Annotated in this window: 53 protein-coding genes (1 of these 53 only partly in view); 34 read left to right on the plus strand and 19 right to left on the minus strand. The window is 59.5% G+C overall.

The features are described from left to right. On the minus strand, positions 1 to 27 hold the 5' end (the start) of the coding sequence (locus tag L6D81_RS20780; protein WP_236181727.1) for a tellurite resistance TerB family protein. Its footprint begins 705 nt before the window's first position; the window shows 27 of its 732 coding nt (coding positions 1–27); the start codon lies at positions 25 to 27; its stop codon lies beyond the left edge, outside the window. A gap of 259 nt (positions 28 to 286) precedes the next feature. On the opposite strand from L6D81_RS20780, the gene pcsA reads away from it, so the two are divergent. Continuing rightward, positions 287 to 1,009 (plus strand): phosphatidylcholine synthase, encoded by a 723-nt coding sequence (gene pcsA / locus L6D81_RS20785; protein ID WP_039767868.1) that lies wholly within the window; start codon positions 287 to 289, stop codon positions 1,007 to 1,009. Positions 1,010 to 1,061: 52 nt separating this feature from the next. Here pcsA and L6D81_RS20790 read toward each other — a convergent pair whose 3' ends face one another. The 5 genes from L6D81_RS20790 to L6D81_RS20810 form a co-directional block, all read right to left on the minus strand. Next, the gene (locus L6D81_RS20790; RefSeq protein ID WP_236181728.1) at positions 1,062 to 1,874 is read right to left on the minus strand and encodes a class I SAM-dependent methyltransferase; all 813 of its coding nucleotides are present in this window, start codon (positions 1,872 to 1,874) and stop codon (positions 1,062 to 1,064) included. 25 nt (positions 1,875 to 1,899) lie between these two features. After that, a complete protein-coding gene (locus L6D81_RS20795; RefSeq protein ID WP_236181729.1) occupies positions 1,900 to 2,172 on the minus strand; it encodes a DUF4242 domain-containing protein in 273 nt (90 codons plus the stop codon). A gap of 218 nt (positions 2,173 to 2,390) precedes the next feature. Then, complete coding sequence (locus L6D81_RS20800) at positions 2,391 to 3,605, minus strand: cytochrome c biogenesis protein DipZ (RefSeq protein ID WP_236181730.1); 1,215 nt, start codon at positions 3,603 to 3,605, stop codon at positions 2,391 to 2,393. Positions 3,606 to 3,681: 76 nt separating this feature from the next. Beyond that, positions 3,682 to 3,978, minus strand: a complete 297-nt coding sequence (locus L6D81_RS20805; protein ID WP_236181731.1) for a hypothetical protein — start codon at positions 3,976 to 3,978, stop codon at positions 3,682 to 3,684. Between the two features lie 29 nt (positions 3,979 to 4,007). Then, positions 4,008 to 4,277 (minus strand): DUF2790 domain-containing protein, encoded by a 270-nt coding sequence (locus L6D81_RS20810; RefSeq protein ID WP_236181732.1) that lies wholly within the window; start codon positions 4,275 to 4,277, stop codon positions 4,008 to 4,010. A 306-nt stretch (positions 4,278 to 4,583) separates the two neighbouring features. Between L6D81_RS20810 and L6D81_RS20815 the strand changes: the two genes are divergently transcribed. From L6D81_RS20815 to L6D81_RS20830, 4 genes are all read left to right on the plus strand, one after another. Next, on the plus strand, positions 4,584 to 5,324 hold the full coding sequence (locus L6D81_RS20815) for a response regulator (RefSeq protein ID WP_011333526.1): 741 nt from the start codon (positions 4,584 to 4,586) through the stop codon (positions 5,322 to 5,324). Further along, positions 5,321 to 6,625: an ATP-binding protein gene (locus tag L6D81_RS20820; RefSeq protein ID WP_236181733.1), complete on the plus strand. Its 1,305-nt coding sequence runs from the start codon at positions 5,321 to 5,323 to the stop codon at positions 6,623 to 6,625. Before L6D81_RS20815 ends, L6D81_RS20820 begins: the two co-directional genes overlap by 4 nt. A 92-nt stretch (positions 6,626 to 6,717) precedes the next feature. Further along, on the plus strand, positions 6,718 to 8,898 hold the full coding sequence (locus L6D81_RS20825) for a hypothetical protein (protein WP_236181734.1): 2,181 nt from the start codon (positions 6,718 to 6,720) through the stop codon (positions 8,896 to 8,898). Continuing rightward, entirely contained in the window at positions 8,885 to 9,919 is a 1,035-nt protein-coding gene (locus L6D81_RS20830; protein WP_236181735.1) for an NAD(P)/FAD-dependent oxidoreductase, read from the plus strand. Before L6D81_RS20825 ends, L6D81_RS20830 begins: the two co-directional genes overlap by 14 nt. Before the next feature lies 1 nt (position 9,920). Here L6D81_RS20830 and L6D81_RS20835 read toward each other — a convergent pair whose 3' ends face one another. Beyond that, positions 9,921 to 10,670, minus strand: coding sequence for an HvfC family RiPP maturation protein (locus L6D81_RS20835; protein ID WP_236181736.1), 750 nt, complete (start codon positions 10,668 to 10,670; stop codon positions 9,921 to 9,923). After that, positions 10,663 to 11,502 carry an HvfB family MNIO-type RiPP peptide maturase gene (locus L6D81_RS20840; protein ID WP_236181737.1) on the minus strand — a complete coding sequence of 280 codons (840 nt, stop codon included), beginning with the start codon at positions 11,500 to 11,502 and terminating at the stop codon, positions 10,663 to 10,665. The genes L6D81_RS20835 and L6D81_RS20840 overlap by 8 nt, the downstream gene beginning before the upstream one ends. Before the next feature lie 303 nt (positions 11,503 to 11,805). On the opposite strand from L6D81_RS20840, the gene L6D81_RS20845 reads away from it, so the two are divergent. Both L6D81_RS20845 and L6D81_RS20850 read left to right on the plus strand, forming a co-directional pair. Continuing rightward, positions 11,806 to 12,852 (plus strand): class I SAM-dependent methyltransferase, encoded by a 1,047-nt coding sequence (locus L6D81_RS20845; protein ID WP_236181738.1) that lies wholly within the window; start codon positions 11,806 to 11,808, stop codon positions 12,850 to 12,852. 82 nt (positions 12,853 to 12,934) lie between these two features. Continuing rightward, positions 12,935 to 13,777, plus strand: a complete 843-nt coding sequence (locus tag L6D81_RS20850) for an NAD-dependent protein deacetylase (RefSeq protein ID WP_236181739.1) — start codon at positions 12,935 to 12,937, stop codon at positions 13,775 to 13,777. Between the two features lie 3 nt (positions 13,778 to 13,780). Here L6D81_RS20850 and L6D81_RS20855 read toward each other — a convergent pair whose 3' ends face one another. Then, positions 13,781 to 14,683, minus strand: coding sequence for a LysR family transcriptional regulator (locus L6D81_RS20855; RefSeq protein ID WP_236181740.1), 903 nt, complete (start codon positions 14,681 to 14,683; stop codon positions 13,781 to 13,783). A 209-nt stretch (positions 14,684 to 14,892) separates the two neighbouring features. Here L6D81_RS20855 and L6D81_RS20860 point away from each other — a divergent pair, with 209 nt between their 5' ends. Genes L6D81_RS20860 through L6D81_RS20870 form a run of 3 tightly spaced genes read left to right on the plus strand, consistent with a single transcriptional unit; the run spans position 14,893 to position 17,474 of the window. Beyond that, the gene (locus L6D81_RS20860; RefSeq protein WP_169429807.1) at positions 14,893 to 15,591 is read left to right on the plus strand and encodes a CoA transferase subunit A; all 699 of its coding nucleotides are present in this window, start codon (positions 14,893 to 14,895) and stop codon (positions 15,589 to 15,591) included. Between the two features lie 24 nt (positions 15,592 to 15,615). Beyond that, a complete protein-coding gene (locus L6D81_RS20865; protein ID WP_011333516.1) occupies positions 15,616 to 16,281 on the plus strand; it encodes a CoA transferase subunit B in 666 nt (221 codons plus the stop codon). An 11-nt stretch (positions 16,282 to 16,292) separates the two neighbouring features. Next, positions 16,293 to 17,474 (plus strand): acetyl-CoA C-acetyltransferase, encoded by a 1,182-nt coding sequence (locus tag L6D81_RS20870; protein ID WP_236181741.1) that lies wholly within the window; start codon positions 16,293 to 16,295, stop codon positions 17,472 to 17,474. A 112-nt stretch (positions 17,475 to 17,586) separates the two neighbouring features. On the opposite strand, the gene L6D81_RS20875 is transcribed toward L6D81_RS20870, so the two are convergent. Beyond that, positions 17,587 to 18,906 carry an Nramp family divalent metal transporter gene (locus L6D81_RS20875; protein WP_236181742.1) on the minus strand — a complete coding sequence of 440 codons (1,320 nt, stop codon included), beginning with the start codon at positions 18,904 to 18,906 and terminating at the stop codon, positions 17,587 to 17,589. Between the two features lie 77 nt (positions 18,907 to 18,983). Further along, the gene (locus L6D81_RS20880) at positions 18,984 to 19,523 is read right to left on the minus strand and encodes a chalcone isomerase family protein (protein ID WP_236181743.1); all 540 of its coding nucleotides are present in this window, start codon (positions 19,521 to 19,523) and stop codon (positions 18,984 to 18,986) included. Positions 19,524 to 19,668: 145 nt separating this feature from the next. On the opposite strand from L6D81_RS20880, the gene L6D81_RS20885 reads away from it, so the two are divergent. Continuing rightward, the gene (locus L6D81_RS20885; protein ID WP_236181744.1) at positions 19,669 to 20,442 is read left to right on the plus strand and encodes a hypothetical protein; all 774 of its coding nucleotides are present in this window, start codon (positions 19,669 to 19,671) and stop codon (positions 20,440 to 20,442) included. Positions 20,443 to 20,528: 86 nt separating this feature from the next. Further along, entirely contained in the window at positions 20,529 to 21,095 is a 567-nt protein-coding gene (locus L6D81_RS20890) for a DcrB/PsbP domain-containing protein (protein ID WP_236181745.1), read from the plus strand. Between the two features lie 3 nt (positions 21,096 to 21,098). Here L6D81_RS20890 and L6D81_RS20895 read toward each other — a convergent pair whose 3' ends face one another. The 4 genes from L6D81_RS20895 to L6D81_RS20910 form a co-directional block, all read right to left on the minus strand. After that, on the minus strand, positions 21,099 to 21,815 hold the full coding sequence (locus L6D81_RS20895) for an alpha/beta hydrolase (RefSeq protein WP_236181746.1): 717 nt from the start codon (positions 21,813 to 21,815) through the stop codon (positions 21,099 to 21,101). A gap of 66 nt (positions 21,816 to 21,881) precedes the next feature. Next, complete coding sequence (locus tag L6D81_RS20900) at positions 21,882 to 22,994, minus strand: succinylglutamate desuccinylase/aspartoacylase family protein (RefSeq protein WP_236181747.1); 1,113 nt, start codon at positions 22,992 to 22,994, stop codon at positions 21,882 to 21,884. Between the two features lie 126 nt (positions 22,995 to 23,120). Beyond that, the gene (locus tag L6D81_RS20905) at positions 23,121 to 23,900 is read right to left on the minus strand and encodes an ABC transporter substrate-binding protein (protein WP_039767817.1); all 780 of its coding nucleotides are present in this window, start codon (positions 23,898 to 23,900) and stop codon (positions 23,121 to 23,123) included. Between the two features lie 254 nt (positions 23,901 to 24,154). Further along, positions 24,155 to 24,589 carry a rhodanese-like domain-containing protein gene (locus tag L6D81_RS20910; RefSeq protein WP_236181748.1) on the minus strand — a complete coding sequence of 145 codons (435 nt, stop codon included), beginning with the start codon at positions 24,587 to 24,589 and terminating at the stop codon, positions 24,155 to 24,157. Positions 24,590 to 24,688: 99 nt separating this feature from the next. On the opposite strand from L6D81_RS20910, the gene ftrA reads away from it, so the two are divergent. Next, positions 24,689 to 25,678 carry a transcriptional regulator FtrA gene (gene ftrA, locus L6D81_RS20915; RefSeq protein ID WP_236181749.1) on the plus strand — a complete coding sequence of 330 codons (990 nt, stop codon included), beginning with the start codon at positions 24,689 to 24,691 and terminating at the stop codon, positions 25,676 to 25,678. Here ftrA and cobF read toward each other — a convergent pair. Together cobF and L6D81_RS20925 are read right to left on the minus strand one after the other, a co-directional pair. Continuing rightward, complete coding sequence (cobF, locus tag L6D81_RS20920; protein ID WP_236181750.1) at positions 25,647 to 26,402, minus strand: precorrin-6A synthase (deacetylating); 756 nt, start codon at positions 26,400 to 26,402, stop codon at positions 25,647 to 25,649. The genes ftrA and cobF overlap by 32 nt on opposite strands. Further along, the gene (locus tag L6D81_RS20925; protein WP_236181772.1) at positions 26,399 to 26,917 is read right to left on the minus strand and encodes a histidine phosphatase family protein; all 519 of its coding nucleotides are present in this window, start codon (positions 26,915 to 26,917) and stop codon (positions 26,399 to 26,401) included. The genes cobF and L6D81_RS20925 overlap by 4 nt, the downstream gene beginning before the upstream one ends. On the opposite strand from L6D81_RS20925, the gene L6D81_RS20930 reads away from it, so the two are divergent. The 9 genes from L6D81_RS20930 (at position 26,841) to L6D81_RS20970 (ending at position 35,548) form a co-directional block, all read left to right on the plus strand. Further along, entirely contained in the window at positions 26,841 to 27,041 is a 201-nt protein-coding gene (locus L6D81_RS20930; protein WP_236181774.1) for a hypothetical protein, read from the plus strand. The genes L6D81_RS20925 and L6D81_RS20930 overlap by 77 nt on opposite strands. Positions 27,042 to 27,290: 249 nt before the next feature. Continuing rightward, on the plus strand, positions 27,291 to 28,145 hold the full coding sequence (locus L6D81_RS20935) for a MurR/RpiR family transcriptional regulator (RefSeq protein ID WP_236181751.1): 855 nt from the start codon (positions 27,291 to 27,293) through the stop codon (positions 28,143 to 28,145). A 2-nt stretch (positions 28,146 to 28,147) separates the two neighbouring features. Then, a complete protein-coding gene (locus tag L6D81_RS20940; RefSeq protein WP_236181752.1) occupies positions 28,148 to 28,792 on the plus strand; it encodes a cysteine hydrolase family protein in 645 nt (214 codons plus the stop codon). Then, the gene (locus L6D81_RS20945) at positions 28,789 to 30,120 is read left to right on the plus strand and encodes a type I glutamate--ammonia ligase (RefSeq protein ID WP_236181753.1); all 1,332 of its coding nucleotides are present in this window, start codon (positions 28,789 to 28,791) and stop codon (positions 30,118 to 30,120) included. Before L6D81_RS20940 ends, L6D81_RS20945 begins: the two co-directional genes overlap by 4 nt. Then, entirely contained in the window at positions 30,104 to 30,856 is a 753-nt protein-coding gene (locus L6D81_RS20950) for an N-formylglutamate amidohydrolase (RefSeq protein ID WP_236181754.1), read from the plus strand. Before L6D81_RS20945 ends, L6D81_RS20950 begins: the two co-directional genes overlap by 17 nt. Before the next feature lie 87 nt (positions 30,857 to 30,943). Then, complete coding sequence (locus L6D81_RS20955) at positions 30,944 to 32,293, plus strand: APC family permease (RefSeq protein ID WP_236181755.1); 1,350 nt, start codon at positions 30,944 to 30,946, stop codon at positions 32,291 to 32,293. Between the two features lie 118 nt (positions 32,294 to 32,411). Further along, a complete protein-coding gene (locus L6D81_RS20960) occupies positions 32,412 to 33,428 on the plus strand; it encodes an arginine N-succinyltransferase (RefSeq protein WP_236181756.1) in 1,017 nt (338 codons plus the stop codon). A 55-nt stretch (positions 33,429 to 33,483) separates the two neighbouring features. Beyond that, entirely contained in the window at positions 33,484 to 34,518 is a 1,035-nt protein-coding gene (astA, locus tag L6D81_RS20965; RefSeq protein ID WP_236181757.1) for an arginine N-succinyltransferase, read from the plus strand. A 160-nt stretch (positions 34,519 to 34,678) separates the two neighbouring features. After that, positions 34,679 to 35,548 carry an isocitrate lyase/PEP mutase family protein gene (locus L6D81_RS20970; RefSeq protein WP_236181758.1) on the plus strand — a complete coding sequence of 290 codons (870 nt, stop codon included), beginning with the start codon at positions 34,679 to 34,681 and terminating at the stop codon, positions 35,546 to 35,548. 88 nt (positions 35,549 to 35,636) lie between these two features. Here the strand turns inward: L6D81_RS20970 and L6D81_RS20975 are convergent, their stop codons facing one another. Both L6D81_RS20975 and L6D81_RS20980 read right to left on the minus strand, forming a co-directional pair. Then, positions 35,637 to 36,863: a M20/M25/M40 family metallo-hydrolase gene (locus L6D81_RS20975; protein ID WP_236181759.1), complete on the minus strand. Its 1,227-nt coding sequence runs from the start codon at positions 36,861 to 36,863 to the stop codon at positions 35,637 to 35,639. A gap of 84 nt (positions 36,864 to 36,947) precedes the next feature. Continuing rightward, entirely contained in the window at positions 36,948 to 38,021 is a 1,074-nt protein-coding gene (locus L6D81_RS20980; protein ID WP_236181760.1) for a diguanylate cyclase, read from the minus strand. Positions 38,022 to 38,211: 190 nt separating this feature from the next. On the opposite strand from L6D81_RS20980, the gene L6D81_RS20985 reads away from it, so the two are divergent. The 12 genes from L6D81_RS20985 to L6D81_RS21045 all read left to right on the plus strand — a co-directional run bounded on the left by L6D81_RS20985 (position 38,212) and on the right by L6D81_RS21045 (position 54,188). After that, positions 38,212 to 39,666: a flavin-containing monooxygenase gene (locus L6D81_RS20985; RefSeq protein ID WP_236181761.1), complete on the plus strand. Its 1,455-nt coding sequence runs from the start codon at positions 38,212 to 38,214 to the stop codon at positions 39,664 to 39,666. Positions 39,667 to 39,682: 16 nt separating this feature from the next. After that, on the plus strand, positions 39,683 to 40,621 hold the full coding sequence (locus L6D81_RS20990; RefSeq protein WP_236181762.1) for an alpha/beta fold hydrolase: 939 nt from the start codon (positions 39,683 to 39,685) through the stop codon (positions 40,619 to 40,621). A gap of 111 nt (positions 40,622 to 40,732) precedes the next feature. Beyond that, positions 40,733 to 42,118: a 2-oxoadipate dioxygenase/decarboxylase HglS gene (hglS, locus tag L6D81_RS20995; protein WP_236181763.1), complete on the plus strand. Its 1,386-nt coding sequence runs from the start codon at positions 40,733 to 40,735 to the stop codon at positions 42,116 to 42,118. 314 nt (positions 42,119 to 42,432) lie between these two features. Further along, entirely contained in the window at positions 42,433 to 42,948 is a 516-nt protein-coding gene (locus tag L6D81_RS21000; RefSeq protein ID WP_003226246.1) for an Hcp family type VI secretion system effector, read from the plus strand. A gap of 131 nt (positions 42,949 to 43,079) precedes the next feature. After that, positions 43,080 to 45,122, plus strand: coding sequence for a type VI secretion system Vgr family protein (locus tag L6D81_RS21005; RefSeq protein ID WP_236181764.1), 2,043 nt, complete (start codon positions 43,080 to 43,082; stop codon positions 45,120 to 45,122). Further along, a complete protein-coding gene (locus tag L6D81_RS21010) occupies positions 45,112 to 45,855 on the plus strand; it encodes a DUF4123 domain-containing protein (RefSeq protein WP_236181773.1) in 744 nt (247 codons plus the stop codon). Before L6D81_RS21005 ends, L6D81_RS21010 begins: the two co-directional genes overlap by 11 nt. Beyond that, positions 45,852 to 50,633: an RHS repeat-associated core domain-containing protein gene (locus tag L6D81_RS21015; protein WP_236181765.1), complete on the plus strand. Its 4,782-nt coding sequence runs from the start codon at positions 45,852 to 45,854 to the stop codon at positions 50,631 to 50,633. The genes L6D81_RS21010 and L6D81_RS21015 overlap by 4 nt, the downstream gene beginning before the upstream one ends. A 2-nt stretch (positions 50,634 to 50,635) precedes the next feature. Then, positions 50,636 to 51,277, plus strand: a complete 642-nt coding sequence (locus L6D81_RS21020; RefSeq protein WP_236181766.1) for a hypothetical protein — start codon at positions 50,636 to 50,638, stop codon at positions 51,275 to 51,277. Between the two features lie 953 nt (positions 51,278 to 52,230). After that, on the plus strand, positions 52,231 to 52,587 hold the full coding sequence (locus L6D81_RS21025; RefSeq protein WP_236181767.1) for a hypothetical protein: 357 nt from the start codon (positions 52,231 to 52,233) through the stop codon (positions 52,585 to 52,587). Between the two features lie 228 nt (positions 52,588 to 52,815). After that, on the plus strand, positions 52,816 to 53,103 hold the full coding sequence (locus L6D81_RS21035; protein WP_236181768.1) for a barstar family protein: 288 nt from the start codon (positions 52,816 to 52,818) through the stop codon (positions 53,101 to 53,103). Positions 53,104 to 53,244: 141 nt separating this feature from the next. After that, the gene (locus tag L6D81_RS21040) at positions 53,245 to 53,697 is read left to right on the plus strand and encodes a hypothetical protein (RefSeq protein WP_236181769.1); all 453 of its coding nucleotides are present in this window, start codon (positions 53,245 to 53,247) and stop codon (positions 53,695 to 53,697) included. Between the two features lie 104 nt (positions 53,698 to 53,801). Beyond that, positions 53,802 to 54,188, plus strand: a complete 387-nt coding sequence (locus L6D81_RS21045; RefSeq protein WP_236181770.1) for a hypothetical protein — start codon at positions 53,802 to 53,804, stop codon at positions 54,186 to 54,188. Positions 54,189 to 55,046 lie beyond the last annotated feature (858 nt).

Here is a 55,046-nt window from a genome sequence, read left to right on the forward strand (position 1 = left end):
TTGTTCGAGCAGATCACTGGTGTTCATGACGTCGTCCTCAGGCAAAGGGTATGACTGCGTCAGGCAACGATAGTCCTCTTGATGCGATGTGCCAGCACCGTTGGGCTGACGTGGCCATGGGCGAGTGATTCTCCAGAGAACTTTTTTCCCGGCCAGCTAATCTTCACGAATGGGTGAACCTTGACCCGGCCCGACCGGTCGATAGCTGCAACCCCGACCCGGTTGGTCGCCGCCCTTGCTGCCCAAGGGTTTACGCGGCTTGCTGCACTTTCTGGAGAACGCCTTCGTGATATCGACCGTCCACATCGCCAGGCTCAAGGCCTGGGGCGCCCATGGTTTCACCGCGACCGGCGTGGTCACCGCCTTCCTGGCCACCCTGGCCCTGCTGGAAAACCAGCCGATTCACTGCCTGATGTGGCTGGGCGTGGCACTGATCGTCGACGGCCTCGACGGGGCGCTGGCGCGCAAGGTCAACGTGCAGTCGGTGCTACCGAGTTTCGACGGATCGATCCTCGATCTGGTGATCGATTACCTGACCTACGTGTTCATCCCGGCGCTGTTCATCTATCGCTACATTCCCCTGCCCGACTACACCCTGCTGCTGACCGTGTCGCTGATTCTGGTGTCGTCGCTGTTCTGCTTCTGCAACGTCAACATGAAGAGCAAGGACAACTATTTCGTCGGCTTCCCCGCCGCCTGGAACGTGGTTGCACTGTGCCTGTACATCATCGATCCGGGGCCATGGCTCACCTTCCTGACGGTGATTGGCCTGGCGCTGCTGACCGTGACCCGGATGAAATTCCTGCACCCGTTCCGGGTACGCCGGTTCATGCCGATCAACATTGCCGTGACGGCGATCTGGCTGCTGTGCAGTCTGTCGCTGGTGCTGAACCACCCGGTGATCAACCCGCTGGTGATGGGCTTGTGGCTGCTGGCGTCAGCGTACTTTCTCGGCATCTGCATCTGGCGCACGGCGCTGGAGTGGTTTGACAGTGCGCATCTGAAATAGAAGCTCTGCAGGGATCCCTGTGGGAGCGAGCAAGCTTGCTCCCACAATGGTTTCAGCGCTTGGTGATGACGACCTCCAGATATTCACTCGGCACCACCATCGATTCCGCTCCCGCCCGGTTCAACCCGTCGATCAGTAAAGCAAGATCTGTCTCCAGCGCCTGCCCGCTCTCGGGCGGCAACGCGGCGAACGCCTTGTGCACCGGGCCGTACCAGTGGCGAAACACATCAATGAAATGCGCCGCCGAGCGATAGCGAAAGTTGAAGTGGCGGCGGGTCACCTGGACCTGGAACTGGCGATCATCGAAGTTCGAATGCAGCCAGGCTTCCGCTCCCCAGTTCGAGGGCGGTTGCGCACCCGGTGGCGGTGGCAGGTAGCGGCCGAGGGTCTTGAACATCTGGCCGACGAAGCCTTCGGGCGTCCAGTTGGCCAGGCCGATCCGTCCGCCACGGCGACAGACCCGCGCCAACTCCTTGGCCGCCTTGGCCTGATCCGGGGCGAACATCACACCGAAGGTCGACAGCACCGCATCGAAACTGGAATCGGCAAACGGCAGCGCCTCGGCATCGGCGACCTGAAAGGTCACGTCCAGATGCTCGGCGCGCGCCCGGTCCTGGCCGCGTTCCAGCAGCGCCGCGACATAATCGGTGGACGTCACCCGACAACCACGGCGTGCCGCCGCCAGCGTGGCATTGCCGTTGCCGGCGGCGACATCCAGCACTTCTTCATCGCAGCGCAAGTCGCAGGCTTCGGCGAGGGTTTCGCCGACGATCTGCAACGTGGTGCCGATCACGGCGTAGTCGCCACTGGCCCAGGCGACCTTCTGGCGTTCCTTCAGGGCAGTGAGATCAATGGGGGTACTCATGAATGGGTGCTCCGCGGCAGAGGGGTCAATCGGCGGTCGTCGGGTCGATGATGCTCGTCACCCGGGACACGCTATTGGCCGGAAATCCCCCACGCTTGGCGTGTTCGCGCACCAGCTCTTCGTTGGGTGCGATGTACACGCAATAGATCTTGTCGGCAGTCACATAACTCTGCAGCCACTGCACCTCTGGCCCGAGTTCACGCAGCACGTTGCAGGACGTTTGCGATACGGCCTTGAGTTCTGGCTCCGATAGCTTTCCGGCTCCTGGAATCTCGCGTTCAATCACGAACTTCGGCATGGCAACCTCGCTTTCTTTTTATGGATGTCAGAGCCGTTGCTGGCCCCGCTCGCCCACTATCGCGCGGGCGCTGTCCGGCGTCCCTGCCAATCGTCCGGAGTGCCCATAAAACCGGGCGTTGGCCGATGAATGGCGGGATTTTGTAAAGGCCCCGAAACAGATATTGGAAAAGCCAAACGGCCCGGGAAGGTTGACTCCGGGCCGTTCGCTCTTATTGATCAGGCCGCAGATGCCTTGGCCTCTTTGAGCAGCTGTTGAATCATCTGCTCCTGAGCCTCGTAACGCCCTTCGCCGAAGTGGGTGTAACGCACCTGGCCCTTGGCGTCGATCAGGTAATGCGCCGGCCAGTACTGGTTATCGAAGTTGCGCCAGATCGCGTAGTTGTTGTCGATGGCCACCGGGTAGGTGATGCCGAGCTTCTGCACTTGATCCTTGACGTTGTCGATGATCCGCTCGTAGCCGTATTCCGGGGTGTGCACGCCGATCACCACCAGGCCGTCCTTGCCGTACTTCTTCTCCCACGCCTTCACGTACGGCAGGGTGTGCTGGCAGTTGATGCAGTCATACGTCCAGAAGTCCACCAGCACCACTTTGCCGCGCAGGGACTCAGCCGTCAGTTCCGGCGAGTTCAGCCATTGCACCGCGCCGGACAGCGACGGCATCGCGCCTTTGCTCGCCTCGTCTTCGGTCGAGTCCGCACGGACTTTGCTGACGAAGTAGTCCAGCACTTTCGGCACGTTCTCCAGCACGCTTTTCTCGACCGATGCCACGCCTTGGGACGAGGTATTGGCCAGCAGCAGGTTGTCGGCACCGGTGGCGATCACCGCCGCCGTCGCCAGCACCGCAACGCCCGCCCCCCGGCGGAACCAGCCAGTGAACGGAATCGACGGTTTCAACCGATTGACCAGACCGCGACCAGCGAAGATCAGCGTCCCCAGCGACAGCGCACTGCCCGCACCGTAGGCCAGCAGCAACAGGCTGGTCTGAGCGTTGGCGCCTTGCAGCATGGCACCGGTGAGGATCACGCCGAGGATCGGACCGGCGCACGGCGCCCACAACAGACCGGTAGCGACGCCAATCATGATCGAGGCCATGGGGCCGGTCTTTTTCCGGGCGTCGGGGTCGAGGCGATTGCCCAGCCGCACGAAGGGCCGCGCCAGCCAGTCACCGATGCGCGCGGAAATCAGCGACAGCGCAAACAGCACCATCACCGCCAGCGCAATGTGGCGACCGGTGTTGCTGGCCTGGATCACCCACTCGCTGCTGACCACCGCCAGGCTGGAGATCAGGGCAAAGGTCAGGGCCATGCCGCCGAGAGTCAGCAGGATCGAAGAGCGGGTGCGGTCGGCACCGGCGAACAGAAACGGCACCACCGGCAGGATGCACGGACTGAGGACAGTCAACAGACCGCCCAGGAAAGCGATGAGAAACATGAGGTTCACCTTTTGAATAAGGGGTGGTCTGTTGACTGGATCGGGGGCCGGCCGTTACGGGCAGCCCCTTCAATCCTCAAGCCGTCTGGTTTTCCAGCCATTGGCTTTGCGGCGTACGGCTGGCACCGTTCTCGGCCAGCGTCTGGCCTTGCGGCGTACGGCTGGAACCGTCGGCGGCCACCCTCTGCCCCTGCGGCGTGCGGCTGGAACCGTCGGCGGCGATCAGGCCGTCGTTGCCCGGCTTGGCCACCGGGGCCAGTTGAAAGCAGGTGCTGCTGCCACAGCTGTGCTGTTCGACGGCAGCGTTGGCGTGAGCCGCGACGCCGGCGAGGGAGAAGGCAACAGCGGTCAGATAGCGCGATACGTTGTTCATGGCGAGGTTCCTTTAATAGCGATGGGTAATCAGTTGTCCTGGTTGCAGCCGTCGGCGAATTTGCGGTAGTCGAGCACCTGGGTCTTGCCGGCCGAGTCGAGGTACGTCAGGCGGGCGTCGACGACGCCGCAGGTCATCGAGTTGTCCTGTGTCAGCGACACCACTTTCTGGATGTCCAGGTGGCTGCCGTAGGCGTAGGTTTGCGGGGTGACATCGGCTTCGGCGCGGGCCGACAGAGTGCAGATGTTCAAAGCGGCAAACAGGCAAGCGGCAGCAATCGATTGGGTCTTGGCGTTCATGGCGTTTTCCTCGGGGCTTCAATGGTTGAATCGTTGATTGGGCCGAGGCGTTCTGTGTGTGCCTCGATGGAGCTCATTTAAAGCTCGCGAGGTATCGCGCATGTGTCGGCAAATGCCGTGTATAAATCGCTACGTATCCGCGCGCGTCCGGGATACACAGCGATACAAAACCCTGCAAAAATCCGCTTTTTGCGTCGGCATGTATCCATCACAGCGCTGGATACACTGCAATACAAAGGCAGGCAGGCGGGTCCGCGCGGGCTCGATAGACTGCCCGGCAATCCCCTTTGATTGAGGTTTGGCCCCATGGAACATGTCGATCACATCCTGATCGTCGACGACGATCGCGAGATTCGCGAACTGGTCGGCAATTACCTGAAGAAGAACGGCCTGCGCACCACAGTGGTTGCCGATGGCCGGCAGATGCGCAGCTTTCTGGAAGCCAACACCGTCGACCTGATCGTGCTCGACATCATGATGCCCGGCGACGATGGCCTGCTGCTGTGCCGCGAGTTGCGCTCGGGCAAACACAAGGCCACGCCAATCCTGATGCTCACCGCGCGCAACGATGAAACCGACCGCATCCTCGGTCTGGAAATGGGCGCCGACGACTACCTGACCAAACCGTTCGCCGCCCGCGAGCTGCTGGCGCGAATCAACGCCGTGCTGCGTCGCACGCGCATGCTGCCACCCAACCTGGTGGTCACCGAAAGCGGTCGGCTGTTGGCGTTCGGTCGCTGGCAGCTCGACACCTCCGCTCGGCATCTGCTGGACAAGGACGGCACCATGGTCGCCCTGAGCGGCGCGGAATACCGTTTGCTGCGGGTGTTCCTCGACCATCCGCAACGGGTGCTGAGCCGCGATCAATTGCTCAACCTGACCCAGGGCCGGGACGCCGATCTGTTCGACCGCTCCATCGATCTGCTGGTCAGCCGTCTGCGCCAGCGCCTGCTGGATGACGCCCGCGAACCGGCCTACATCAAGACCGTGCGCAGCGAAGGCTATGTGTTCTCGCTGCCGGTCGAAGTCCTCGGAGCCCCCGCATGAATGTCGCCCTGCGCTGGCCGCGCACCCTCGCCTCCCGCTTGTCGCTGATTTTCCTGATCGGCCTGATCCTCGCTCAGGCGCTGTCGTTCGGCGCGCAATATTACGAGCGCTACGAAAGTGCGAAAAACACCATGCTCGGCAACCTCGAGACCGACGTTTCGACCTCGATTGCCATTCTTGATCGTCTGCCCGCCGAAGAACGCCCGATGTGGCTCAAACGCCTGGCGCGCAAGAACTACGGTTACTTGCTGAGCGAAGGCGAACCGGGCACACCGCTGGACCCGCAGGACGTGCCGATTGCCGTCACCTCGATTACCGACGCAATTGGCGAGGCCTATCCGCTGACATTCACCGATATTCCCGGCCCGAAAAAACACTTTCAGGGTCACCTGCGCCTGAGCGACGGCAGCCCCGTGACCATCGATGTGCGTCCGTCGATGGTGCCGCTGTCGCCGTGGCTGCCGGTGGTGTTGCTCGGGCAACTGGCGCTGATGCTCGCCTGCACCTGGCTGGCGGTGCGCATCGCCATCCGCCCCCTCACCCGCCTCGCCAACGCGGTGGAAACCCTCGACCCCAACGCCCACCCGATCAACCTCGACGAAAAAGGCCCGAACGAAGTGGCCTATGCTGCCCGCGCCTTCAACTCGATGCAGGCGCGGATTGCGGCTTACCTGAAAGAACGCATGCAGCTGCTGGCGGCGATCTCCCACGACTTGCAAACCCCGATCACCCGCATGAAGCTGCGGGCGGAGTTCATGGACGATTCAGCCGAGAAAGACAAACTGTGGAACGACCTCGGCGAGATGGAACATCTGGTGCGCGAAGGCGTGGCCTACGCCCGCAGCATCCACGGCTCGACCGAAGAAAGCCGGCGCACCAACCTGGATTCGTTCCTCGACAGCCTGGTGTTCGACTATCAGGACATGGGCAAAGAGGTGCAGTTGAGTGGCAAGAGTGACGCGGTCATCGACACCCGTCCCCACGCCTTGCGCCGGGTGCTGGTCAACCTGACCGACAACGCGCTGAAGTTCGCGGGAGCGGCCGAGCTGCTGATTCAACGCGACAAGAGCGGCCTCTCGATCAAGGTCATGGATCGCGGCCCGGGCATCGCCGAAGAAGAGCTGGCCCAGGTGATGGAACCTTTCTACCGCGTGGAAAACTCGCGCAACCGCAGCACCGGCGGCACCGGGCTGGGGCTGGCGATTGCCCAGCAACTGGCGCTGGCGCTGGGTGGGTCGCTGACGCTGAGCAATCGCGAAGGTGGCGGGTTGTGTGCGGAGCTGAAGTTGCCATTGAGCTGAGCGCCAGCGGTCGCGACTGTCAGATCTGACAGTAGCCGGCCAGGCAGAATTATTGTGGGATGACACCTCGCTCAGCCGTTGCGGGGTGCTCCATGTCTCTGCTCGAAATTGTCAATCAAACCTGTCGACGACTGGCACCCGGCGGCTGGCACTCGCTGTTGCTGGCCCATGGTCTGGACATTCTCGCCGTACCGCTCAAGGACGAACTGCTCAAACCCTTGCGTATCGACCGGTCGCTGCCCGGTTTTGAAGACTTTTGCCCGGCCGGCAATCGGGCGATCGAACCTGCCCGGCCTGCCCAAAGCCTGCTCTTTCATGCGCTGGCGTCGCCAAGGGTCACGCGCGATGCAAGTGGTCAGCCCCTGCAAACCTATCCAAGCCCTGTCGAGATCCGGGCTGTTCTGAACTACGTCTTCGGCGTCCGTCCACCTTCGCTCAAGGATTTGCAGCGAAAGGCCCAGGGCGAACCGCTGGCCGTGGCAGTGTTTGCCAGCGAGTACCGTTGCGCCCCCGACACGGTTCATGGTGAGCACGCCGATCTGTGTTACTCGCGCACCGGAATTGCTCGTGTGGGCAATACCAGCGCCCTGTACGCCCCCGAGCTGCGCTGTTTCTTGCCGTTCGTTCAGGACGACCCCTACGGCATTCGCATAATGCCGGTGCATTACTGCGCCTATATCGCCGTGCAACGCCAAGGAAATCACGAACAGTTCGGCCCGATGGATGCTCAGCCGGACGTCGATCCCGCACTGAAATTCTGGGTGCCGATGCACAAGCTGTTCGATGGCAAGGAATGCCTGGCGGGACTGGATCTGGAGGTGAAATTCAAAGCTTTTCATATCAATGAAAAGATTCGCCACATCCATCTGCGTCACAGCGACACCGGCTGGCAAGAACCGGATATTTCCCAGTCGCCCTTTGTCATCACCGATGGTCTGGCAATGCTGGAGGTGGAACCCGGATCGGGATCGGGCCTGCTGTTGCCAAGGCCCAGACCGCAGCTTGCCGAGCCGGCCCGTTACCGGGGCCAGTTGTTGTCATTCACGATGCCCAAGGACTCGGGGGGCATGATCCATGGTCGGTCAATGCTGCACGACAATGGCACCATCGAAGATCTGAACCACCGCGAGGGTGTCGCCGAGCTGGTGAAGCAAGGCGGATATCGCGCCCTGCACCATCGGGACGGCACGGCCGACGGTTACATCCGCGCGCACTGCACGTCGCTGGGGCATCTGCAGTCGATTCCTGCCTATTCGATCATTGCCACCCCGGATTTCTTTCCGTTTTGCCACCCACGGCGCTTGATGCGCTGGGCAAGGCAAGTGCCAGCCTTTACCGACCCGAACATCTGGCATGCCCGCCTGCAGGCGTTATCGAACGTGCGTTATTGCGCCAACCTGACACTCGCGGATCAACCGTTCTCCCCGGAGGATCGGGGAGTCACCGCGATTGTCGGCTTGCCGCGCAAGCCCGGCCTACCGCCGCCGGCCGGCACCGATCTGGCCGACATTGATCGTCCCACCTCATTGCCGGACGGCGATACCGGCATTTTCGCCCCGGGATGGGGGGTGGGCTGGGTTCGCAAGCCAATCCCGGATGGCCACTGGATCAACCATCTGGTCGGTTACCAAATGGCCAGTCCGTTTCCCGAGGACGCCAGAATCTGCGCAGCATTGGGCTCTTTCTGGCCCGGCCTGGCACCCGATTCCGCTCGCACATTCGAGCCCCGCTCAAGCCTGCACACCATTATCCCGTTGACCGATGCGGAAACCGGAACAGGCGCCGTCGCCTGGGACAACCAGCGCCCCCCACAACTGATCCAGGATCAGCGCCGGACGTTCGTCCGCTATCGCGCCTACGAATACAGCGATTACACCCAAGTCGCCCTTGAAAACAGATTTTCCCTGCAGCAGACCGGCGCAATCACCCAGCAGGAATACCAGAACCGGGTGCTCTCGATGTATCGCGTCTACAACGTACTCGGTGCGGGAACCGACAAGTCCCTGCGCCATGCGTGGCCGTTGCTGTCCTTCATCCGAGTGCAGCGACCCGATCCGGAACTGGACTCGGCGCAACAGCAGGTCGGCATAGTATTGCGCGGCTGGGTCTATCGCTTCCTGATGTACGAACGCGGCACCGAAAGCATCCCGGACGAAGACTTCAGATGGCGCGATGTGCAGGTCAGGCAACAGGTACGACTGTTCGTCAGCGCCGAGACGATACTCGTCAAATACGAACATGCTGCGTGGCAACTCGCCCTTGAAACCCTTTGATGTCGTGGTGGTCGGCGGCGGTCCGGCGGGGTCGGCGGCGGCGATCGGTTGCGCACAACGCGGTCTGCGCGTGGCATTGATTGAGCGTCATGACTTCCCGCGGTTTCGCCCCGGTGAAAGCCTGCATCCAGGCATCGAACCCGTGCTTCAGCAACTGGGTGTCGCCGGACAACCATGCGTGCAGCATGCATTGCGCTTCAACGGGTACTGGGTGCAATGGAACAAGCCGCTGCGCTTCATCGGTTTTGGTAGCGACGACGATGGCCCGTGGCGAGGCTTTCAGATTCCCCGGGCAACCCTGGACACGACGTTATTGCAGCACGCCGCAGCGCTGGGAGTGATGGTCCATCAGCCGTGTCGCGCACTCGCCGTCCTCAGCGAAAAGAATCGTGTGACCGGTGTACGAACCGATTCAGGCCGGTTGCGCGCCGACTATGTGATCGATGCCAGCGGCGCATCCGCCTGGCTGCATCGGCAGCTGGGATTGACCAGCCACCCCTGTTCGCCACGTCTGATTGCCCGCTACGGTTATGTCCGGGGTTGTCCACCCGGTTATCAGCATGCACCGCACCTGGCGGCGGGCCACGATGGATGGACGTGGATCGCAAACGTGCAGGCGCAAGTGACGCACTGGACGCATCTGGCATTCAACGCGCCAGGCCTGCACTCCCCGGTCGTTCCCCAATCGCTGCGACACTTGCCCACGCAGGGCGCCATCCACGGCGCCGATGTAACGTGGCGCATCAGCACTGCGCCAGCCGGTGGGGGCTATTTCATGGTCGGCGACGCGGCCAGCCAGCTCGATCCGGCGTCTTCCCATGGCGTGCTCAAGGCCTTGATGACCGGCATACAGGCCGCGCAGGTGGTGTCCGACTGCATCGGGCAACCCTCCGTGCAGTCTTCTGCTCAGAGGCAATACCGCCAATGGCTGGGCGACTGGTTCGAGAAGGACATGGCACAACTTCGTCGCTTCTATCGCCTTCATCCCGACCCGCCGCGCTGGCTGGCTGCTGACGACTGACTCAGACAATGCCGATCACACCGTCCTCATGCAACTGGCGCAGCAACGCCAGTCCGCTGTCCATGAACGATGCAGTTCCCGGCAGCCCCGCCTCCATCGCCAACCCTTGCAGTTGCTCGCGACCGCTCAGCAACGGGAACTCGTCGATCCGCTGCAACAGCCGCCACGCCAATGGACTCAACTCGGAAAACTTCACACTCCAGTCCGTCGTGCGCCGCACCAGCAAAAGCGTCGGCGGGGCCGGTGGCGTGGCCGGTTGATGGTCAGGGCCGAGCATCTGCACCGGCCACGCATACGCCAACGGCCAGGCCAACGCCGAAATCTGCAATGGCCGCTCCGGCAACTGCCCCGGATCACTCGCAGGCAAGGGTTGCGCGTCAGACTGCTGCAACACCATTTCCACCCACTCGTAATGCGCCAGCTCCAGCAGAAACGCCGGCCAGTCACCCTCGCTCAACACGGCCGGTTCTGAAGCGAGGTAACCGACAAACTCCTCGGCGATCTCACCGAATTTCGGCGTCTGCGCGCGGTAGTCCCGCAGGAAGCCGCGGATCAATGTGCGCCAGCGCGCCTGACCGATGATCCGGATCAGCACCGGAAACGTGCTGCCCAGCAGTTGCGAAACATTGTTGAACACCAGGTCTCGATAGACCTTGACCCGCGCCGCGTTCATGTCGGCCGGTGGCGCTTCATGCTCCGGATCGCGCAGGTAGCGGGTCAGCGCCTGTTGTTGCCGCAGAAGATTATCCACGGGGGCCTCCTTCGATTTGCAGGCGGCGGATGGTTTGCAGCTCCGCCACCAGTTCGGAAAACGCCGGGAAATTGAAATCCCGCTCCAGCAACGTCGGTTGCGCGCCGAACCGGCCATAGGCGTCGGCCAGCAATGACCAGACCACCGGTTTGACCGAGGCGCCATGGGTGTCGATTTTTAGCGTGTCGGATTCATCGAAATGCCCGGCCACATGCAGGCCGACCACCCGGCCCGGTTCGATGGCAGCCAGAAAGGTCTGCGGGTCAAAACCGTGGTTGATCGAATTGACGTAGACGTTGTTGACGTCCAGCAGCAGATCGCAATCGGCCTCGCCCAACACGGCGTTGGTGAAGGTCACTTCGTCCATGTCCTGCCGGGGCGCGGCGTAGTAGGAAACGTTTTCCACCGCCAGTCGCCGGCCAAGAATGTCCTGGGCCTGGCGGATCCGCGCCGCGACGTGGTGGACCGCTTCTTCGGTGAACGGCAACGGCAGCAGGTCGTAGAGGTGACCGTCGTCACTGCAATAGCTGAGGTGTTCGCTGTACAGCGGCACCCTGTGCTGATCGAGAAACGTGCGCACTTCCCGCAGAAAACCGACGTCCAGCGGCGCCGAACCACCGAGCGACAATGACAGCCCGTGGCAGGACAACGGATAGCGTTCAGCCAGTTCACGCAGCGCGGCGCCATGGGCACCGCCGACGCCGATCCAGTTTTCCGGGGCCACTTCGAGAAAATCGAAATCGCCGGTGCGCGCGGCTTGCAGGTCTTTCATCAAGCCGCGACGCAGGCCGAGCCCGACGCTGGCCTGCAAGGTGGGGTGGGGAGTCTGCATGGGCAAGATCTCTGCTTGGGAGCCGCCAGATCAGCGACTGACCCTTGCAGTTAATGCGCCCACTGTGTCGCCGCTGTGTTCGACCGTCGGGACAATTGGCACCTTGTGTATCCAACAGCCGCAGAGATACACAGCGATACATAACCACCACGGATTCCAACAGCGGCTAGACTCAATCAGTACCCAGTCGAGGGGGCCGCAGGACAACAGTGTCGCCCTGCCCGTTTCCACGACCACCGCCCGGTGGTGAATGCCTCGACCCCAACGCCACCGGACTGTGATCCTGTCAAAGGAGCACATGTAATGGACGAGGCCAGACTCAACGAATTCATGGGCAAACTGGTCAACGACATGGGCGGCGCGGCGATGCTGGCCAATGTCATCGTCGGCGAAGAACTCGGCCTCTATCGGGCAATGGCCGACAGTCAGCCGATCAGCCCCGAATCCCTCGCAGCAAAAACCACCTGCAACCCGCGACTGGTGCGCGAATGGCTGAGCGCCCACGCGGCGTCCGGCTACATGGAACATCACGACGGCAAATTCCGTCTGCCGGAAGAACAGGCGCAGGCCCTGGCCAAGGAGGATTCGCCGGTTTACGTGGCCGGCGGCCTCGGCGTGGTGGCGTCGTTTTTCCATGACAAGGACAAACTGGTCAAAGCCATGCGCGGCAACGGCGCCCTGCCCTGGGGCGATCACCATCCGTGCATGTTCACCGGCACCGAGCGGTTCTTCCGTCCCGGCTACAAGGGGCATTTGATCGCCGAGTGGCTGCCGGCGCTGGACGGTGTGGTGGCCAAACTCGAAGCAGGCGCCAAGGTCGCCGACATCGGCTGCGGTCACGGTGCGTCCACGGTGATCATGGCCCAGGCCTATCCCAACTCGCGGTTCGTCGGCTTCGACTATCACGCGCCTTCGATCACCGTCGCCACCCAACGGGCCGAAGAAGGTGGCGTCAGCAGTCGCGCGCAGTTCTTCCAGGGCACCGCGAAGAGCTATCCCGGCGATGCCTATGACCTGATCTGCTATTTCGACTGCCTGCACGACATGGGCGATCCGATCGGCGCGGCGAAGCATGCGTTTGAATCATTGAAAGACGACGGCACAGTGCTGCTGGTCGAGCCGTTTGCCAACGACACCCTGGACGAAAACATTACGCCGGTCGGGCGTTTGTTCTATGCCGCGTCAACGTTCATCTGCACGCCAAATTCGCTGTCCCAGGAAGTGGGACTGGGCCTCGGTGCGCAGGCCGGCGAGTCGCGCTTGCGCAAGGTGTTTACCGAAGCCGGTTTCAAACACTTCAGGCGGGCGACACAGACGCCGTTCAACCTGATCCTGGAGGCGCGCAAATAACCGCCGGGCAGCGGACGCCTCTGAAAAGAGGCGTCCGTCGGTGCTAACCTGCAAGGCACTTACAGCCTGCGGAGCGCTGCTCATGCTCGACCGTCCCCTTCCCGATCCGCTCGACTACCTGCAACAGGTCATGGCCGACGGCGACTTCATCGTGCTGACCGGCGCCGGCATCAGCACGCCGTCGGGCATTCCGGATTACCGCGACAGCGACGGCGTGCGCCGGGGGCGGCAGCCGATGATGTACCAGGAGTTCCTCGCCGCCCCGCAATCGCGCCGCCGCTATTGGGCCCGGGCCATGCTCGGCTGGCCCCGCGTGCGCCAGGCACGGCCGAACGCCGCCCATGAGGCGCTGGCCAGCCTGCAAAGCCACGGCCGGATCGGCGGTTTGATTACTCAGAATGTCGACACCCTGCACGATCAGGCCGGCAGTCACGACGTCATCGAACTGCACGGCAGCCTGCACCGGGTGTTGTGTCTGGATTGCGGGCAGCGCAGCGAACGGGATTCGATCCAGCAATTGATGGAAACGCAGAACCCGTACCTGGCCGGCGTCGATGCCGTGCAGGCACCGGACGGCGACACCCTGCTCGACCCGGCCTTCGAGGCACGATTTCAGGTGCCGCACTGCCCGCATTGCGCAGGCGAACGGCTGAAACCGGACGTGGTGTTTTTTGGTGAGAACGTGGCGCAACCAACAGCGGCGCGGGCCAAGGCGCTGGCGGAAAATGCCGCCGGGATGCTGGTGGTCGGATCGTCCTTGATGGCGTATTCGGCGTTTCGCCTGTGCCGGGTGATCGCCGATCGGGGCAAGCCGCTGATCGCGATCAACCTGGGGAAAACGCGGGCGGATGAATTGCTGAATCTGAAAATCGAAGGCTCCTGTGAGCAACTCCTGCCCCTGCTGGCGCAGCGGCTTGCGCTTTGACACTCAACGGATGGAAAGGCGCTGGCCGAGGTTCTCCAACTGAAGGATATCGAACAGTGCCTGCGCCGCCGCCGACAGTTCATTCCCCGGATCGGTCAGCACGCCAATCGCCCGCTCCACCACCGGCGCGTGCAAGGTCAGGCAATGCGCGCCCAGTTCGCGCATCTGCCCGGCACACAACGCCGGCACCGCACTCACGCCCAGCCCGCTCGCCACCATCCGCCCGACCGTCGCCAGTTGATGGCTTTCAAATTCCACCGGCAGCTTCATCCCCCGGGCCTGCAAGTGTTCCTCCAGCATCACCCGCACCGTGGACGGTCGTTGCAAGGTGATGAAGGGTTCCCGCAACAGGGTCTGCCAATCAATGTCGCTCCGCTCGGCCAGCAGCGAATCCTTTGGCACCACGGCGACGAAGCGATCCCGGTAAAGCGGTGTGAAGGTCAGCGAGGTGTTTTGCATCGGCTCGAAGGCCACGCCGAGTTCGACCTGGCGATCGCGGACCATCTCCAGCACTTGCTCGTTGATCACGTCGTTGACCGTGACGTTGACGTTTGGATAACGCGCGCGGAAGGTCTTGAGGATCGGCGGCAGCAGGTTGCCGGCAAACGACGGCATCGCCGCCAGCGTCACCCGTCCTCGTTGCAGGCTGAAGCGCTGGCGCATTTCGTCTTCGGCGTTGTCCCAGTCGGCGATCAGGCGCCGGGCCAGCGGCAGCAGCGATTCGCCCTCCGGGGTCAGTGCCACGTTGCGCGTGTTGCGACTGAACAGGCGCCCGCCCAGGCCTTCTTCCAGCGCCTTGATGGTCAGGCTCAGCGCCGATTGCGACAGGTGCAGGCGCTCGCAGGCCACGGCAAAGCTCAGGCTCTGGGCCACGGCGAGAAAGGCGCGGATTTGCTTGATGGTCATGGACGCTATGCTTCCGAATCAGAGTTTTGATCGTTCCCACGTCGAGGCGTCGAGCCGTCTGCGTGGTAACGATCAGCACGTAGAACAGTGATTTAATGAGCTTTATCAATCAATCAACCTTAAAAATCAACTTAACAAATATATCCTTCAGCGCGACACTCCAGTCATTCGGCTAGCCAGCCGCCCGACAAACAATAAAAGAGGTGCATATGGCAGGTTTCGACAAGCGCGTGTATTCCTACGAGGAAGCCATGGCAGGTCTTGAAGACGGCATGACCGTGATCGCCGGCGGCTTCGGCCTGTGCGGCATCCCGGAAAACCTGATCGCCGAGATCAAGCGCAAGGGCACCCGTGACCTCACCGTCGTCTCCAACAACTGCGGCGTCGATGGTTTCGGCCTCGGCGTGCTGCTGACCGACCGCCAGATCCGCAAGGTGGTCGCCTCCTACGTCGGCGAAAACAAACTGTTCGAAGAGCAACTGCTCAAAGGCGACATCGAAGTCGTCCTGACCCCGCAAGGCACCCTCGCCGAAAAAATGCGCGCAGGCGGTGCCGGCATTCCGGCGTTCTTCACCGCCACCGGCGTTGGCACCCCGGTCGCCGAAGGCAAGGAAGTGCGTGAATTCCACGGTCGCAAGTACCTGATGGAAGAATCCATCACCGGCGACTTCGCCATCGTCAAAGGCTGGAAAGCCGACCACTTCGGTAACGTCATCTACCGCCACACCGCCCAGAACTTCAACCCGCTGGCCGCCACCGCCGGCAAGATCACCGTGGTCGAAGTCGAGGAAATCGTCGAACCCGGCGAACTGGATCCGTCGCAGATCCACACCCCCGGCATCTACGTCGACCGGGTCATTTGCGGCACGTTCGAAAAACGCATCGAACAACGCACCATCCGCAAATAATCCAGGCTGACGGAGAACACGAACATGGCACTTACCCGCGAACAAATGGCTCAACGCGTCGCCCGCGAAATGCAGGACGGCTACTACGTGAACCTCGGCATCGGCATCCCGACCCTGGTCGCCAACTACATCCCCGAAGGCATGGAAGTCATGCTGCAATCGGAAAACGGCCTGCTCGGCATGGGTCCGTTCCCGACTGAAGACACCATCGACGCCGACATGATCAACGCCGGCAAACAGACGGTGACCGCGCGCATCGGCGCATCGATTTTCAACTCCGCCGAGTCCTTCGCCATGATCCGCGGCGGTCACGTCGACCTGACCGTGCTGGGCGCCTTCGAAGTGGATGTGCAAGGCAACATCGCCTCGTGGATGATCCCCGGCAAACTGGTCAAGGGCATGGGTGGCGCAATGGACCTGGTGGCCGGCGCCGATAACATCATCGTCATCATGACCCATGCGTCCAAGGACGGTGAATCCAAGTTGCTGAGCCAGTGCAGCCTGCCGCTGACCGGCGCCGGCTGCATCAAGCGCGTACTGACCGACCTGGCGTACCTGGAAATCGAAAATGGCGCTTTTGTCCTCAAGGAACGCGCACCTGGCGTCAGCGTCGAGGAAATCGTCGCCAAAACCGCTGGTAAACTGATCGTCCCGGATCACGTACCGGAAATGCAGTTCGCTGCCGAGTGAGGAATTCGAAAATGCAAGACGTCGTCATTGTTGCCGCCACGCGCACCGCGATCGGCAGTTTCCAGGGATCGCTGGCCACCGTCTCCGCGGTGGACCTGGGTGCAGCGGTCATCCGCCAGTTGCTTGAGCAGACCGGCCTGGACGGTGCCCAAGTCGATGAAGTGATCATGGGCCAGGTGCTGACCGCCGGCGCCGGCCAGAACCCGGCGCGCCAATCGGCGATCAAGGCCGGCCTGCCCCACGCCGTGCCGGCCATGACCCTGAACAAGGTCTGCGGCTCTGGCCTCAAGGCCCTGCACCTCGGCGCACAGGCGATCCGTTGCGGCGACGCGGACGTGATCATTGCCGGTGGCCAGGAGAACATGAGCCTGGCCAATTATGTGATGCCGGGCGCACGCACCGGTCTGCGCATGGGTCACGCGCAAATCGTCGACACCATGATCAGCGACGGCCTGTGGGATGCGTTCAACGATTACCACATGGGCATCACCGCCGAGAACCTGGTCGAGAAGTACCAGATCAGCCGCGAGCAGCAGGACGCCTTCGCTGCCGCCTCGCAACAGAAAGCCGCCGCGGCCATCGAGGCCGGGCGCTTTGTCGATGAAATCACCCCGATCCTGATCCCGCAGCGCAAAGGCGATCCGGTGGCGTTCAAGGTCGACGAGCAGCCACGCGGCGACACCACCGCCGAATCCCTGGCCAAACTGCGTCCGGCCTTCAAAAAGGACGGCAGCGTCACCGCCGGCAACGCTTCGTCGCTGAACGACGGCGCGGCCGCCGTGATCCTGATGAGCGCCGAAAAAGCCAAGGCCCTGGGCCTGCCGGTACTGGCGAAAATCGCCGCCTATGCCAATGCGGGCGTGGACCCGGCGATCATGGGCATCGGCCCGGTGTCCGCCACTCGCCGCTGCCTGGACAAGGCTGGCTGGAGCATCGGCCAGCTCGACCTGATCGAAGCCAACGAAGCCTTCGCCGCACAATCGCTGGCGGTGGCCAAGGATCTGCAATGGGATCTGGACAAGGTCAACGTCAACGGCGGCGCCATTGCCCTCGGTCACCCGATCGGTGCGTCAGGCTGCCGGGTGCTGGTGACGCTGCTGCACGAGATGATCAAGCGTGATGCGAAAAAAGGTCTGGCGACCCTGTGCATCGGCGGCGGCCAGGGCGTAGCCCTGGCGCTGGAACGCGCTTAAACGCAAAAGAGTTCACAGCGGGCGGCGGATCCACGACATCCACTGCCCGCTGGCAACAAACCCGGTGCGACTCACGTCGCACCGGGTATTTTTTTGCCTGTGCCCTGAACGATCAGGCGGCCAGCTGCAGAATCAGCCAGGCATTCGCCCCACTGATCACCACAAACAATCCCCACGCGAGAACCTTGGTCGGCAACCGATTCACAAACGACCCCATCAGCTGTTTGTCGTTGGTCATGCGGATCAGCGGATACAGCGCAAACGGCAATTGCAGGCTCAACACCACCTGGCTCAGCACCAGCAGTTTGCCCACCGCGCCGTCGCCCATCAGCCACACGCCGATGAACGCCGGAATCAGCGCCAGCCCACGGGTGATCAGGCGCCGCTGCCAGCAAGGGATCCGCAGGTTCAGATAGCCTTCCATGATCACTTGCCCGGCGATGGTGCCGGTGAAGGTCGAACTCTGTCCCGATGCCAGCAACGCCACGCCGAACAGCACACTGGCCAACGCGCCGCCCACCAGTGGGTCGAGCAAGTGGTAGGCGTCCTGGATGTCGACCACGTCGGTATGCCCGGACTGATGAAAGGCGGCCGCCGCGAGAATCAGGATCGCCGCGTTGACCAGCAAGGCCAGCGCCAGCGAACCGATGGTGTCGATGCGCGCCAGCTTCACCGCGTCCTGCTTGCTGGCCAGATCCTTGCCAATCAGCCGTGTCTGCACGATCGAGGTGTGCAGGTACAGGTTGTGCGGCATCACCGTGGCGCCAAGGATGCCGATGGCCAGGTACAACGGCGCGGCATCGCTGATCGCCGATAGCGACGGTTTGAAGCCTTGGGCGACGTCCGGCCAGTACGGTTTGATCAACAGCAATTCAACGAAGAAGCACGCGCCGATGGTGCCCACCAGCACCAGCATGATCGCTTCCAGCCGGCGGAAACCGCGGTTTTGCAGGGCCAGAACCAGCAACGTATCGAACGCCGTCAGGGCGATGCCGAACGTCAGCGAACAGCCCAGCAACAGGTGAAACGCCAGTGCGCAGCCAAGTACTTCCGCAAGGTCGGTGGCGATGATCGAAATTTCCGCCAGCACCCATTGCAGCCGCGCCGTTGCAGTGCTGTAGCGTTCTCGGGACAGCTGCGCCAGATCGCGCCCGGTGGCGATGCCCAGTCGCGAGCACAGGCATTGCACGACCATGCCCGCCAGACTCGCCAGCAACACCACGAACAACAGGCTGTAGCCGAAGCGCGAACCGGCCTCGATGGCGGTGGCCCAGTTGCCCGGATCCATGTAGCCGATCGACACCAGCAAACCGGGGCCGGCAAAGCGCAATACGCGTTTGAAGAACGAGGCGTTGGGATCGACCGGGACACTGCCGGCCACTTCCGGCGGGCAGAACGGCGCCGTGGCGATTTTGGGCAAGCTGAATTTCACGCACACATCCAGAAACAAGTCGGAAAGCCGCAGCTTAGACGTTTCAGTCGGCGAGCCCAAGCGCCGATGTGCTGCGCTCAGGGTGTGGCGTTGCCGAGCAATTGCTCGCGCAGCTCGGGACTGCGCGTGCGCGGGTCGAGCCAGATGTCGAAAAATGCCCGGGCAAACTGCGGGTCATCGATTTCATGCTGCAATTGCTGGCCGACAAAGAACCGCGCGCCCTGACCCGGCAGATACACCCCGGTGATCCGCGTGCCGGCCTGAACATCAATGAACGATTGCTGCATCTGGGTTTGCCACATAGCCAGTTGTGCCGGGCTGATGGACGCCCCGGCCAGACGCCTGATTTCATCAACGCTGGCCTTTACCAGGTCATCGCGAGAAATGGAGCGCCGGTAGATCAACTCCAGGGCAAAGGGTTGCCCCTCGGCCAGCGGTCGCTCCGCACTCCATAACCGAGCGTTGTAGACGTCGAAACCGAACACGCTGAAATCACCCGTGCCGATGATCTGAGCGCCGGGTACTGCGTCCTGCCAGCTGGCCCAGGTGGGGGTCAGCAACAAGGCCCACAAGCCGATACCGCAGCATCCACGCAACAACTTCGGTGTATTGCTCATCGCGGCATCGACTCCGGTAAACCCTGATATTCAGAGCATAGCCCGCTATCACACCCATCGTTTTGTATACATTTTTTGCATACATCGGCAGCAATCCGTTCACCACAATGCTAACGTGGCCCCCGACCCCGACGGAGACACCTGCGTGCTGATGCTCAAACTGCTGCTGATTCCCGGTTTCCTGCTGCTGATTTCCCTCGCTGGCAAGCGCTGGGGGCCCAGCGTCGCCGGGTGGCTGTCGGGGTTACCGGTAGTCGTCGGGCCGATTCTGTTTTTCCTCGCCATCGAGCAAGGCCCGGCGTTCGCCGGACAATCGGCGGTGGCGGCGCTGTCGGCCATGTTCGCGATGATCGCGTTTTGTGTCACTTATGCGCAGGTTGCGCAGCGGGCGAACTGGCCGCTGGCATTAGTGGTTTCCTTATCGGTCTGGGCCGTGCTGGCGCTGATACTGTCCCTGATTCCGGCATCGTTGCCCTTCTCGGTCGCCGCCGCAGCGACTGCCCTCCTTGCCGCGCCGTATCTGTTTCCCAAGGTGCAACCGGTGGTCAGCGGTCCGGCGCCGAAGTCAGACAAACTGGTCTGGCGGATGATCGCCGGGGCAGCGTTGACGCTGGTGGTGACGATGCTGGCCAGCACCGTCGGCGAGCGCTGGAGCGGTCTGCTCGCGGTGTTCCCGGTGCTGGGCAGCGTGATGGCGGTGTTTTCCCAGCAGACCCGTGGCCCGGCGTTTACCGCCGCGTTGCTGCGGGCGACGGCCACGGGGATGTATTCGTTTTCGGCGTTTTGTCTGGTGTTGGCGCTGACGGTTCCAAGCATGGGCTTCGGCGGTTTCGTGGTGGCGGTGGCCGTTTCGGTGGCGATGCTGGGCGTCACCCGGCAACTGCTGGCCAAACCGACGCCGGCACCGTCGCCGAACTGACCCCGACCGGACAAACCGCGCTGGAGTGCCGGGCACGCTCCATGGGATGATCGCCGCCCAAGCGCGACCATCCCTCGGAGATTCGAATGTCATTGCTTTGCAAGAAAACCACCGTCCTGTTGCTGGCGGCGGTGGCCGGTTTCGGCGCCATCAATGTTCAGGCGGCCAAGGCCAAGGAGAAGGCTGTCACCGAGAAAGTCTCGCTGCTGGAAGGCAAATTCAGTTTTGTCCTGCCCAAAGGCTTTGTCGCCGACCCGTTGCCCGCCGGCCCGACCGGTGCCAAGGGCACGATGTACACCAACCAGACGACAAAGACCGTGGTCATCGCCGCCGAAAACCAGATTCCCGAAGGCAACAACGTCAAAGACAACGACAGTGCATTCCTTGACGGCACGGTGTCGGATTTCATCGACGCCCAGCGCAAGGCCCTGCCGGACTTCAACAAGCTCAGCGAAAAAAGCCTGACCCAGAAAAGTAATGGCCTGGGCCTGCGTCAGGTCGACAGCACGGCTACCCAGGGCGGCGGCCAGACCCTCAACACCACTTTGCTGGCCGGTTCCGGCACGCGCATGGCGCTGGTCCAGGTGATTTCCCGGGCCAGCGACACGAGCGGTCACGAGGCATTGGTGAAGACCATCCTCAAGGAAAAGTGATTCTCAGGGATTGAGTCGCTGCAACCAGTCATTCAAATCCCGAAGCTCGGCCGCACTGATGCTGTGGCCGACACCGGGGTAGGCCTGAAATTGCGGCTTGTACGACAGCTTCTGCAACAACGCATCGGCCTCGGTGCCACCGCTGTAAGGCACCCGGTCATCCGCCGTGCCATGGCCGATGAAGATCTCCAGCGGCGGATGCTGTTGCTCTGACTTCAGCTCGCTCTTGAGCACCGGCAACACCCGCCCGCTCAACGCCGCAATGCCACCCACTACCGCCGGCTGCCGCAACCCGACCTCGTAAGTCATCATCGCGCCCTGACTGAAACCGATCAGGTACACCTTTTCCGGTTGCGCGTGATATTTCTGCGCCGCCGCAGCGATAAAGGCCCGCAGTTTCTGGCTACTGGCCTTCAGATCATCAGTCTCGCCGTTGTAGGCCCCTTCGCCTTTCTTGCGAAACCACTGGAAACGCCCTTCCCCCAACGCCATCGGAGCCTGCACCGACAGGTAGTTGTACTGCTTGGGCAGCTGAAATTTCATACCGATCAAGTCTGCTTCGTTGCTGCCATAGCCATGCAGGAAAATCACCAGCGGACGCTGATCGGTGTCCGGGTGCACCTGGGCCAGGTAGTTGAGCGGCAGATCGTTTTGCAGCGAGGTCTGAGCCTGGACAGCCGTGGACGCCAGCAGCGTCAACAGCGCAAACACCTTCAACATAAGCCTTCCTTCACACCGTGCAGGGTTCGGGGCAGAGCCTAACACTGTGATCGGGAGGATGGGGTGTCAGTCGTTGATCAGCTTGCCCGCCCGGATCGGCTCGCGCCCCGCCACTTTCGCCTGCCAGATGCCCGGCTGGGTGTAGCGGCCGCGATCGACGGCGAACAGCACGCCGCTGGTGCCGGCGCGCACAGTGGTTACGCGGTCATTCAACGGGTTGACCACTTCGAACAGCGCATCGCCGCGCTCGACCCATTCACCGGCATCGCGCAGGAAACTCACCACGCCATGATGCGGTGCGAACAGGTACTCGGTGCCTTCGAACGGCATGCCTTCGCAGCATTCTTCCGGCGCCTTCGGCCATTCGCCGCTGATGAAGCCCTGCTCGGCGAGAAAGCCCAGAATGGCTTCGCAATTGGCCTGGGCCTGATCGACGCGGGTGTCGCCCATGCTGCCCAACTCCAGGGTAGTGGCGAGGTTGGCCGGTGGAATTGCCGCGTTCGGGAAGGCCCGGGCCAGTCGCAACCATGGCGAGGAGCAGGATTCGTCGAACGAACTTCCGCCGGAGTCTTCACACAGCAGCGCCACGCCAGCCTTCAGGCGTGCAGCGAGGGATTGCCACCGCGGCCAGTGCTGCGGCAAGGCGTAGAGATGAATCGCCGCGTCAAAATCGCAATGCAGATCGAGGGTGATATCGGCCTCACAGGCGTGGCGCAGCAACAGACGGTGCAGCGCTTCCAGTTGCGACGCCGGAGCCGGCAGTTCGTCGAGTACCTGACCCATGGTCTGGCGGATCAACGCAATGTTGGCTTCGGCATCACCGCCCAACTGATCCCCGATGCGCTCGGCCACCGGTGCGCTGAGTTCGACGAAGGCGCGGTTGAAGTTCTTGCCGCTGCCCAGCTCGAAACGCCCCATGTGGCTGCCTTGCAGGTGCTGGTCGAGGCCGATCGGGTTGGCCACCGGCACCAGTTCGATCACGCCTCGCAACTGGCCGTTGCTTTCCAGCTCGGTCAGGCGCTTTTTCAGTTCCCATGCGGTGCGCATGCCCGGCAGTTCATCGGCGTGCAGGCTGGCCTGGATGTAGACCTTGCGCGGGCCGGCGCCATAACGGAACACACTCAGGGAGCGTTCGCTGCCCAGGTGGCTCCAGGGCAGAAGATGGTCGATGCGTTGCATGGAGAACTCCGGAAATTCAGTGGTCGCTGCCAACGCAGTGACCGCATTGAAATGTGCTGACAGGATAAATCACGGGCGAAAAAAAAGTGGCCACCGCGCAAACGGGGCCACTTTTTCTACGGCGTATTAATGGCCGTACACGTCAAAGTCGAAGTACTTGTCCTGCACTTGCTTGTACTTGCCGTTGGCGCGGATTTCGTTGATGGCGGCGTTGAATTTCTCCGCCAGCTCGGTATCGCCTTTACGCACCGCAATACCGGCGCCACCGCCGAAGTACTTGGCGTCTTCGTAGGTCGGGCCGACGAATTCGAAGCCTTTGCCGGCGTCGGTTTTCAGGAAGCCGTCGCTCAGGTTGACCGAGTCGGCCAGCATCGCGTCGATACGACCGGAGACCATGTCCAGGTTGGCTTCCTGCTGCGAGCCGTAACGCACCAGTTCGATCCCGGCCGGCACCAGCACTTCGGTGGCGTAGCGGTCGTGGGTACTGGCGCGCAGCACGCCGACTTTCTTGCCTTTGAGCTCGACCAGCGGGTCTTTCACGCCGGAGCCGGCCTTCATCACGAAGCGCGCCGGGGTGTGGTAGTACTTGATGGTGAAATCGACGTTTTTCTTGCGGTCGTCAGTGATGGTCATCGAGGACAGGATCGCGTCGATCTTCTTCACTTTCAGCGCCGGGATCAGGCCGTCGAACTCTTGCTCGACCCAGGTGCATTTGACTTTCATCTGCTCACACAGCGCGTCGCCGATGTCCACGTCGAAACCGGCCAGTTTGCCGTCAGGGGTTTTCATCGAGAAGGGCGGGTAACCGGCTTCGATACCGATACGGATCGGTTTGGCGTCTTCGGCCACGGCGGTCAGGGACAACATCGACAGTGCCAGGGCACCGAACATAACCAGCTTTTTCATTTATTACTCCCGTGTGCGGAGGCTTTTATTGGCAGCTTTCGATTGTCAGGTTCGGCCTTGGGCTGTGCAGCGCAAAAAAACCGAAGTGGCCGGCAGTCTATGGTGGCGCGCACGGGGCAAATTGTGTTTAAGCGACAAATACTTACAGAAAATCGGCGAGTGCCATCATCTGGGAAAAATGTGCGTCAGAGCGGTGCAAGGGTTGTAGGACAAAGCCGACAAAAGATGCCGCCGAAGCGGCAACTCTCCGGCTATCAGCAATCGCAAGCGATCGGTTCAATGGCGACGCGCGGTGCCGCAAAACTCAACTGAAAACCTTCATCCAGCCACCCCGTCACTCCGCCGATCATCTCCTTGACCGGATAACCCAGCGCCGCCAGCTTGACCGCGGCCTTGTTGGCGCCATTGCAGTGGGGACCGGCGCAATAAACCACGAAAAGCGTGTTTTTCGAGTAGTCCACCAGCCCCTCCGCCGTGAGCAAACGCCCCGGAATATTGATCGCCCCCGGCACATGACCGCGCGCGAAAGCCAGCGGCCCGCGCACGTCCACCAGCACGAAATCGATCTCGCCGGCCTGCTGGCTGCTGAAGACGTCGGAGCAATCGGTTTCGAAAGTCAGACGGTTGCTGAAATGCATCAGGGCAATGGCCGAAGGGGCGGCAGGAATCTCGCGAACCAGGCTGGGCATGTTGAATCACTCCTTTGTCTGTGGGATGAACAGACTTTATCGAGCCGCCGCTTGCCGCTACAGTGGCGCACAAGACACTCACCGGGAATTTTCCGCCAAATGCCTGATTCACCTGGATTGGTCGCGATTCTGGCTTACGACGGCCTCTGCACCTTTGAGTTCGGCATCGCCGTGGAGATCTTCGGCCTGGCCCGGCCGGAGTTCGATTTTCCGTGGTACGAGCACTGCATCGCCGCCGTCGACCAAGGCCCGATGCGCGCCATGGGCGGGATTCAGGTGCTGGCGGACGGTGGGCTGGAACTGTTGGCGGATGCGCGCACCATCATCATTCCCGGCTGGCGCGACCGCAATGCGCCGGTGCCGGAAGCCTTGCTTGACGCATTGCGTGCTGCCCATGGGCGCGGCGCACGGCTGTTATCGATCTGCTCGGGCGTGTTTGTTCTGGCCGCCAGCGGCCTGCTCGACGGGCACGGCGCTACCACCCACTGGCGCTACACCTCGGAATTGGCCGAGCGCTTTGCGGCCATTGATGTCGATCCGGATGTGCTTTACGTCGATTCCGGCCAGTTGATCACTTCGGCCGGCAGCGCTGCCGGGATCGACGCCTGCCTGCATCTGGTGGCGCGGGACTTCGGCACCCAGATCGCCAACGCGGTGGCGCGGCGGCTGGTGATGTCGCCGCAGCGTACCGGCGGCCAGGCGCAATTCATTCCGACACCGGTCAGCCCGACGCCGCGAAGTGACCTGTCGCGCGTGATGCAGTGGGCCCGCGAGCGCCTGCACGAACCGCTGGAAGTGCGCGCTCTGGCCAGCGAAGCGGCGATGAGCGAACGCACCTTCCTGCGCAAATTTACCGAAGCCAGCGGCCAGTCACCCAAGGCGTGGCTGCAACACGAGCGTCTGGCCCGGGCCCGGGAGTTGCTGGAAAGCACGCCGCTAAACACCGAGCAGATCGCCCTGCGCTGTGGCTACCGCTCGGTGGAAAGCTTTCGTGTGGCGTTTCGCAGCGTGGTCGGGGTGCCGCCGTCGGTGTATCGCGAGCGCTTTGGTCGAGAGATCAAGGCTTGCGCAACAGATAGGTGTCCATGATCCAGCCATGCTCGGCCCGCGCAGCCTTGCGTACCCGCTCGATCTCATCGGCAACGTCGCTGAGCTTGCCACTGATGAGGATTTCATCCGGCGTGCCAAGGTAGGCGCCCCAGTAAATCTCGGTCTCCTGATCCGCCACCCGATGGTAGGAATCGTCCGCGTCGAGCATCACCACCAGACTGTCCGTGTCACTCACCTGCCCCGCCGCCAAACGTCGGCCGGTGGTGATCTCAATTGAGCGGCCGATGCTGTTCAGCGGCACCTTGTGCTGTGCCGCCAAGGCCTGAACGCTGGTGATGCCCGGAATGACTTCGAATTCAAACGCACATCGCCCCGAGGCCAGAATCGCCTGCAGGATGCGAATGGTGCTGTCGTACAACGCCGGATCGCCCCATACCAGAAAACCGCCGCACTGCCCGTCAGCCAATTCGTCATTGATCAGCCGTTCGAAGGTTTGCTGCTTGGCGCGGTTCAGTTCATCGACGCTGGCGCCGTAGTCCGTATCGCCGCGCTCGCGCTCCGGGCTGTGGGCTTCGGCGAAACGGTAGGTACGATCGGTGATGTAGCGCTCGCAGATCTCCCGCCGCAGGTCGATCAGCTTGTCCTTGCTCCGGCCCTTGTCCATCAGGAAAAACACGTCCACCCGATTCAGCGCCTTCACCGCCTGCATCGTGATGTAGTCCGGGTTGCCGGCACCGATGCCGATCACCAGCAATCGCTTCATTGCTTTGCTCCTTCCAGGCTCATGCCGGACAAGCGTAGCCGCCAGCGCCCGGCAAATCGAAGATCGATAGCCGCCAGCGGCTCGACGTCGATACTGTGAAACGCCTCGCCGTGCACGACCTGCATCAATGCAGCGCGCATCACGAACGGATGAGTGACCGCCACCACGTGCCCCGGTGTGGTTTGCAGTGCAACGAGCCACGCCGCCACCCGTTCACGCAGTTGCGCCACTGACTCACCGCCATGGGGGGCGGCGTGCGGATCGTCGAGCCAGGCTTGCAAGGCCTCGGGTTCGTTCCGTTGCAAGTCTTTGATCGACTGACCTTGCCACCGTCCCCAGTCGCAATCACGCAGGGCCTGATCAATGTGCGCTTCATGGCCAAACCACGCCGCCGTCTGACGAGTACGCAGTTCCGGGCCACAAATCAGACGGCATGCCGTGTCGAAACGCGAAGTCAGCGAGCAGGACGCCAGCGCCGTTTCTTCAACAGGTTCATTCGTAGGAAAACACGCCAATTTTTGTGCGACGGTTCTGGCATGGCAGATCAATGTCAAACGGGTGGTCTGCACGGGAGTCACTCGGCTGGAAGACAGGACGATCATCGGCGAAGTCGCCGATGTAGCGGTGATTGTGCCGTAAACCGGGAGGCTCGGGGCAAGTCGGTTGAGCAACCTGAACAGGTGAAAGCGGCAATGTCTGACACCACTATGGGCAATGGACTACAAGACTGATCGACATCGGTGTAACCCTTGCGTTACGGGCATCTCGCCCCATTTTGGGGCTTGGTTTAAACGCCAAAAAATTCGCTAGACATGTAGCGTCAGTTACATAAATACTGTTTTAACGGATTGTGAAACGAATTCAACACCTCATCCAGCAGGAGCCCGGATGCCCCCTCTCAGAGACCTGATCACCGACCCTGGCCTTGACCTGACGCCGTCGGAGCGCAAAGTCGTTCGCGCCTTGCTCGATCAGTATCCACGCAACGGGCTTGGCCCGATGGCGCGCCTGGCCGAACATGCCGGCGTCAGCGATCCGACCATCGTGCGGCTGGTGAAAAAGCTCGGTTTCGGCGGTTACGCCGAATTCCAGGACGCCCTGCTCAGCGACATGGACCATCGCCTGCGCTCGCCGCGCACTCTGTTACAACCGCGCTCGCAGCAGAACAAGGACGATGCCTGGAGCCATTACCTGGCTCACAGCCATAGCCTGCTGGCCGAAACCCAGGCCCTGACCCAACCGGAAGACGTGCGGATTCTCGCCGACTGGCTGCTCGATACCCGCCATCAGGTCTACTGCTTCGGCGGACGCTTCAGCAGTCTGATGGCAACCTACCTGCTCAATCATTTGCGCCTGCTGCGTCCCGGCTGTTTTGCACTGGAGGACAACGCGCAACTGCCGGATCGTCTGTTCGACCTGCAACGCCAGGACGTGGTGCTGGTGTTCGACTATCGCCGCTATCAGACCCAGGCCCTGCGCGTGGCCAGCGCCGCGAAAAACAACAATGCTCGCGTCGTGCTGTTCACCGACATCTATGCCTCGCCGCTGCGCGAACTGGCCGACATGATCATCAGCGCCCCGGTGGAGTCGGCCTCGCCGTTCGACACCATGGTCCCGGCGCTGGCCCAGGTCGAGGCATTGATTGCCTGCCTGACCCTGCGCTGCCCGGACCTGGCCGATCGCCTGGAAGGCATCGATGCCCTGCGCAACGACTTCGACACCCACTTGCTGGAGGATAAATAAGGATGTTCAGCCTTCCCCATCGCTCGCCACGGGACCTGCCGTTTGTCATCGACCACACCGCGCTGTTGCTGGTGGACATGCAGCGTGCCTGGCTCGAGCCGCAGTTCGACCCGCACCTCGAAGGCCCGGACGCCGCGTACTTCCTCAACCGTACGCGCTCGCAAGTGGTACCCAATCAGGTTCGCCTGCTCAACGCCTTTCGCGACGCACGGCAGAACGTGCTGCACACCCTGATCGAAAGCCTCACTGCCGACGGCCGCGACCGCTCGCTGGATCACAAACTGTCGGACATGCACTTGCCCAAGGGCAGCCCGCAGGCACAGGTCATCGCCGAACTGACCCCGGCGGAAAACGAAATCGTGCTGCCCAAGACCTCGTCCGGGGTTTTCAACTCGACCAACATCGACTACGTGCTGCGCAACCTCGAAACCCGTCACCTGATCATCGCCGGGATCGTCACCGACCAGTGCGTGGACATGGCCGTACGCGACGCCGCTGACCGCGGCTATCTCGTCACACTGGTGGCAGACGCCTGCGCGACCTATACCGATGCACGCCACGACGCCTGCCTGAACGCGATCAAGGGCTATTGCTGGATCACCGACACCGACACCGTGCTCGGACGGTTGCAGGAGATGCAGTCATGAGCGCACGCCTGTCGCCGTTGCCGATGACCACCATCGTCACCACCGACCTGATTGGCGTCACCCGTGGCCGCTCGTTTCCCACCGATGAGCTGGAGCACTATCAGGCCGCCGGTTGTGGCTGGGTGCCTGCCAACAGTGCGCTAACGCCGCAGGACATCATTGCCTCGACCAGTCCGTGGGGCGCTTATGGCGATCTGCGGCTGATTCCCGATCTGGCCAGCCGCGTCACCGTCGGCAACGGCCCGGACGCCGCAGCGCCGGCGCTGGATTTCATCCACGGCGACATCCGCGAGACGGATGGCCGGCCATGGGCGGCGTGCCCGCGCACCCTGCTGCGCAACGAGGTCGAGCGCTATCGCGATGAGCTTGGCCTGCAGGTCAACGCCGCGTTCGAACACGAATTCAACCTGCACGCCGGGTTTGCCGAACATCTGGCCTTCTCGCTCGAAGCCCAGCGCCAGGGCGCCGAATTCGGTGGCTGGCTGCTCAGTGCGCTGCGCGCCGGTGGCGTCGAGCCGGAAATGTTCCTGCCCGAATACGGCAAGCACCAATACGAAATCACCTGCCGCCCGGCCCTCGGTGTGGCGGCGGCGGATCGCGCGGTGAACGTGCGCGAGATCACCCGCGAAATCGCTCGGCAAATGGGCCTGGACTTGAGCTTCGCGCCGAAGACCGCCGCCGACGCGGTGTGCAACGGCGTGCACCTGCACGTCAGCCTGCTGGATCTGGCCGGTCAGCCGATGCTCTACGACGCCGGCACCAGCAATGGTCTGTCGACCCTCGGCCAGCACTGGGCGGCGGGCGTGCTGCATTACTTGCCGGCACTGTGCGCGTTTACCGCGCCGACGCCGGTTTCTTACGAACGCTTGCGGCCGCACCACTGGAGCGCGTCCTACGCGTGTCTGGGCCAGCAGAACCGCGAAGCGGCGCTGCGCATCTGCCCGACCGTGAGCCTGGGCGGCAAACCCGTGGCAGCGCAGTACAACCTGGAATTTCGCGCCATGGACGCCACCGCCTCGCCGCATCTGGCAATGGCCGCGCTGCTGATCGCCGGGCGCCTGGGCATCGAGCAGCGCCTGGCGCTGAACGCAATCACCGATGAAATCCCCGATTCACTCAACGACGAACAACGCAAGGCCCGGGGCATCGTTGCCCTGCCCGCCTCCCTGGCCCAGGCACTGGATTGCCTGCGTCGCAGTGAAGCGCTGGTCGAAGCGCTGCCAGGCGCGTTGCTCGAAACCTTTTTCGCCCTTAAAACCGAGGAACTGGCGCTGACGGAACAGCTCTCGCCCGCTGACCTGTGTGAGCACTATGCACGCCTGTACTGAATCCGCCGAGCTTGGGTTGTACACCCGACCGGTCTACAACCTGAGCCGTGAAGATTCGACGCACCCGCTGATTCTGGTGTGCGAACACGCCAGCCGCTACATCCCCGAGGCCCTGAACAATCTGGGCCTGGAGGACACCGCGGCGTGTGAACACATTGCCTGGGACATCGGCGCCCTGGCGCTGGCCGAGCAACTGTCGGAGCAACTGGGCGCCACCCTGTTGAGCGCCAACTATTCGCGCCTGTTGATCGACCTCAACCGCCCCCGGCATGCACCCGACAGCATTCCGGCACAAAGCGAGATCTACCAGGTGCCGGGTAATCGCGAACTCGATGAGGCCACGCGCGAGTATCGTCGCCAGTGCCTGTTCAAGCCGTTTCACACGCGGCTGCAACAACTGATCGATGCACGTCTGGCCGAAGGTCGGCCGGTCCGGGTGGTGGGGATTCACAGCTTCACCCCGGTGTACTACGGCCAGCCGCGCGAGCTGGAAGTCGGCGTGCTGTTCGGTCAGGCCCGGGCCTATGCCCAACGGATGCTCGACGGTCTGGAACGACATCCGCTGAAAGTCGCCGGCAACCTGCCGTACAGAATCGACCCGCTGGGGGACATGACCGTGCCGGTGCACGGCGATGCCCGGGGCCTGGATTCGGTATTGATCGAAGTGCGCAACGACCTGCTGCGCAGCCCGGACGCGGTAACCCGCTGGGCAGATTATCTGGCACCCCTGCTGTAAAGATTGTTGTAACCACTGCTGACGCTGTAAACGACAGACCGACATAACAACGAAAACGACCGATTGGCTGACAAGGAGTTGCGCTTCATGGAAATAGAAGAGTTCGGCTACAAACAGGAGCTGAAACGTAGCCTCACACTGACCGACCTGGTGGTGTACGGGATGATCTTCATGATCCCCATCGCCCCGTTCGGCGTGTATGGCTACGTCAACGCCGAGGCACCGGGGATGGTGCCTCTGGCGTACATCATCGGCATGGTGGCGATGGTCTTCACCGCGCTGAGCTACGGCAGCATGGCGCGAGCCTTTCCGATTGCCGGATCGGTGTATTCCTACGCACAGCGGGGCCTGAATCAACATGTCGGTTTCATCGCCGGCTGGCTGATGCTGCTCGACTATCTGCTGATTCCGCCGCTGCTGTACGTGTACGCGGCGATGGCACTCAACCATTTGTATCCGGACATCCCGAAAGTCGGCTTCATTCTGGCATTCCTGGTCAGCGCGACCTTCGTCAACCTGCGCGGCATTACCTTCACCGCCCGCATGAATATCCTGTTCCTGCTCGCCCAACTGGTGGTGCTGGGGATTTTCCTGTTCTACGCCTGGAACGCCCTGCACAACGGTGGCGGCAACGGCCAGTTGACCCTGGCGCCGCTGTATCACCCGGAAACCTTCAACTTCGCCCTGCTGATGCAAGCGGTGTCGATTGCGGTGCTGTCATTCCTGGGCTTCGATGCGATCTCCACCCTCGCCGAAGAAATCAAGGGCGATCCGGGCCGCAGCGTCGGCAGAGCGGCGTTGATCACGCTGGTGGTGATGGGTGTGATTTTCGTGGCGCAAACCTGGATCGCCACCGATCTGGCAGCGGGCATGGGCTTCAAGTCCGCCGACACCGCGTTCTATGAAATCGCCGAAATCGCTGCCGGCAGCTGGCTCGCCACCTTGACCGGCGTGGCCACGGCCCTGGCCTGGGGCGTGGCGGTGGCGATCACGTCACAAGCCGCCGTCTCGCGCCTGCTGTTCGGCATGGCCCGCGACGGCAAGCTGCCGAAATTGCTGGCCAAAGTGCATCCGAAACACAACACACCGTACCTGAGCATTTATCTGGTGGCCGTGCTGTCGCTGGTGATCTGCTACCTGTTCATCAATTCGGTGGACACCCTGACCTCGCTGGTCAACTTCGGCGCCCTGAGCGGCTTCATGCTGCTGCACCTGACCGTGATCAATTACTACTGGCGCCGGCAGAAATCCGGCCAGGTGATCCGCCACCTGATCTGCCCGGTGATCGGCTTCAGCATCGTCGCGGCCATCATGTACAACATGGGCGTCGATGCCCAGAAACTCGGCCTGATCTGGATTGCGCTGGGTCTGGTGTACCTGTTCTTCCTGAACAAGCTCGGCGCCAGTACCGCGCTGCCTGACCCGAGCAATGGCTGACAAGAAAAAGAGCGGCGTCTGACAACAAATCAGGCGACCGCCGCTTTAACGCGTGGAAACCGACAGTGATAGTCAGGTTCGGCGAATGGGCCGAACCTTTTGATACAGGAGTGCATCCATGCTGGTCTTACGTCCAGTCGAGCCAACCGACCTGCCTCAATTGCAACAACTGGCGCGCGACAGTCTGGTGGGCGTCACATCCCTGCCGGACGACAGCGAACGCCTGGGCGAGAAAATCGCCGCGTCCCGTGCCTCGTTCGACAGCGATGCCACGGCTCAGGGCCCGGAGAATTACTTCTTCGTACTGGAAGACCTGGAGAGCCGGCGACTGGTCGGCTGCTCGGAGATCCTCGCCACCGCCGGGTTCAACGAACCGTTCTACAGCCTGCGCAACCGTCACTTCACCAGTGCCTCGCGGGAGCTGAACATCGAGCACGGCGTGCCGGCGCTGTCGCTGTGTCACGACCTGAGCGGGCATACGCTGCTGCGCGGTTTTCACATCGACGCGGCGCTGGTGCGCACGCCGTTTTCCGAATTGCTGTCGCGGGCACGCCTGCTGTTCATCGCCGCCCACGCGCCGCGTTTTGCCGAAGCGGTGATCACCGAAATCGTCGGTTACAGCGACGAGCAAGGGCATTCACCGTTCTGGGATGCGCTGGGCAAACATTTCTTCGACCTGCCCTACGTCGAGGCCGAACGCCTGTGCGGTTTGCAGAGCCGTACGTTTCTCGCCGAACTGATGCCGCAATACCCGATCTACGTGCCAATGCTGCCGAAGGCCGCGCAGGACTGCATCGGCCGCATCCACCCGGACGGCCAGGAAGCCTTCGACATCCTCGAGCGCGAGGGTTTTGAAACCAACAGCTACATCGATCTGTTCGATGCCGGCCCGACCTTGTATGCACGCACCGCCAACATCCGTTCGATCGCGCAGAGCCAGACAGCCACGGTTCAGGAGCAGTCTCTGATCGAGGCCCGCGGTCGCTATCTGGTGAGCAATGAGGCTCTGCAGGGCTTTCGGGCAGTGGTCGCCGAGCTGGATTACCAGCCCGGTCAGCCCCTGGCGCTCGACCCGGCCCTGTGCGCGGCGCTCAACATCCGCGCTGGCGGCACGATCCGGATCATCGCCCTGTGAACCGCGCCCCTACCCAACGACAGTGCCCGAGCAGGCGCGCAAAAGGAGTTGCAGCATGATTGTCCGTCCGGTCCAAGTCAGCGACCTGCCAGCGTTGATGACGCTCGTGCACCAGGCCGGGCCGGGGTTCACCACCCTGCCCGCCAACGAAGATCGCCTGGCCCACCGCGTACGCTGGGCACAACGGGCGTTCGCCGAGCAGGTCGAGCGGGCCGATGCCGATTACCTGTTCGTGCTTGAGGACGACGAGCAGCGGGTGGTCGGCGTCAGCGCCCTGGCCGGGGCCGTCGGCCTGCGCGAGCCTTGGTACAACTATCGGGTCGGGCTGACCGTCAGCTCGGCGCCGGACCTGGGCATTCAGCGGCAGATTCCGACGCTGTTCCTCAACAATGAACTGACCGGCCAATCGGAACTGTGCTCGCTGTTCCTGCGCCATGACCAGCGCCACGGCAGCAACGGCCGCCTGCTGTCATTGGGGCGTTTGCTGTTTGTCGCCGAATTCCCGCACCTGTTCGGCGAGAAGATGATCGCCGAACTGCGCGGCAGTGCCGACGAACAAGGTTGCTCGCCGTTCTGGGACAGCCTGGGCCGACACTTCTTCCAGATGGACTTCAGTCACGCCGACCACCTGTCCGGACTGGGCAACAAGGCGTTCATCGCCGAACTGATGCCGCGTCAGCCACTGTACACCTGCCTGCTCACCGAACAGGCCCAGGCCGTGATCGGCCAGGCCCACCCCAACACCGAGCCGGCCCTGAAAATTCTCCAGGCCGAGGGTTTCGCCCATAAAGGCTACATCGACATTTTTGACGGCGGTCCGGTGATCGAGGCGCCGATCCGCAGCATCCGCACGGTGCGCGACAGCCTGGAACTGACCCTGAGCATCGGCACGCCGGACGATCAGGCGCCCCTGTGGCTGATCCACAACCGACGCCTGGAAAACTGCCGCATCACCGTCGCGGCGGGACGTCGGGTCGGCACCAGCCTGGTGATCGACCGCCTCACTGCAAAGCGCCTGCAATTGCAGCCCGGTAATTCGGTGCGGGCGGTGCCGCTGCCCAATAAACAGCAGCACGCGGTGGCGGCCTGAGCGCAGAGGCCTGTCGTTCAAGCGCCTGAACAGGATTTTCCTGGTTAACTTCCTCGTTAATTCGTCATGATCCTTGACCCATTGCCGTGATAGCCTTTTCACCTTCGGCGTTGACACCTTTGCTCAAGCCTTTCCATTCCTTTGTATTGGTGGAACTCGTATGACCAGGCTTTCTCATCAAGATTTGCGCCGTAATTTCCGTCAGCTGCTGGCTTCCAACACGTGCTATCACACCGCCTCGGTGTTCGATCCGATGTCCGCCCGCATCGCCGCTGACCTGGGTTTTGAAGTTGGGATTCTCGGCGGCTCGGTCGCCTCGTTGCAGGTCCTGGGCGCTCCGGACTTTGCCCTGATCACCCTCAGCGAATTCGCTGAACAGGCCACCCGCATCGGCCGCGTCGCCCAATTGCCGGTGATCGCCGACGCCGACCACGGCTACGGCAATGCGCTCAATGTGATGCGCACCATCGTCGAACTGGAACGCGCCGGCGTCGCCGCACTGACCATCGAAGACACCCTGCTGCCAGCCCAATTCGGCCGTAAATCCACCGACCTGATCACCGTTGCCGAAGGCGTCGGCAAGATCCGCGCAGCCCTGGAAGCCCGGGTCGATTCGGAAATGGCGATCATCGCCCGGACCAACGCCGGCATCCTGCCGAACCAGGAAATCATCAGCCGCACCAAGCAATACCAGGCTGCCGGAGCCGACGGCATCTGCATGGTTGGCATCCAGGACTTCGATCAACTCGAGCAGATCGCCGAACACCTGACCGTCCCGCTGATGCTGGTGACCTACGGCAACCCGGCGCTGCGCGACGACAAACGCCTGGCCGAACTGGGTGTGCGCGTGACCATTGACGGCCACGGGGCCTACTTCGCGGCGATCAAGGCGACTTACGACAGCCTGCGCGAACAACGCCAGATCTTCACCCAGGCCTCGGACCTGAGCGCCACCGAACTGACCCACACCTACACCCAGCCTGAGGAATACATCCTCTGGGCCAAGGAATACATGAGCGTCAAAGAGTAACCTCGCACCACGCTACAAAGAGGCAGAGCGGCCCGACGCCATTACGAGTCCACTCGCATGGCGCCCGCCGCGAAACCGCTGCCTGCCGTTATCGTTTCGCCAACTCCATAATCATCCGCGACAACAGATAAATCCGCGGCGCCACGCTCTCCACTTCCGCGTATTCCTCCGGCGTGTGAATGTTGCCGCCGACAATCCCGAATCCGTCCAGCGTCGGCGTGCCCACCCCGGCCGACAGGCTCGCGTCCGCCGCCCCGCCGCTGCCTTCTTCGGTCAACTTGCGGCCGATTTCGCCGTAAATCCCTTGCGCCATCGCCATCAAGCGATCCGACTCCGCCGTCTGCGGCATCGGTGGCAAGCCACGTTGCAATGAAGTCTTCACTTCGGTATCGGGAATCAGCTTGTCCTGGGACACCCGCGCCAGATCCTTCTCGATCCGGTCGAACTCTTCCGGCACCGCCGCCCGCACGTCGGCCTTGGCCGTGGCCTGATCCGGGATCACGTTGGTGCGGTCGCCGGCCTTGAGCACGGTGAAATTGATAGTGGTTTTCTTGGCTTCGTCGCCGAGTTTGCCCAGTTGCAGGATCTGGTGCGCCGCCTCCATCGCCGCGTTGCGCCCCAGTTCCGGTGCGACGCCGGCGTGAGCAGCCTTGCCCTTGACCTCGACCAGCGCCGTGGCGCTGCCCTTGCGCCACACCACCAGACCATCGGCCGGGCGGCCCGGTTCGAGGTTGAGGGTGACGTCGTGCCGTTTGGCGGTTTTCTTGATCAGGTCGGTGGCGACGTCCGAGCCGGTTTCTTCGCTGGCATCGAGCAGGAAAGTGATTTGCGCATAGTCCTTGAAGTCGAGGTTCTTCAGAATTTTCAGCGCGTAGATGCCGGCGACGATCCCGCCCTTGTCATCCATCACCCCCGGCCCGTAGGCGCGGCCGTCCTTGATGTGAAACGGTCGCTCGGCGGCGGAGCCTTCCTTGAACACCGTGTCCATGTGCGCCATCAGCAGGATTTTTGCCTTGCCGGTGCCTTTGAGCGTGGCGAGCACGTGGTGGGTTTTATCCGGGGTGTTGGGCACCCGTTCGATGGTGGCGCCGAGCTTTTTCAGCTCATCGATGGCGATGTCGCTGACTTGCTTGAGCCCCGGCTCATAGCCGGAACCGGAGTCGATATTGACCAGCCGCTCAAGCAGTTTCAGGGCTTCGGGCTTGTATTGCTCGGCGTCGGCCAGCACCTGTTTGTGCGGTTCGGCGAAGACACCGGAGGTGGCAAAAGTGAGGGACAGGCCGGCCAGCAGGGAACGAGGGAATTTGAACGCCATGAATCAATCCTTGTTTCGTGTCGGGTACTGAACCGTACCTGACATCGCCCCATGGCTCTATACCGGATGCGACACCCGTTCCGCTCAGACCGAACCGAGCACTTCTCGTCGTGGCTTGTTATCGCTGCAGCAAATCACCCGGTTACGCCCGCCGGCCTTGGCTTCATACAGTGCCTGATCGGCGTCATCGAGCCAGCGTGTCGCATCGCTGTGTGCCGGATCGAGCGCCGCCAGACCGATGCTCAGGCTGACTTTCAGCGCCGGGTTCTGTTCGTACACCAGAAAGGAAAAACGCTCACGCAAGGCTTCCATCGCCTGCGCCGCGTTGAACAGCGGCAAGTCCGGCAGGATCACGCAAAATTCGTCACCGCCGTAGCGCCCCGCCACATCCGCCATGCGCAGATTCTGCTTGAGCATCTTGCTCAGCTGGCGCAGGACGATATCGCCGGCCACATGACCGTAGGTGTCGTTGATCGCCTTGAAGTGGTCGATGTCGATCAGCGCAATCGCGGCGCCGGTCTGCTGGCGTTTGCAGCGTTGAAACTCGACTTCCAGTTGATCCTTCCAGGCACCGTGATTGAGCAGACCGGTGAGGCTGTCGGTGCGGCTCAGGGCCAGCAATTCGCGTTTATGCAGGCCGAGGGTGTAGGCCTGGCGAAAGCAGATCCAGCCCAGCGCCAACGGATACAGCATCAGCAACGGCAGACAGGCATAGAGTTGTGCCGGCGTGGTCATCGGGACGAACGCGGGGGCAAATACCACCAGCCCGACACCCACGCCCAGCAGTTGCGACGCCGCCCCGGCCAGCAGAAAACGCAGGCCGCCAATGGCAACGTTGTTCATCGCCATCATCGAAATGGTCGTGGCACTGGGCAAGGGATTGAAGTGCATGGCGGCGACCCAGAAGCCACCGAGAAAGGCATCGATCAACAGATTGCGGTGCTCGGCGTGGTAGGGAACCCTGGCCCGGCGGGCCCATTGATACGCAAGGTGCGGCCAGACCAGGCCGTTGAACAGCATCAGCGCCCAGACCCAGGCCGGCGGATCGAGTGGATACATTGCGACGCTCACGCACAAAAGCCCCAGGACCAGCCCGAGGATTCGCGATGTATAGAGCCTCCTGGCCAGTGAAAGTCCCTTTCCTCCCGTTCTTCCCATAGGGGCCTCGACCACTCGACGGCACTGCGCAGACCGCAGACCGGATGTACTTGGAGTCTATCAGTGCAACGTTAAATAGCCATCACCGGCCAGCGGGCCGAATACTCCGTCATCAGCACCACACGGCGGGCAAATGATTGGCTATACATGAAAGGAAGAAAATGGAAAAAAGGCTCTAAGAAGGAGGCCCATGCAAACCTACCAGGTGTTGATCATCGGCAGCGGTTTTGGCGGCCAGTGCGCGGCGGTCAATCTGCTCAAGGCCGGTATCGACGACTTTCGCTTGCTGGAACGCCGGGACTTTTTCGGCGGCACCTGGTGCCAGAACACCTACCCCGGCGCGGCGGTGGATGTGCCGTCGCCGCTGTATTCCCTGTCGTTTGCGCCTTATCGCTGGACCCAGATGTTCGCCGAACAGGCCGAACTGCACCGCTACACCGACCATGTGGTCGAGCGCTTCGGCCTGCGTGATCGGGTGGAACTGGAGGCCAACGTCGAGCGCGTCGAATGGGACGACGGAGAAAAACGCTGGGCCGTACACACCGGCACCAAAGGCATTTTTTATGCGCAGTTCCTGATCAATGCCACCGGGCCGCTGAGCCAACCGGTTATCCCACACTTCCCCGGCCAGGATCGCTTTCAGGGCAAGACCTTTCATACGAACAATTGGGATCACGGCTACGACTATCACGGTAAACGCGTGGCGATTGTCGGCAGCGGTGCCAGTGCGGCTCAGGTGATTCCGGCCATTGCACCGAAGGTCGCCCAGTTGCATGTGTTTCAGCGCACAGCGCATTGGGTGCTGCCCCGGGCCGATCGTACGTTCGGTCGATTCCAGCGCTGGCTGCTGGGTCTGAAACCGGCCTACAAACTGCTGCGCTGGATGATCTACTGGCAATTCGAAACCCGGGTGATCGCCTTCAAATACTCGAAACCGGCGATTCATATGGTGCAGCGCCAGGCCCTGAAGTTTCTCAAACGCCAGGTGACTGACCCCGAGCTGCGGAAAAAACTCACACCGGACTTCACCATCGGCTGCAAACGGGTATTGGTCTCCAGCACCTATTACCCGGCGCTGACCCGGCCCAACGTCACATTGCACAGCCGCGAACAAGGCATCGCCAGCCTCGATGAAACCGGCATCGTCACCACGGACGGTCAGCACATCGATGTCGATCTGATCGTCTGGTCGACCGGTTACGACGCCACCGACGGCGTGATTTCCTACCCGGTCAGCGGAAAAAACGCCGTACAACTGCGCGACGTCTGGGCGCAGTACCCGCGCGCCTACCTCGGCACCAGCCTGCCGGACTTCCCCAATCTGTTTATCGTCACCGGGCCGAACACCGGCATCGGCCACACCTCGGCGCTGTTCATCATCGAATCGCAGATGAACTACATCCTCGACTGTATCCGCACCGTGCAGGCCAAAGGTCTGCGCAGCATCGAAGTTCGCCCCGAAGCAGAACGTACCTACACTCAGATGATTCACCGAGAAATGGAGCGCACGGTCTGGAAAACCGGCGGCTGCCACAGTTGGTATCAAAGCAGGAGCGGTCATGTGATCGCGATGTTCCCCGGCTTCAGTTTCAGCTATCACCGGTTGACCCGGGCGCTGAAACCGGCCGACCACATTCTGTCTTGAACAAGGAAGACCCACGATGCTTTTGCTGTTTGTCGCCCTCGCGGTTTTCGTGGCCTGGAGCTGGTTGAGTTACCCGGCGGTCGGCCACTGGCTTTACGATCTGAGCGCGGCCCTGGAGGCCCGGCTGTACCGGTTGCACAAGATTGAAGTGCCGATCGCCGAAATGACCGTGTCGACCTGGCAAGGCGGGCCTTATGAAGCGTCGAGCAGCATATTGATGCTGCACGGCTACAGTGCCGAAAAGAACCTGTGGCTGCGCTTCGCCCGGCATTTTGTCGGGCAGTACCGGGTAATCATCCCGGACCTGGCCGGCCACGGCGAAACCGGCTTCAAGGCCGGCGGTGGCTACGATATTCCGGTGCAGGCCAAGCGCATGATCCAGTTGCTCGACGTCTGCGGGGTCGAGAAAGTCCACGTGATCGGCAACTCCATGGGCGGCTACATCGCTGCGTGGCTGGCGGCGACCTACCCGGACCGCATCGCGTCGGTGGCGCTGATTGATCCGGCCGGCGTCACTGCGCCCGAGGCCAGCGACATGGAGCGCCACCTGGCCCGTGGGCACAATCCGTTCCTGATCAATTCCCGGGAAGAATTCCGACGCTTCTATGCGATGACCATGGCCTCACCACCGTGGGTGCCCGGTTTGGTGCTTGACGCCATTGCCCAGCGTTACGAACAAAACCGCGACGAACTGGAAGAGATTTTCCGGGATTTTCGCGCCAGCCCGCCGATGGAGCCGAAACTGCCGGACATCAAATGCCCGGCGCTGTTGCTCTGGGGCCGCAAGGACCGGTTGATCGACGTCAGCAGCGTGCCGGTGTGGAGCAAAGGCATCAGCAATCTGCGGGTCGATGTCTGGGAGGGCGTCGGCCATATGCCGATGGTTGAACAGCCGTCGAACACAGCACGTCTGTATCGGGAGTTTCTGGGGGAAAACTCGCGTCAGGACAGGTGAACGGTCAGTCGTTGGCAGAATGAAGTTCGTAGGATTCTTCGTTTGCCCGCGTCAGCGAAGGCTGCGATCTTTTCCGACATCCTTAACGTAACCGTGCCAGGAATTTTTTTCATGACCGTGCAGCCTTTCGTCAGTCCCGACCTGATCCGTCAACGCTTCTCCCAAGCGATGTCCGACATGTACCGCGAAGAAGTGCCGCTGTACGGCGCGTTGATGGAATTGGTGGAACAGACCAACCGCGACGTGCTGGCACGCGAGCCGCAAATCGCCAGTCAACTGCACAGCACTGGTGAAATCGAGCGGCTGGACATGGAGCGCCACGGCGCCATCCGCGTCGGCACCGCCACCGAACTCGCCACCCTCGCCCGCCTGTTTGCGGTAATGGGCATGCAACCGGTGGGCTATTACGACCTGACACCTGCCGGGGTGCCGGTGCATTCCACGGCGTTTCGTGCGGTGCATGAAGATGCGCTGCAGGTCAGCCCGTTCCGGGTGTTCACTTCCTTGCTGCGACTGGAATTGATTGAAGACCCCGAGCTGCGGGCCTTCGCGCATTCGGTGCTGGATCAGCGTTCGATCTTCACACCTTCGGCGCTAAGGCTGATCGAACAGGCCGAATCGGCTGGCGGCCTGAATGATTCCGAGGCCGGGGAATTTGTCCTGCAAGCGCTGGAGACGTTTCGCTGGCACCACAGCGCCACCGTCACCGCCGCGCAATACCAGAACCTCAGCGCTCAGCATCGCTTGATCGCCGATGTCGTGGCGTTCAAGGGACCGCACATCAACCACCTGACCCCGCGCACGCTGGACATCGACATCGTCCAGGCGCAGATGCCGCTGCGTGGCATCACGCCCAAAGCGGTGATCGAAGGCCCTCCGCGCCGGCAGCATCCGATCCTGTTGCGTCAGACCAGTTTCAAGGCGCTGGACGAGCCGATCGCCTTCACCGACCAGACGCAAACCCGCGGCAGCCACAGCGCCCGCTTCGGCGAAATCGAACAACGTGGCGCAGCGCTGACCCCCAAGGGCCGTGCGTTGTACGACCGACTGCTGAACGCGGCACGCGATGAACTGGGCGATTTCCCCAACGAAGCCAACGCCTCACGTTACAACGCGCTGATGACCCAGCACTTCAGCGAATTCCCTGACAGCCTCGAGGGCATGCGCGAGCAGGAACTGGCGTATTTCCGTTATGTCCTGACAGATAAGGGGCTGGCGGCGAGTCGTCCCGCTGATGCTTCGCTGCAAGGGTTATTACGCGACGGCTATGTGAAAGCCGAACCGTTGGTGTACGAAGATTTCCTGCCCGTCAGTGCGGCAGGGATTTTTCAGTCGAACCTGGGGGATGCGGCGCAGACGCACTATGGCGAGCATTCCAATCGACAGGCGTTCGAGTTGGCCTTGGGGCGTTCGACCATTGATGAGTTGGGCCTGTATGCCGAAACCCAGCAACGCTCGATCGAGGAATGCCTCACTGCAATTACCCGATCCGCGTGAAAAGCGGCGATTGGCCATACTGCGCAAGAAGTTGCGCACTTGTTTTGTAAAAAAGCTCACCGATTCCACTGGAGGCCATGTGTTTCAAGGGCTCCAGCCAAGTGCGCAAGAAGTTGCGCAGTACTGCGCAACTTCTTGCGCACTTCGAGCTACCGAGCTGATCAAAAAACGCTCAAAGCCGCGAGCCAGAGTGGTCAAGTCCCCGGCTCCCGGGGACGTGGCAAAAGCTGGCACGCTCCTTGATAACAGTCAGGTACCCACCGGGCGATTTCGCCTCCCGGGCACCCTAACTTTATCCGCAAGGAGCACCTCCCATGGCAACACCAGCGTACATGTCGGTTACCGGCGAAAAACAAGGCCTGATCACTGCCGGCGCCTTCACCGCCGACTCCGTTGGCAACACCTACCAGGAAGGTCACGAAGACCAGGTCATGGTTCAGGCGTTCAGCCACGACGTGATCATCCCGCGTGACCCGCAATCCGGTCAGCCAACCGGTCAGCGCGTTCACAAGCCAGTGATCATCACCAAGGTCTACGACAAGGCTTCGCCACTGCTGCAAGCTGCTCTGACCTCCGGCGAGCGCATGAGCGAAATCGTTATCCAGTGGTACCGCACTTCGGCTCAAGGTACCCAAGAGCACTACTACACCACCAAACTGGAAGACGCGATCATCGTCGCCATCAACAACAAAATGCACAACTGCCAGGATCCAGGCAACTCGCACTTCACCCACCTGGAAGAAGTGCAGTTCACCTACCGCAAAATCACCTGGACCCACGAAGTATCCGGTACTTCGGGTTCCGATGACTGGCGTGCTCCAGTCGTTTAATTACGGCTGATCGTTACAAGCATCGGCCAGCTCTGCTGGTCGATGTTGTTTACGCCCCTCCAGAATTTCGCGTACGTTGACCCGCTTTGCGGGCGTCGACGAGCGCCGCTGTACAGCACGAGGAACAAGGGATGTTCGCGCCGGCCAATGAAACCCACTTTGCCCTGACCATCGAAGGTCTTTCCGCCGACTTTCAGGTGTTTACCCTGACCGGCCGGGAAGCCATCAGCCAGCCTTTTGTGTTCGAGGTGGAGCTGGTCAGTGAGCAGCCGTCGCTGGACCTCGAAACCCTGCTGCACAAACCGGCCTTCCTGCAACTGTCGCCCGACGGCAGCGGCATCCACGGCCTGATCTACCGCGCCGCGCAAGGCGATTCCGGCAAGCGCCTGACGCGCTACTCCGTGACCCTGCGCCCGCAACTGGCGTACCTGGCGCACCGGATCAACCAGCGGATCTTCCAGAACCTCAGCGTGCCGAAAATCATCGGCAAGGTCCTCGAAGAACACGGCATCCAGGGCAACGCCTACGCCTTCCAGACCGGTTCGATCTACCCTGATCGCATTTACTGCGTGCAGTACGACGAATCGGACCTGCATTTCATCCAGCGCCTGTGCGAAGAAGAAGGCATTCACTACCACTTCCAGCACAGCGCCACGGGCCACAAACTGGTGTTCGGCGATGACCAGACGGTGTTCAAGAAACTGGCGCCGGTGGCCTATCAACAGGACTACGGCATGGTCGCCAGCGACCCGGTGATCAAGCGCTTCGACCTGCGTCTGGAAACCCGCACCAGCCGCACCACCCGCCGCGACTACGACTTCGAAAAACCCCGAATCACCCTCGAAAGCGAAAACCGTGGCGATGCCCTGCCCGACCTCGAGGACTACGACTACCCGGGCCGTTTCGTCGACCGCGAGCGCGGCAAACACCTGGCCAAACGCGCCCTCGAACGCCATCGCAGCGACTTCCAGCTCGCCGAAGGCAAGAGCGACCAACCTCTGCTGGTCAGCGGCCATTTCCTCGCGCTGAAAGAACACCCGAAAGCCAAGTGGAATGACCTGTGGCTGCTCACCGAAGTCCACCACGAAGGCAAACAGCCGCAGGTGCTGGAAGAGTCGGTCACCAGCGACACCACCGCGCTCAAAGACGATTTCCATCAGGGCTACCGCAACCGCTTCCAGGCCACCCCGTGGGACGTGCCGAACCGTCCGCCCCTGCGCCACCCGAAACCGCGCATCCTCGGCAGCCAGAGCGCCGTGGTCACCGGGCCGAAAGGCGAAGAAATCCACTGCGACGAATACGGCCGCGTCAAAGTCCAGTTCCACTGGGACCGTGAAGGCCAGGCCGACGACAAGACCAGCTGCTGGCTGCGCGTCTCCAGCGCCTGGGCCGGCGCCCAATACGGCGGCATCGCCATCCCGCGTATCGGCATGGAAGTGCTGGTGACCTTCCTCGAAGGCGACCCCGACCAGCCGCTGATCAGCGGCTGCCTGTACCACAAGGAAAACACCGTCCCCTACGCCCTGCCGGCGAACAAGACCCGCACCACCTTCAAGACCCTGAGCTCGATGGGCGGCGGCGGCTTCAACGAACTGCGCATCGAAGACAAGAAAGGCCAGGAACAGATCTTCCTCCACGCCCAGCGCGACTGGGACGAGAACATCGAACACGACCAGAAAATCCGCGTCGGCAACGAACGCCACGACGTCGTGGAAAAAAACAGCTACACGGAATTCAAGGCCGAAGAACACCACACGGTTTATGAAGACCGCAAAGTCGAAGCACGGGCCAACGACCACCTGACCGTGGGCGTGAACCAGCACATCAAGATCGGTACCGGGCAATTCATCGACGCCGGCCAGGAAATTCACCTGAGCAGCGGGATGAAGGTGGTGCTGGAGGCCGGGGCCGAACTGACGCTGGTCGGCGGTGGCAGCTTCATCAAGATCGATGGCGGCGGCGTGACCATGAGCGGGCCGGCGATCAACATCAACTCCGGCGGCGGACCGGGCAGCGGCACGGGTGCCGCCCCGTTGATGCCAGGTGTGCTGAAACAAGCAGATGCCGACAAGGCGGGCTCCGTGCTGACCCCGGCGCAAATCAACACCCTCAAACGTAATGCACCGTTCTGCGAAGAGTGCGAAAAATGCAAGGCAGGTGCCTGTGCCATCTAATCGAATGACACCCAAGGATTGGCTGGCACAACAGCCGCTGCAAAAAGATGAACGTCTGTATCTGGTCATCAGCGCCGCGAGCGATGCCGACGCGCTGAAGGCCCTGTATCAGAGCGAACCGTCCGTCCAGGCCATTCCCGTCTGGGGTGGAACACCCTACTCCACCTGGCAACCGGTGATGCCCTACGTCGCCGAACTCAAGGCCAACTCGGCCTTCCTGCCTTGGATCACCGAAACCGACGCCCTCGACTGGGGCTGGCTGGCGGTCTCCCGCTCCGCCCCCAACGAAGTCTTCGAACATCTGCGCAGCTTGACCCAGGTAAAGATGCCGGACGGGACCGAAGTGTTTTTCCGGTTTTGGGATGGGCGGCATATCTATCCGATTCTTGAAGGGTTGGGTGAGACGGCTGGGGAAGTGTTGCCGGTGTTTGAGCGGTATCTGATCAATGGGCGGAGCCTGGAAGTCGGGCCGAGGGTGGTGCCGAAGGCGAAGGATTGGCCGTGGTGGGAGGTGCCGAAAGACCTGCTGGACAGCTTGATGGCCGAAAATCCGTCGACCGTAATCGGCAACATGATGCAGTGGCTGCTGGACGAACATGCCGACCTGTACTTCTCGTTCCCTGAATCGAACCTGCAAAAGAAAGTGGCGCGCTTCGTAAAACGCACGCCACTCACGGAAGAAAATTTTACCGGCCTACTGAAGGCCCATCTGGAAAGTGAGGTGGCTGTATGAGCATTTTGATGGGTGAGATTGTTGCCAATCTCAATGCAAAACAGCCTGATGCTCAGGCCATCATCAGCGACTTCAAGAAGTGCCTGAAGGATTATCGCGAGCATGCCGAAGCCTGGTACGGCGGCATTCTGGATGCAGAGCAACAGTTCAAGGTCGGTGACGAAGTCGGCACAGCGGACAAGGACAGCAAAAAGGAAAATACCCTTTATGCCAACTGCCCTGCGAACGGCAAGCTCGTGCTCGTACACAGTTTCGAATCCGCTCGCTTTGTGCCGATCGGCAATACGCCGGTACGTCTGACGCCTGTGGTCGATGGTCGCTTCGTTGGCAAAAACGAAGTGGGGCCGGCGATCAACAAGACCATCGATGCGACCGGCATCCTCGAAGTCTCGGGCCTTACACCGAACCAACAATACAAGATCACCTTCTTCCCCAACCCTACACCTGCCCAGATCGATAGTCTGTTCAACTCCTATCAGGGGGTAATCGGCGAACTTGGAGGCTGGTTACAAACGGAGTGGAGCACCAGTTTCCTGCCGCTCTGGCAAGCGCACACCGATGCCTCGCTCGGCGGGCGTGCCCTGCAAGAACTGGAAGCCGCATGGGAAGGCTTTCTGAAAGCGATCATGAGTTTGTGGGGTGATATCAAGAGCCTCTATGACCTGGTTGCGCACCCTCGTGAGAACTACGAGAAACTGAAAAACTTCTTCACCGAAGAACAGATCAAGAAGATTTATGACGCCTCCGCAGAGGCAATTCACACTGCCCTGCTGATTGCCAGCGACGAACCACTGATGTGGATCTACGTCGCAGCCATCGTGGCCTGGGTGAAAATGTTGCCGCCGCAGACCTGCACCGAAGTGCTAGCTCAGTTGAGCACGGAGTTCTTGCTGAATATTCTGGTCGGCGTCGTCCTGACTGGCGGTCTCGGTCTGGCGGTGCGTGTCGGTACGAAAGCCATCAAAGGCGTGCAAGCCAGCGGCAAAGTCGTGAAGCTGATTGAAGACTTTACGGGCATGCTGATGAAAGTCAGCAAATCCAAGGCAACACCGCATACCGAGGCGTCGAGGCCTTTGCTGCTTAATGGTGATGCGGCGTTTAACCCGGCGCGCAAGGCCGATGTTCAGATTGCCAGCCCCAAACCTGCTGAAACCGCTAAGGCACCTGAACAGAAACATCCTGTCAGCAGCGGAAAAGTTGAATCCGATGCGCAGGTTCAAGCCCGTAGAAAAAATGAACCTGCCTCTCGAGCAGAGCAAGTAGAAAAGGTCGACAACGCTCCCGAACAGTCGAAAAACCCGGCTGATCAACCTTCCAAGTGCTCCAGCGAAACGTGCGTTAAAGATGACCCAATCTCGATGGTAACCGGTGAGGAATTACTTACCCTAACCGACGGTGAACTTATTGGTTCGCTAGCTTTGGAGTGGACCCGTCTGTATCGCAGCAGTGCGGTTGAAATAGACAGCCGTCTCGGTCATGGCTGGAGCCACTCGCTTTCACATCGTTTGCAACTCGACGATGAAGGTGTCCTTTGGACAGACAATGAGAACCGTCGTACCCGGTTTCCGATGCCTACGGAACAACGGCCGGCTATTACGAATAGCCTCGCACAAGCGGCGATCTTCCTGGGCGACGCACCCGGCGAACTCATTCTGACCCAGGCCGGACCAAAAGCACGCTTTTACCATTTCCGTGCCGGGCGACTGACAACCATCAGTGACGCCTATGAAAACTGTCTGCATCTGAGTTATGACTTTGTTGATCGCATTCAGCGCATCGACAACGGTGCAGGACGATCCCTGCTGCTTCGCTATGACGATCGCCACATTGTGGCAGTCGACCACCAGCAACAACGTGCTGAATATAACGAACGCGGTGAGCGTCAAGACCCATGGGTAACCATCCAGACGATGGTCACCTACCGCTACAACGCTCGCAATCAACTCGTATCGGCGATCAATGCTGCAGGTGAAGCGGAGCACTACCGCTACAACGACCAACACGTCATTGTGGAGCGGCAACTTGCCGGTGGTGCCAGTTTTTTCTGGGAATGGGAGCGAGAAGGCAAACTTTCTCGTTGCGTTCGTCACTGGGCTAACTACTCGCAATTGGAAGCGCGCTACGAATGGGATGACAAAGGCTCAGTCACCGCTTACAACTCGGACGGCAGCAATCAAGTCTATGTGCATGATGAGAATGCGCGCCTTATCAGTGAGACCGCACCCGACGGCGGCGAAACGCAAAACTCTTATGATGATCAAGGTCGTCTGATCGCAGTAAAAGACCCAATGGGCGCGATCACCGAATATCAGTACAGCGACGCAGGGCGCTTGATTGCGGTGATCCCGCCGGAGGACTTACCGACCCGTTACAACTATTTCAACGGCCAACTCATTGACATTCAACGTGGCAAAGCCCGCTGGAAATACGAGCGCAACCGACAGGGTGACATCACCCAGCAAACCGATCCCGACGGCCACGAAACCCAATACAGCTACGACCGTCATGGCCGACTGATAGAAATTCGTCACCCCGATGGTAGTCGTCACCAACTGGGCTGGAACAACCTAGGTCAATTGCTGGAAGAGCGTCTGCCGGACGGCGGTCAATGCAAGTACCGCTACGATGCACTTGGACGGCAGATCACCCGCCAGGACGAATTCGGCGCCATCACCCATTACCAATGGGACGCCGTCGACCGCCTGACTCAGGTCACCCTCCCCAGCGGCGCCACCCGTGCTTTCACCTACAACCCGTACGGACGCGTCACCGCCGAACGCGATGAGCTCGGCCGCATCACCCGCTACGAATACGCCGACAACTTGCATCTGGTCAGCCGCCGCATCAATCCCGACGGCAGCCAGTTGCGCTATCGCTACGACAACGCCGGCCTGCTACTCACTGAAATCGAAAACGAACGTGGCGAGCACTACAAGCTCGACTATTACGCCAACGGCCTGATCCAGCAGGAAACCGGTTTCGACGGCCGCCGTACCGCGTACGAATACGACCTCAACGGCCAGTTGTTGAAGAAGACCGAATTCGGCGACGACGGCAGCGAACTGATCACCGAATATCAGCGTGATGCTGCCGGTCGACTGCTGGTAAAAACCCTCGCCGATGGCGAAGAAATTCACTACAGCTACGATGCCCTTGGCCGTCTGGTGAATGTCGACGACGGGCACTGGCCGCTTGCCTACGAATACGACGTGCAGGATCGCCTGATCACCGAACACCAGGGATGGGGCACCACACGTTACGAATACGACAGCGTCGGACAACTGAGTCACTGCCGCCTCCCCGATGGCAGCACACTCGACTACCGTCATCTCTCAGGAGGACGCCTTAGCAGTATTGACCTCAATGGCTCACGCCTGACCAGCCACCAATTCAGCGCCGGTCGCGAACAGCAACGCCAACAAGGACTGCTGCTCAGCCAATACCTGTACGACGAACAAGGTCGCCTGCAAGCGCACAGCGTCAGCCAGCGTGAAAAAAACCTGTTCCAGCGTCGCTACAACTACGACGCCAACGGCAACCTCGTCGGCATCGACGACAGCCGCAAGGGCAACCGCAGCTTCCACTACGACCCGCTGGACCGCTTGACCAGCGTACGTGGCGCGACACCGGAAACCTTCGCCCACGACCCGGCCGGTAACCTGCTTGGGCAGAACAACGAAGGCACAGCCAACCTCGCCAACGTGAAAGGCAACCGTCTGCTGATGCAGGGCGACCGCCATTACGACTACGACGCCTATGGCAACCTGATCCGCGAACGCCGTGGCACCGGACAGAAACTCGTCACCGAATACAGCTACGACTCCCAGCACCGACTAATCCGTGTCAGCCTGCCGGATGGTAGCGCCGCGTCCTACAAATACGACGCCTTCGGCCGCCGCATCGAGAAAACCGTCGATGGCCATACCACCGAATTCTTGTGGCAAGGCGAACGCCTGATCGCCGAAAGCGGCGACAACCGCTATCGCACCTACATCTACGAACCCGGCAGCTTCCGCCCGCTGGCGATGCTCGACGGCGAAGGCCCGCGCAAGGCAACGCCGTTCTACTACCAGCTCGATCACCTGGGCACACCGCAAGAACTCACCGACTACAGTGGCGAGATCATGTGGTCCGCGAAGTACCGCGCCTACGGCAACCTCGCGGCGCTGGACGTCAGTGAAATCGATAACCCGTTGCGATTCCAAGGTCAGTATTTTGATGCCGAGACAGGCCTACACTACAACCGTCATCGCTACTACAATCCGGGGACTGGGCGGTTTCTGACTCCGGATCCGATCAAGCTTGCGGGTGGGTTGAATAACTACCAGTACGTGCCTAACCCTACGGGATGGGTGGACCCTTTGGGGTTAAGTGCTAACTGCCCTAAAAACTCGAAAATCGGAACAAAAAACAAGGCAGATGACACCAGTGGAGCCAAAGCAGAAACTGGTGAACCTGAGCTTCCAAAAGGCCATGAAAGTACCCTTACAAGGAAAGCAGCATTCAGGCAGGCCAAGAAAGTCGGAGGAATTCCGCTGTCACAGCAGCCAACGAGATCATATAAGGAAGTGCTTACTGACCAAAAGGGTCGAGTAATGAGCCGCGTATATGAGTTTCGCTTGAAGGATGGCCGAACTGTTACGATTCGAGAGCACTCACTTGGGCACGTAAAAGGAAATGAGGGACCTCACTTCAATACAGAGGTTACGGGAACTACTGGTACGAAAGCGGCCCTAAAAGAGGGCGACAACTCCCATACTTACTTTAAAAAAGAATAACCATGAATACATTTTACATCTGTGAACCGGGAATAAAGCTCTGTGAGCAACCTATCTACACAACCGCTCCCGGATTCGTAAGTTATTCGTTTTATTCCGCATCATTGTCGGAGGCATGGTCAACTTGGAAAAAGTTGAGTATCGCTTTGTCAACTGAGTGGCCCGTAACTATAAAATGGCGAACAGTTGGAGATTCGCTCGAACAGCAAAAAATACAAGAGATTCGCCTACGCAAAGACATCGAAAAAACCTTAGGTAAAAACGGATTTATTAAAAAGAACGAACAAACAAAAATCTACTCATACTTAAACCCCGAAAAAACCGAAAAAAACCAAATAAACCCAAACGAATTAACACAATATCGAAATACTTTCCTCATACTTAAAAAGCAAACTCCAGACATGCAAGTCCTATGGAATCAACTTAGCAATGGTGATAAAGGTGTAACTTCAAATAGCCTATTTAACTTTTTGACACTTGATCGAGAAGCTCTGATATGTCGCTTCTTAGAAAGCGATACCCACTCAACCGCACAACTTATCAGCCCAATTGAATACCATACAAGAATCAATTCAATACTCGAAAAAATAAACATTACAAAGACAACAGAAACCGATCTACCAACCATAATTAGCCATCTATAAAAAGGAAATCTAGCAAAATAAACGCAACAAAACGGGATCTATAAATGTGGACTTCAGCAATATCAAACAAAAAAACAATGGACTTCAATTTTTGGAGAGCACCATTTACCTAACAACATTTACGTCTCTTACGCAATGCTGGACGGAACATCTACAAACTTAAATCTACGATACTCAATAGAACAAGCAACCGCCCCAAAAAATGGCTGAAGAAAAGCTACAACGAGTATGAATTCAATCTCTACATCGTCAACATAGAGGACTTCATAGTGGAAAATTTCAACTTCAGCGGCTCTATTAACATATCTATCAAACAAGACGGACCAAGCTACAAAATCGAATTAGGATTTGCAAACTCATGCAAAGCCATGTTTAGTGCAAAAAACATCACAATGGCCAACATAAAGCATACTACAACAACGGAGCCATATAGCTAAAATCAAAGCAACAAATCTAAAAATAAAAACATGACTACAAATCTGTCCCCTTTTTTTGCAACTTTCACAAGGAGAAAGTAATGTTAGAAAAAAATAAAAAATAGAACTTAAAAGTGAGGATGCTCTTGAAGCTCTAGCCGAATTGGAATTTATACTAATTTCCCTACACAAAATGGGAAGTTACTATAGCGACAAATCAGTCGAAGATTATCAAAAAGCCACCACCGACTTCATTGACAATGAAAAGGTAACTCATAGACTTGCAAAAATAAGAAAAATCATCTCCAAAAGCTTTGGTACAACTCTTGGTGACGACGACATGGACGATATTGAACGCCATGTAGAAAACATTCAATTTTGGAAACCCTAAACTCAAAAATCAAGAATAAAAGTGGACAGATTTGTTTTTCGTTGAAGAAAATAAATCTGTCCCCTTTCAATTCCTTTCAATTCGAATCTACTTAGACGAAACCTTGACAACAGTTACAAACTTCCACCCAACAATGAAGTGACAACATGCAAACACCAAACCTCACTGCGAAACAAGAAAGCATAATTCATAACTGCTTATTGGATTTGCTTGAATCACACTCACTAAACAATCCAAGCTTTTTATCAAAAGCGCTTGACAGTCTAATTGAATCCCGAGGATTCGGTATCGAAATGTCTGGAATCTATATCAGCACAGACGACGAATACGAAAACATTCCAGAATACCTAAAAACTGGAATAGCTTTCGAATTTATGGACGACCATGTTTCGCTACCGTTCGGGGAAGCCATTGCTTGCATAACAAACTGGTGCAATAAAAACAACCAAACAGCAAACGCCTCAATCAACTCAAAACTTAAAGCCCTCCAAAAAAACTCATGAGAGCGCTTTAATCCCAATTAAAGGCAGAATTAAAGGGGGCAGATTTATTTTTCGTCTTCAGCCCCTGGTCGAACTTGGTATGAAGCTGATGTAGGCCTTAACAATAAAATGTCTCGTAGCAACCAACCAGGAACAAGACTACTTTATTCGGACGATGGACTTCTTTATATAACTAGCGACCACTACAACACCGCCAGCTCTATTGGAACCTGGAAGTGAGCTTTAAAAATGATAATTGTACTTGATGGCTTAACTATTTCATCAGAGCAAGAGTTTCACAAAAAAATAGCCGTTGCTTTTGCGGTGACAGATTTTTATGGAAACAATCTCAACGCCTTATGGGACCTACTCAGCACCGACGTGGAACGCCCCGTAGATTTAATATGGAAAAATTCTGAATACTCTCAAAAAAACATGGGAGATTCGTACAATAAAATAATAAAAATTTTTGAACGCACAAAGCAACAGGATGTGAATTTCGGATGGGAGGAAAAATTTAACTATTATCTAGAGTAATCACTAAAAAGCTAAAACGGGCTATCAAAACTACAAAACAAAGGGCGTAGATTTATGTTTTTACTGAAGAGAATAAATCTATCCCCTTTCAGCTAACAGGCTTGAAAGACCAACCAAAGACAAACGAATTGGCAAGCAAAAATGTTCACCACCGACAAAAATAAAATTCAAGAAAATTGGCTTGAGGAAATATACCCTCGACAAAACTCTGCGATGTTCAATAATGGCTTCTATTGCCTGTTTGAGAACTCAGCAAAAGAAGAAAAATTAACAAAAAAAACATGGATTCCGGTAAATGACTTTTTGTTAAACCACACTGACACATGCGAGGGCCTCTCGACCAGTTATAAAGTAGAAGGGTCTAATAACAATTTTTTTACTTGCGGCGAATGCTTAGCATCCGGGGACAATGGCTTTATTGCACTTTCCAAAAAAGACACCAACGAGCTAGTCTGGCTGATCGTATTGAGCGGAACCAATCCATTTGAAAAAATCATTATTCATAACAGCAGCATCCATGTTCAATCATCAAACGGCACATTAGCCATAGTACCCATTGATCGGCCAGACAACCTATCCATAGAATGGCCTTAACTATAAAAACAGAATCAAAGGAAAAATCAAAGCAAAAGGAGATACATATATTTTCCTGAAAAATATATGTATCCCATTTTTTCAGAATTCGTTCGAGGGCAAAAATGACAGCACAGAAATGTATCCCGCGAACTGTATGGCACGGGCTCGACGGAACAGGCTACAACAACATTGCGCAAGAGCTAAAATCCGAGAACCCCTCTCTTAGAAAATGGATTTCAGTATATGCCATTTATAAATACCCCATTACCAATGACCCACATCAATATTACGAATTTATCCACCACTCAAAAAGCTTCCGATATGCAATAGTGATATTTACAATCCCATCCAAAACACTTAAAACAAGTGATGGCGTGGACGACCGAGACATTACTATCGCAAAATTAGAAACCATGAACTCTGAGGCGGAAATCAACGCCTTTTTTGAAAACATCGACATCGACCCAGAACTTTTCACCACGCCCTGGCGTTGTAAATACCCTCTCTAGTAGCCAAACTGAAATCCGCCCATTTTTATTAACTCTTTACTATTCTCCAAATCAGTTTAAAGAAAAAAAATGAGTACTCAAAAGACAATCCCTGGAAAAATTTGGTGGGGCTTTGAGGCAAAATCATATACAGAAATTGCTCAAGAGCTACCTTCACAGGATGAGTCACTTCGAAAGTGGATAGCAATCTACGCCGTTTATCATTTAAACTTCGAAATAGATCCCCAGGAGAGCGTTATTACAAATTTCTAGAAGATGCAAAAAACTCTAAATACGTAATTATAGAATTCACTCTCCCCATCCAACTTCTCGAAACAAGAGACAGCATTAGCACCAACGACACGAAAATAACAAAATGCAAAACCTTGGAAACAGAGGAAGAAATCAACTCTTTTCTTTACGAAAACAACATAAACCCAGAGCTATTTACGCCACCATGGACTTGCGAGTACCCGCTAGACTGAGTTCAACAAAAGAGGCCACAGAGGACACACTAACATGAGAACCCAGCTTAAATACGAACTCCATCCCCTTCGAGTCCCAAGCGGATGGACTATTACAATCAACAACCTTTTCGAGGTTGATTTCACACCAGAGACTGTCGAGTGGTTTAGTAACTCAGTTTTACTGGGTGGTGTCCGACGAACTACTGGTCATTGCTTTGACTCAAGACTTGAGCCAGATGGAGATCCTGACGGGGACTTTGTCATTGAATTCCTGACAATCAAGTAGGGGGTGTCAGAAATTTTGTGTTCGGGCATAACATGAGTAAGAGGTGCATGTATGCCAACCAAAAAGAAACCCGCGTTGCGAGAGCTGCCAAAAATCCCGAAAGAGCTGCTTGAGCAATTCACAGAT

Origin of the sequence: Pseudomonas sputi, assembly GCF_021603585.1 — a bacterium.
GTDB classification, from domain to species: Bacteria; Pseudomonadota; Gammaproteobacteria; order Pseudomonadales; family Pseudomonadaceae; genus Aquipseudomonas; species Aquipseudomonas sputi.

Excerpts from the sequence above, each read along its gene's own strand:
- L6D81_RS20950 (WP_236181754.1), top strand. The coding sequence starts at position 30,104 with ATGCACGCCTGTACTGAATCCGCCGAGCTTGGGTTGTACACCCGACCG.
- L6D81_RS21015 (WP_236181765.1), top strand. The coding sequence starts at position 45,852 with ATGAGCATTTTGATGGGTGAGATTGTTGCCAATCTCAATGCAAAACAG.
- L6D81_RS20985 (WP_236181761.1), top strand. The coding sequence starts at position 38,212 with ATGCAAACCTACCAGGTGTTGATCATCGGCAGCGGTTTTGGCGGCCAG.
- L6D81_RS20840 (WP_236181737.1), bottom strand. The coding sequence starts at position 11,502 with ATGCAGACTCCCCACCCCACCTTGCAGGCCAGCGTCGGGCTCGGCCTG.
- L6D81_RS21005 (WP_236181764.1), top strand. The coding sequence starts at position 43,080 with ATGTTCGCGCCGGCCAATGAAACCCACTTTGCCCTGACCATCGAAGGT.
- L6D81_RS20810 (WP_236181732.1), bottom strand. The coding sequence starts at position 4,277 with ATGAACGCCAAGACCCAATCGATTGCTGCCGCTTGCCTGTTTGCCGCT.
- L6D81_RS20825 (WP_236181734.1), top strand. The coding sequence starts at position 6,718 with ATGTCTCTGCTCGAAATTGTCAATCAAACCTGTCGACGACTGGCACCC.
- hglS (WP_236181763.1), top strand. The coding sequence starts at position 40,733 with ATGACCGTGCAGCCTTTCGTCAGTCCCGACCTGATCCGTCAACGCTTC.
- L6D81_RS20800 (WP_236181730.1), bottom strand. The coding sequence starts at position 3,605 with ATGTTTCTCATCGCTTTCCTGGGCGGTCTGTTGACTGTCCTCAGTCCG.
- L6D81_RS21025 (WP_236181767.1), top strand. The coding sequence starts at position 52,231 with ATGCAAACACCAAACCTCACTGCGAAACAAGAAAGCATAATTCATAAC.
- L6D81_RS21000 (WP_003226246.1), top strand. The coding sequence starts at position 42,433 with ATGGCAACACCAGCGTACATGTCGGTTACCGGCGAAAAACAAGGCCTG.
- L6D81_RS20855 (WP_236181740.1), bottom strand. The coding sequence starts at position 14,683 with ATGACCATCAAGCAAATCCGCGCCTTTCTCGCCGTGGCCCAGAGCCTG.
- L6D81_RS20860 (WP_169429807.1), top strand. The coding sequence starts at position 14,893 with ATGGCAGGTTTCGACAAGCGCGTGTATTCCTACGAGGAAGCCATGGCA.
- L6D81_RS20955 (WP_236181755.1), top strand. The coding sequence starts at position 30,944 with ATGGAAATAGAAGAGTTCGGCTACAAACAGGAGCTGAAACGTAGCCTC.
- L6D81_RS21020 (WP_236181766.1), top strand. The coding sequence starts at position 50,636 with ATGAATACATTTTACATCTGTGAACCGGGAATAAAGCTCTGTGAGCAA.
- L6D81_RS20935 (WP_236181751.1), top strand. The coding sequence starts at position 27,291 with ATGCCCCCTCTCAGAGACCTGATCACCGACCCTGGCCTTGACCTGACG.
- L6D81_RS20865 (WP_011333516.1), top strand. The coding sequence starts at position 15,616 with ATGGCACTTACCCGCGAACAAATGGCTCAACGCGTCGCCCGCGAAATG.
- L6D81_RS20850 (WP_236181739.1), top strand. The coding sequence starts at position 12,935 with ATGCTCGACCGTCCCCTTCCCGATCCGCTCGACTACCTGCAACAGGTC.
- L6D81_RS20845 (WP_236181738.1), top strand. The coding sequence starts at position 11,806 with ATGGACGAGGCCAGACTCAACGAATTCATGGGCAAACTGGTCAACGAC.
- L6D81_RS20805 (WP_236181731.1), bottom strand. The coding sequence starts at position 3,978 with ATGAACAACGTATCGCGCTATCTGACCGCTGTTGCCTTCTCCCTCGCC.
- L6D81_RS20945 (WP_236181753.1), top strand. The coding sequence starts at position 28,789 with ATGAGCGCACGCCTGTCGCCGTTGCCGATGACCACCATCGTCACCACC.
- L6D81_RS20905 (WP_039767817.1), bottom strand. The coding sequence starts at position 23,900 with ATGAAAAAGCTGGTTATGTTCGGTGCCCTGGCACTGTCGATGTTGTCC.
- L6D81_RS20880 (WP_236181743.1), bottom strand. The coding sequence starts at position 19,523 with ATGAGCAATACACCGAAGTTGTTGCGTGGATGCTGCGGTATCGGCTTG.
- L6D81_RS20940 (WP_236181752.1), top strand. The coding sequence starts at position 28,148 with ATGTTCAGCCTTCCCCATCGCTCGCCACGGGACCTGCCGTTTGTCATC.
- L6D81_RS20980 (WP_236181760.1), bottom strand. The coding sequence starts at position 38,021 with ATGGGAAGAACGGGAGGAAAGGGACTTTCACTGGCCAGGAGGCTCTAT.
- L6D81_RS20870 (WP_236181741.1), top strand. The coding sequence starts at position 16,293 with ATGCAAGACGTCGTCATTGTTGCCGCCACGCGCACCGCGATCGGCAGT.
- L6D81_RS20820 (WP_236181733.1), top strand. The coding sequence starts at position 5,321 with ATGAATGTCGCCCTGCGCTGGCCGCGCACCCTCGCCTCCCGCTTGTCG.
- L6D81_RS20895 (WP_236181746.1), bottom strand. The coding sequence starts at position 21,815 with ATGTTGAAGGTGTTTGCGCTGTTGACGCTGCTGGCGTCCACGGCTGTC.
- L6D81_RS20970 (WP_236181758.1), top strand. The coding sequence starts at position 34,679 with ATGACCAGGCTTTCTCATCAAGATTTGCGCCGTAATTTCCGTCAGCTG.
- L6D81_RS20890 (WP_236181745.1), top strand. The coding sequence starts at position 20,529 with ATGTCATTGCTTTGCAAGAAAACCACCGTCCTGTTGCTGGCGGCGGTG.
- L6D81_RS21040 (WP_236181769.1), top strand. The coding sequence starts at position 53,245 with ATGTTCACCACCGACAAAAATAAAATTCAAGAAAATTGGCTTGAGGAA.
- L6D81_RS20815 (WP_011333526.1), top strand. The coding sequence starts at position 4,584 with ATGGAACATGTCGATCACATCCTGATCGTCGACGACGATCGCGAGATT.
- L6D81_RS20790 (WP_236181728.1), bottom strand. The coding sequence starts at position 1,874 with ATGAGTACCCCCATTGATCTCACTGCCCTGAAGGAACGCCAGAAGGTC.
- cobF (WP_236181750.1), bottom strand. The coding sequence starts at position 26,402 with ATGAAGCGATTGCTGGTGATCGGCATCGGTGCCGGCAACCCGGACTAC.
- L6D81_RS20795 (WP_236181729.1), bottom strand. The coding sequence starts at position 2,172 with ATGCCGAAGTTCGTGATTGAACGCGAGATTCCAGGAGCCGGAAAGCTA.
- L6D81_RS21035 (WP_236181768.1), top strand. The coding sequence starts at position 52,816 with ATGATAATTGTACTTGATGGCTTAACTATTTCATCAGAGCAAGAGTTT.
- L6D81_RS20975 (WP_236181759.1), bottom strand. The coding sequence starts at position 36,863 with ATGGCGTTCAAATTCCCTCGTTCCCTGCTGGCCGGCCTGTCCCTCACT.
- L6D81_RS20960 (WP_236181756.1), top strand. The coding sequence starts at position 32,412 with ATGCTGGTCTTACGTCCAGTCGAGCCAACCGACCTGCCTCAATTGCAA.
- astA (WP_236181757.1), top strand. The coding sequence starts at position 33,484 with ATGATTGTCCGTCCGGTCCAAGTCAGCGACCTGCCAGCGTTGATGACG.
- L6D81_RS20900 (WP_236181747.1), bottom strand. The coding sequence starts at position 22,994 with ATGCAACGCATCGACCATCTTCTGCCCTGGAGCCACCTGGGCAGCGAA.
- L6D81_RS20990 (WP_236181762.1), top strand. The coding sequence starts at position 39,683 with ATGCTTTTGCTGTTTGTCGCCCTCGCGGTTTTCGTGGCCTGGAGCTGG.
- L6D81_RS21045 (WP_236181770.1), top strand. The coding sequence starts at position 53,802 with ATGACAGCACAGAAATGTATCCCGCGAACTGTATGGCACGGGCTCGAC.
- ftrA (WP_236181749.1), top strand. The coding sequence starts at position 24,689 with ATGCCTGATTCACCTGGATTGGTCGCGATTCTGGCTTACGACGGCCTC.
- L6D81_RS20910 (WP_236181748.1), bottom strand. The coding sequence starts at position 24,589 with ATGCCCAGCCTGGTTCGCGAGATTCCTGCCGCCCCTTCGGCCATTGCC.